General features: G+C 39.4%; 38 protein-coding genes, 8 tRNA genes and 4 pseudogenes. 30 read left to right on the top strand and 20 right to left on the bottom strand.

The window, feature by feature from the left end:
- The 4 genes and pseudogenes from purN to cmoA all read right to left on the bottom strand — a co-directional run.
- Positions 1–106, bottom strand: a pseudogene (gene purN, locus L656_RS1000000123140) (phosphoribosylglycinamide formyltransferase); the annotation flags it as partial.
- Positions 106–1,158: a phosphoribosylformylglycinamidine cyclo-ligase gene (purM, locus tag L656_RS0115195; protein ID WP_010555340.1), complete on the bottom strand. Its 1,053-nt coding sequence runs from the start codon at positions 1,156–1,158 to the stop codon at positions 106–108. The pseudogene purN and the gene purM, both read right to left, overlap by 1 nt.
- A 190-nt stretch (positions 1,159–1,348) precedes the next feature.
- On the bottom strand, positions 1,349–2,317 hold the full coding sequence (gene cmoB / locus L656_RS0115190; protein WP_024599839.1) for a tRNA 5-methoxyuridine(34)/uridine 5-oxyacetic acid(34) synthase CmoB: 969 nt from the start codon (positions 2,315–2,317) through the stop codon (positions 1,349–1,351).
- A gap of 12 nt (positions 2,318–2,329) precedes the next feature.
- Positions 2,330–3,055: a carboxy-S-adenosyl-L-methionine synthase CmoA gene (gene cmoA, locus L656_RS0115185; RefSeq protein ID WP_024599838.1), complete on the bottom strand. Its 726-nt coding sequence runs from the start codon at positions 3,053–3,055 to the stop codon at positions 2,330–2,332.
- Between the two features lie 116 nt (positions 3,056–3,171).
- Here cmoA and L656_RS0115180 point away from each other — a divergent pair, with 116 nt between their 5' ends.
- From L656_RS0115180 to L656_RS1000000123135, 3 genes are all read left to right on the top strand, one after another.
- Positions 3,172–3,858 carry a DUF3334 family protein gene (locus tag L656_RS0115180; protein WP_024599837.1) on the top strand — a complete coding sequence of 229 codons (687 nt, stop codon included), beginning with the start codon at positions 3,172–3,174 and terminating at the stop codon, positions 3,856–3,858.
- 220 nt (positions 3,859–4,078) lie between these two features.
- A complete protein-coding gene (locus tag L656_RS0115175; protein ID WP_024599836.1) occupies positions 4,079–4,639 on the top strand; it encodes a hypothetical protein in 561 nt (186 codons plus the stop codon).
- Positions 4,636–5,166 carry a hypothetical protein gene (locus L656_RS1000000123135; protein WP_024599835.1) on the top strand — a complete coding sequence of 177 codons (531 nt, stop codon included), beginning with the start codon at positions 4,636–4,638 and terminating at the stop codon, positions 5,164–5,166. The genes L656_RS0115175 and L656_RS1000000123135 overlap by 4 nt, the downstream gene beginning before the upstream one ends.
- A gap of 68 nt (positions 5,167–5,234) precedes the next feature.
- Here the strand turns inward: L656_RS1000000123135 and L656_RS1000000123520 are convergent.
- The 7 genes and pseudogenes from L656_RS1000000123520 to L656_RS0115140 all read right to left on the bottom strand — a co-directional run.
- A pseudogene (locus L656_RS1000000123520) lies at positions 5,235–5,393 on the bottom strand (metal-dependent hydrolase); the annotation flags it as partial.
- 104 nt (positions 5,394–5,497) lie between these two features.
- Entirely contained in the window at positions 5,498–6,175 is a 678-nt protein-coding gene (locus L656_RS0115165) for a response regulator (RefSeq protein ID WP_024599834.1), read from the bottom strand.
- A gap of 4 nt (positions 6,176–6,179) precedes the next feature.
- Positions 6,180–7,538, bottom strand: coding sequence for an ATP-binding protein (locus L656_RS0115160; protein ID WP_241763443.1), 1,359 nt, complete (start codon positions 7,536–7,538; stop codon positions 6,180–6,182).
- A 221-nt stretch (positions 7,539–7,759) separates the two neighbouring features.
- Complete coding sequence (locus tag L656_RS0115155) at positions 7,760–8,266, bottom strand: hypothetical protein (RefSeq protein WP_024599832.1); 507 nt, start codon at positions 8,264–8,266, stop codon at positions 7,760–7,762.
- A 36-nt stretch (positions 8,267–8,302) separates the two neighbouring features.
- The gene (locus L656_RS0115150; protein WP_029750873.1) at positions 8,303–10,486 is read right to left on the bottom strand and encodes a YHYH protein; all 2,184 of its coding nucleotides are present in this window, start codon (positions 10,484–10,486) and stop codon (positions 8,303–8,305) included.
- Positions 10,487–10,716: 230 nt separating this feature from the next.
- Positions 10,717–11,217: a M48 metallopeptidase family protein gene (locus L656_RS0115145; RefSeq protein ID WP_024599830.1), complete on the bottom strand. Its 501-nt coding sequence runs from the start codon at positions 11,215–11,217 to the stop codon at positions 10,717–10,719.
- A 24-nt stretch (positions 11,218–11,241) separates the two neighbouring features.
- Positions 11,242–12,090 (bottom strand): DUF72 domain-containing protein, encoded by an 849-nt coding sequence (locus L656_RS0115140; RefSeq protein ID WP_024599829.1) that lies wholly within the window; start codon positions 12,088–12,090, stop codon positions 11,242–11,244.
- 247 nt (positions 12,091–12,337) lie between these two features.
- On the opposite strand from L656_RS0115140, the gene aspS reads away from it, so the two are divergent.
- The 3 genes and pseudogenes from aspS (at position 12,338) to L656_RS0115125 (ending at position 15,078) form a co-directional block, all read left to right on the top strand.
- Positions 12,338–14,116 (top strand): aspartate--tRNA ligase, encoded by a 1,779-nt coding sequence (gene aspS / locus L656_RS0115135; RefSeq protein WP_024599828.1) that lies wholly within the window; start codon positions 12,338–12,340, stop codon positions 14,114–14,116.
- Between the two features lie 118 nt (positions 14,117–14,234).
- Positions 14,235–14,465, top strand: a pseudogene (locus L656_RS01000000122335) (hypothetical protein).
- A 16-nt stretch (positions 14,466–14,481) separates the two neighbouring features.
- Positions 14,482–15,078, top strand: a complete 597-nt coding sequence (locus L656_RS0115125) for a pentapeptide repeat-containing protein (RefSeq protein ID WP_024599827.1) — start codon at positions 14,482–14,484, stop codon at positions 15,076–15,078.
- A gap of 72 nt (positions 15,079–15,150) precedes the next feature.
- On the opposite strand, the gene L656_RS0115120 is transcribed toward L656_RS0115125, so the two are convergent.
- Positions 15,151–15,474, bottom strand: coding sequence for a hypothetical protein (locus tag L656_RS0115120; RefSeq protein WP_010555318.1), 324 nt, complete (start codon positions 15,472–15,474; stop codon positions 15,151–15,153).
- A 129-nt stretch (positions 15,475–15,603) separates the two neighbouring features.
- Between L656_RS0115120 and L656_RS0115115 the strand changes: the two genes are divergently transcribed.
- Positions 15,604–16,356 (top strand): alpha/beta hydrolase, encoded by a 753-nt coding sequence (locus tag L656_RS0115115; protein WP_024599826.1) that lies wholly within the window; start codon positions 15,604–15,606, stop codon positions 16,354–16,356.
- Between the two features lie 58 nt (positions 16,357–16,414).
- Here the strand turns inward: L656_RS0115115 and L656_RS01000000122330 are convergent.
- A pseudogene (locus tag L656_RS01000000122330) lies at positions 16,415–17,604 on the bottom strand (bifunctional alpha/beta hydrolase/OsmC family protein).
- Between the two features lie 265 nt (positions 17,605–17,869).
- Between L656_RS01000000122330 and L656_RS0115105 the strand changes: the two are divergent.
- Positions 17,870–18,709: an isopenicillin N synthase family dioxygenase gene (locus L656_RS0115105; protein ID WP_024599825.1), complete on the top strand. Its 840-nt coding sequence runs from the start codon at positions 17,870–17,872 to the stop codon at positions 18,707–18,709.
- A gap of 200 nt (positions 18,710–18,909) precedes the next feature.
- A complete protein-coding gene (locus L656_RS0115100) occupies positions 18,910–20,304 on the top strand; it encodes a DEAD/DEAH box helicase (RefSeq protein WP_008172585.1) in 1,395 nt (464 codons plus the stop codon).
- A 126-nt stretch (positions 20,305–20,430) separates the two neighbouring features.
- Here L656_RS0115100 and L656_RS0115095 read toward each other — a convergent pair whose 3' ends face one another.
- Positions 20,431–21,174, bottom strand: a complete 744-nt coding sequence (locus L656_RS0115095; RefSeq protein WP_024599824.1) for a DUF3307 domain-containing protein — start codon at positions 21,172–21,174, stop codon at positions 20,431–20,433.
- Complete coding sequence (locus L656_RS0115090) at positions 21,174–21,797, bottom strand: hypothetical protein (RefSeq protein ID WP_024599823.1); 624 nt, start codon at positions 21,795–21,797, stop codon at positions 21,174–21,176. The genes L656_RS0115095 and L656_RS0115090 overlap by 1 nt, the downstream gene beginning before the upstream one ends.
- A gap of 137 nt (positions 21,798–21,934) precedes the next feature.
- Between L656_RS0115090 and L656_RS0115085 the strand changes: the two genes are divergently transcribed.
- The 8 genes from L656_RS0115085 (at position 21,935) to L656_RS0115050 (ending at position 29,435) form a co-directional block, all read left to right on the top strand.
- The gene (locus tag L656_RS0115085) at positions 21,935–22,438 is read left to right on the top strand and encodes a LabA-like NYN domain-containing protein (RefSeq protein WP_024594121.1); all 504 of its coding nucleotides are present in this window, start codon (positions 21,935–21,937) and stop codon (positions 22,436–22,438) included.
- A gap of 174 nt (positions 22,439–22,612) precedes the next feature.
- The gene (nudC, locus tag L656_RS0115080) at positions 22,613–23,533 is read left to right on the top strand and encodes an NAD(+) diphosphatase (protein ID WP_024599822.1); all 921 of its coding nucleotides are present in this window, start codon (positions 22,613–22,615) and stop codon (positions 23,531–23,533) included.
- Between the two features lie 9 nt (positions 23,534–23,542).
- Positions 23,543–24,724: a cystathionine beta-lyase gene (locus L656_RS0115075; protein WP_024599821.1), complete on the top strand. Its 1,182-nt coding sequence runs from the start codon at positions 23,543–23,545 to the stop codon at positions 24,722–24,724.
- Between the two features lie 142 nt (positions 24,725–24,866).
- Entirely contained in the window at positions 24,867–25,694 is an 828-nt protein-coding gene (locus L656_RS0115070; protein WP_024599820.1) for an ABC transporter permease, read from the top strand.
- On the top strand, positions 25,691–26,599 hold the full coding sequence (locus tag L656_RS0115065; RefSeq protein ID WP_024599819.1) for an ABC transporter ATP-binding protein: 909 nt from the start codon (positions 25,691–25,693) through the stop codon (positions 26,597–26,599). Before L656_RS0115070 ends, L656_RS0115065 begins: the two co-directional genes overlap by 4 nt.
- The gene (locus tag L656_RS0115060) at positions 26,599–26,973 is read left to right on the top strand and encodes a PH domain-containing protein (RefSeq protein ID WP_024599818.1); all 375 of its coding nucleotides are present in this window, start codon (positions 26,599–26,601) and stop codon (positions 26,971–26,973) included. The genes L656_RS0115065 and L656_RS0115060 overlap by 1 nt, the downstream gene beginning before the upstream one ends.
- Before the next feature lie 199 nt (positions 26,974–27,172).
- Complete coding sequence (locus L656_RS0115055; protein WP_002962833.1) at positions 27,173–27,967, top strand: putative porin; 795 nt, start codon at positions 27,173–27,175, stop codon at positions 27,965–27,967.
- Positions 27,968–28,631: 664 nt separating this feature from the next.
- Entirely contained in the window at positions 28,632–29,435 is an 804-nt protein-coding gene (locus tag L656_RS0115050) for a putative porin (RefSeq protein ID WP_024599817.1), read from the top strand.
- A 67-nt stretch (positions 29,436–29,502) separates the two neighbouring features.
- On the opposite strand, the gene L656_RS0115045 is transcribed toward L656_RS0115050, so the two are convergent.
- Positions 29,503–31,350 carry a M2 family metallopeptidase gene (locus L656_RS0115045; protein WP_024599816.1) on the bottom strand — a complete coding sequence of 616 codons (1,848 nt, stop codon included), beginning with the start codon at positions 31,348–31,350 and terminating at the stop codon, positions 29,503–29,505.
- A 167-nt stretch (positions 31,351–31,517) separates the two neighbouring features.
- On the opposite strand from L656_RS0115045, the gene L656_RS0115040 reads away from it, so the two are divergent.
- Positions 31,518–33,794, top strand: coding sequence for an acyl-CoA dehydrogenase (locus L656_RS0115040; protein ID WP_024599815.1), 2,277 nt, complete (start codon positions 31,518–31,520; stop codon positions 33,792–33,794).
- A gap of 81 nt (positions 33,795–33,875) precedes the next feature.
- On the opposite strand, the gene L656_RS0115035 is transcribed toward L656_RS0115040, so the two are convergent.
- Positions 33,876–34,310 (bottom strand): hypothetical protein, encoded by a 435-nt coding sequence (locus L656_RS0115035; RefSeq protein ID WP_024599814.1) that lies wholly within the window; start codon positions 34,308–34,310, stop codon positions 33,876–33,878.
- Positions 34,311–34,451: 141 nt separating this feature from the next.
- Positions 34,452–35,420, bottom strand: a complete 969-nt coding sequence (cysK, locus tag L656_RS0115030) for a cysteine synthase A (RefSeq protein WP_024599813.1) — start codon at positions 35,418–35,420, stop codon at positions 34,452–34,454.
- A 362-nt stretch (positions 35,421–35,782) separates the two neighbouring features.
- On the opposite strand from cysK, the gene L656_RS0115025 reads away from it, so the two are divergent.
- From L656_RS0115025 to L656_RS0114970, 12 genes are all read left to right on the top strand, one after another.
- Positions 35,783–36,934 carry a dicarboxylate/amino acid:cation symporter gene (locus L656_RS0115025; protein WP_024599812.1) on the top strand — a complete coding sequence of 384 codons (1,152 nt, stop codon included), beginning with the start codon at positions 35,783–35,785 and terminating at the stop codon, positions 36,932–36,934.
- Between the two features lie 108 nt (positions 36,935–37,042).
- On the top strand, positions 37,043–37,693 hold the full coding sequence (gene uvrY, locus L656_RS0115020; RefSeq protein ID WP_007377972.1) for a UvrY/SirA/GacA family response regulator transcription factor: 651 nt from the start codon (positions 37,043–37,045) through the stop codon (positions 37,691–37,693).
- A 9-nt stretch (positions 37,694–37,702) separates the two neighbouring features.
- Positions 37,703–39,526 (top strand): excinuclease ABC subunit UvrC, encoded by a 1,824-nt coding sequence (uvrC, locus tag L656_RS0115015; protein ID WP_024599811.1) that lies wholly within the window; start codon positions 37,703–37,705, stop codon positions 39,524–39,526.
- A 42-nt stretch (positions 39,527–39,568) separates the two neighbouring features.
- The gene (gene pgsA, locus L656_RS0115010; RefSeq protein ID WP_033036948.1) at positions 39,569–40,114 is read left to right on the top strand and encodes a CDP-diacylglycerol--glycerol-3-phosphate 3-phosphatidyltransferase; all 546 of its coding nucleotides are present in this window, start codon (positions 39,569–39,571) and stop codon (positions 40,112–40,114) included.
- A gap of 212 nt (positions 40,115–40,326) precedes the next feature.
- Positions 40,327–40,402: transfer RNA gene (locus L656_RS0115005), tRNA-Gly, on the top strand.
- A 31-nt stretch (positions 40,403–40,433) separates the two neighbouring features.
- Positions 40,434–40,507 (top strand) — tRNA-Cys (locus tag L656_RS0115000).
- A 37-nt stretch (positions 40,508–40,544) separates the two neighbouring features.
- A tRNA-Leu gene (locus L656_RS0114995) sits at positions 40,545–40,631 on the top strand.
- Between the two features lie 64 nt (positions 40,632–40,695).
- Positions 40,696–40,771: transfer RNA gene (locus L656_RS0114990), tRNA-Gly, on the top strand.
- Positions 40,772–40,810: 39 nt separating this feature from the next.
- Positions 40,811–40,897, top strand: a tRNA-Leu gene (locus L656_RS0114985).
- 49 nt (positions 40,898–40,946) lie between these two features.
- Positions 40,947–41,022 (top strand) — tRNA-Gly (locus L656_RS0114980).
- Between the two features lie 19 nt (positions 41,023–41,041).
- Positions 41,042–41,115 (top strand) — tRNA-Cys (locus L656_RS0114975).
- A 38-nt stretch (positions 41,116–41,153) separates the two neighbouring features.
- Positions 41,154–41,240 (top strand) — tRNA-Leu (locus tag L656_RS0114970).
- A gap of 541 nt (positions 41,241–41,781) precedes the next feature.
- Here the strand turns inward: L656_RS0114970 and L656_RS0114965 are convergent.
- Positions 41,782–43,380 carry a BCCT family transporter gene (locus L656_RS0114965; RefSeq protein ID WP_024599809.1) on the bottom strand — a complete coding sequence of 533 codons (1,599 nt, stop codon included), beginning with the start codon at positions 43,378–43,380 and terminating at the stop codon, positions 41,782–41,784.
- A 165-nt stretch (positions 43,381–43,545) separates the two neighbouring features.
- Positions 43,546–44,961, bottom strand: a complete 1,416-nt coding sequence (locus L656_RS0114960) for an alanine/glycine:cation symporter family protein (RefSeq protein WP_024599808.1) — start codon at positions 44,959–44,961, stop codon at positions 43,546–43,548.
- Positions 44,962–45,209: the final 248 nt, after the last annotated feature.

Here is a 45,209-nt window from a genome sequence, read left to right as displayed (position 1 = left end):
CAGCCGCTATATGTCCGTTTATCTCGCCACGTTCGCAGGCATCTATGATGGCTTGTAAATTAGAGCCACTACCTGAGATTAAAACTACCAGACGAGTCGGTGCCATTACTTAGCACCACCTACAATTTCAACTTGCTCTTCGCCAGCTGCTGCATCTTGAATTTCACCAAGGTGCCATGCATTTTCGCCCAAGTCTTTTAGCATTGTTAAGCTTTGCTCAAGTTTATCTGCAGGGACTACTAAAACCATGCCTACACCACAGTTAAATGTACGGTACATTTCGTGTGTAGTAATGTTGCCGTTTTCTTGTAACCAATTAAAAATTGGCGGCCACTGCCAGCTATCACCTTTAACTACAGCTTTTGCTGAAGCGGGTAATACGCGTGGAATGTTTTCCCAAAAACCGCCGCCAGTAATATGCGAAAGCGCATGTACGTCAACGTTTTTGAATAACTCAAGTAAAGGTTTTACGTAAATACGCGTAGGCTCAAGTAAGGTTTCGCCTAATGTTTTACCTTCAAAGTCAGCGCTGGTATCAGCGTTTGACACTTCAAGTACTTTACGAATTAAAGAGAAGCCATTTGAATGAGGACCGCTTGAAGCAAGCGCAATAAGCTGATCGCCTGCTGCTACTTTTGTGCCATCAATAATTTTTGATTTTTCTACAACGCCGGTACAAAAGCCTGCCATGTCGTAGTCTTCACCATCATACATACCTGGCATCTCAGCTGTTTCGCCACCAATTAGGGCACAACCTGAAATTTCACAACCTTTGCCAATACCTGTAACTACGTCAGCTGCTGTGTCTACATCTAGCTTACCAGTTGCATAGTAATCTAGAAAAAACAGGGGTTCAGCACCTTGAACAATTAAGTCGTTTACACACATTGCAACTAAATCAATACCAACCGTATCGTGTTTTTTTAAGTCGATTGCTAAACGTAGTTTAGTACCAACGCCATCTGTGCCTGCAACTAATACTGGTTGCTTGTAGCCTTCAGGAATTTCGCAAAGTGCGCCAAAACCACCAATTCCGCCCATTACTTCAGGACGACGAGTTTTTTTAACTACGCCTTTAATACGCTCAACAAGTGCATTACCAGCGTCGATATCTACGCCCGCGTCTTTATAGCTTAGAGACTGTTTTTGTTCGCTCACAGGTTTTCCTCAAAATAGTTGTTTTGGGTTGCTTAGAAACGCGCGTATTTTACAACAATTGCAAGGTCGCGGCTAGCGTAAATGTAATTTTGAAATAATTAACAAGGACACTTGTCCGCTGTTTGTTGTTTAAATAAACAAAAAAACGCCCGTAGGCGTTTTTTTAGTATTAAAGGCGTTAAATTAACAGCTATGCTTTTGCGGTTAATATGGCTCGAAGTGGAGCGGGGTAGCCTTCAATTGTTTTACTTGTATCGTCTGGATCTAAAAAGTCGATTAACGATTCGTTTTCCATCCAGTCGGTTTTGCGTTGCTCTTCAAGCGTGGTAATAGCGCAATCTTTTATTTGCACATCTTTAAAGCCAACGCGTTCCATCCACAGCTTTAATGCTGCAGTACTTGGAATAAACCACACGTTGCGCATTTTAGCGTAGCGGTCGGTAGGGACTAATACCGTGTTTTCGTCGCCTTCAATTACTAGGGTTTCAAGTACGAGTTCGCCGCCTGGGCGAAGCTGCGCTTTTAACTGCGCTAAAAAGTCGATAGGTGAGCGACGATGATAAAGTACACCCATCGAAAAAACAGTATCAAACGCTTTAAGCTCGGGTAATGCTTCTACGCCTAGTGGCAGTAAATGTACGTTTTCGTCTGGGTTGTAGTGTTTAATTGCCTGAAACTGACATAAAAATAAATCAGACGGATCAATACCCACGACAAACTCTGCGCCTTCACCGCGCATACGCCATAAATGATACCCTGAGCCGCAACCAATATCTAAAACAGTGCGGCCTTTTAATGGCTCAATATGAGGAAGCAGGCGGTCCCACTTCCAATCACTGCGCCACTCTGTATCTATTTCAATACCGTGCACACTAAATGGGCCTTTGCGCCATGGCATCATGCGTTTTAATAAATGCATGGCTTGCTTTTGCTCGCCATCACTCATCTCTCCTGGCGCGCCAATTTCTACCTTTGTAGAAATATCAACATGGGAAGTTGCCACCTCAGGCAAGTTTTTAAGTACTTTTTGCCATTTAGGCAAATCACCATGGCTAGCCTCGTTTTGCCAATGTTTTAATTGAGCAGGGAGGGTTTCTAGCCAATGACTAAGTGGGCTTTGTGCGATAGATGCGTAAAATTGGTTAAACCATTGAGACATGGATGACTCTCTTTATTTAATTGCTACCATTGAGCAAAAATTAAAACATTGATACCACACTTGAGTTTGGCTAAAACCAATATCTTGTAAGCGAGTAAAGTGAGCGCTTAGTGTATCTGGGCGCATAACGTTTTCGATGGCGGTACGTTTTTGGCTTATTTCAAGCTCAGAGTAGCCATTGTGACGTTTAAAGTCGTGGTGCAAATCAATTAATAGGTTATCGCATTGCTCGTTTTCGGCTTTAATTTTTTCGCTTAGCAGCAATACACCACCAGGTTTTAAATTAGCGTATATTTTTTCAAGTACAGCTTGGCGCTGAGCATGTGGAATAAACTGCAGCGTAAAGTTCATTGCTACTACTGAGGCGCTTTGAATCTCAAGCTCGTTAATATCGCCTAAAGTAACAGTAACAGGCACATCTGATTTAAAACCTTGCAAATGTACCTTACAACGCTCAACCATAGCTTGAGAGTTATCTACCGCTATTATATGGCAGTTATCGGTGCGAATATTTCGGCGCATGCTAAGTGTTACTGCGCCCAGTGAGCAGCCTAAATCATAAAGATTTGAGTTACTTTGTGCATATTCACCCGCAAGTTTACCCATTGTACTGACAATAGTTGCGTAGCCAGGCACAGAGCGCTGGATCATATCTGGAAAAACTTCGACTACATTTTGGTCAAAGCTAAAATCTTTTACTTGTTGCTCAGAGGCATAAATACTGTCTTTTATGGTCACGAAGGCAGTCTCTTTGTAAATAATGGCGCTATTTTAACATTTTATACTGGATAGTCAGTGATAAATTCAGTAGCTTGACTAGAATTATGAATAATAAGTATAAAAGAGAAGATTAAATGAGCAAAAGTAAGGTCATCAGCACAGACGATATATTAGCAACCCTTTGTCATTCAGTGACAGGCGTACTCACATCAGCCAGCGGTAATGGTATTAGTTACTCAGCCATGGTGCAAAAAATAACACGTACATGTATGCGACCAGATATTGGCTGCTTTGTTTTATTTGACGGAGGTTTTACTGGGCTTGTAATTACCAACTTTACTTCGCAAGCAGCGATGGAAATTTATGGCGATTACATGCGTAACATGGGAATGCCAGAAGATGAAATAGCGCATAGCCATTTATCAGACGACGTATCAAACGTATTAGGCGAGTTAATGAACCAAATTGTTGGCGACTTTACGTCTAAAGTACGCGAGCAATTACATACCTCGATTACACAAAATCAGCCAAAGATGATGGCAATAAATAAGCAAGTGCAAATATCGGTAGATACCACAATGGATCGCCCGCAGGCCCGCCGCGTAACATTCACCACAAGTAAACAAAATATCTTTTACTTGGAATTAGCGATGGATAAAACAGAGTTCATTAAATTACACGACTTTGATATTGCAGAAGCACTAGACCCAGACGATATAATTGAAAACGAAGCACGTAAAAAAGCGGACAAAGAAAAATCATCTACAGCAGTAGAACAAGATGATGGCGATGATGATTTTATGGCAGGCCTAGGGCTTTAAGTCTATTTACGTAGGTTGGGTTGAGTGAAACGAAACCCAACATGCTTTTTTGCTGCTTGGAGAAAGAAAGTCCATTAAGGTAGGTATGAGCAGATATCAGGTCTACCTTATATCTAAATTAATTATTTATTAATATGAACATTTTAATTTATAGCTTTGAGGGCCTAAAAGGTACAATACAAATCTATTGAGTTTGGTCTATTTAAGAGTTAGGAAGGGTATGGATATAAGCGGGCTGTTTACGAAAGTGAAGAAGTACTCTGAGGATAATAAATATTTACCTATTAAAGTTGAGTCAGTTGAAAGTTTAAGATATGTCATTGGATTACTCGCAAATAGGAGTAATAACACACTAAAAGCATTTATAAAATTTGATCATAATGGAAATAATACCTTTTTTGACGCATTTACTCATTTAGAAGTTAAAAAAAACTTAAAAGATTTTTTAAGTGAAGATGACACTAGCATCTCTATTGTTACTAACTGCACTAACAAATTCTCCAGATTATCTGAAGGCTTAGAAATCAATTCCAGTGATAAACTTTTCTTATACGAATTCCCACAGGAGAAGCTAGAAGCAATGGAAGCTAAATTGTCGCAACCGATGCATAGCTTTATACTTGGAGATAAACAATCACTTATGATTGGACACTTTGATTTTAATAACGATAAGAAACACACTTTCGTCAATTTCTCCGATTCTGAGAGCGCGAAAAAGATGCTCTCATTTTTTAATAAGGCAAAAAGCTTGAGCCCCCGTGCAGGGGAGAATAAAAAATGAGTGAGGTCAGTACACCTATTGTTTATTTGTTGAGTGATTTTGCATCTTTGTTTGAAGTCGCTGTGGGACTCAACCTAGTTTTTGCTGTTTGGGATGGCCTTAGAAATCAAGCTGTTGAACGTTTTCGCGAAATATCAAATGACGTAGACAAAGCTTTAGAACTAAACTTAGGCAAAGATTACAGAACGGGGCGCTGTGCTTCGAAGTATTCATCTTTACAAAGCTCTTATTTAAGTACACTAGAAGGTATATCTAAATATGCTAAGGTCTTAGGTTTATTAGTTACTGCCTTACTTTTGTGGGTCTTAGCATATATAGGTTACAGTCCTTTAGAGAAAGTTACTTTCATTCCGATTACGATTTTAGTTGTTATTTCGACTTTAGTAACACCTTTGTTTTTAGTTTCGGGGCACCTGTTTGTGATAAGGGGTAAAAAAAAGCTTCTGGAGTTTCAACAACATCAAAACAATGCATTTACAGACTTGCAGCAGTTTTCTAATGAAGTAATTAAGCGAAACGATGTTTGATAGCTGTGATTGAATTTTAGGCGGCAGGGAGGTAGGGAAATGTCTATTGTGAGGTTTTCATTATTTACATACGGATTCTCTCCCATCGCCACTACCACACAAAATATCCTTAAATCTAATTCCAATTGGTGATACAGCTGTTCCTTACGGCAGCAACGTTTATAAAAGCCTTTGTTGTGGTCTTTTTCTTTAAAGTTAGCGAGCTCATGTACTACTAACGTTTTTAGTTATAGCTCAGGTGCGCCGAAGCAAATCATTGTTTGTCGACAAATTAATGCGTTGGGAACCATACTTTCCTCGTTTTTAATGCTGTTATTTTAAGCGGCTAAACCTACTCTTTAAACTTATAACCCACACTATAAACTGCCGCTATTGGGTTTAGTCCTGCTTGAACGTCGTTAATCTTTTTTCGTATATTTTTAATATGTGTATCAATGTTGCGATCGGATATGTCGGTTGTGTCGCTGTATACGTTATTAATAATATCTTCGCGGGTAAAAACACGACCTACGTGACTTATAAATAGTAAAAATATTTTAAACTCGACGGCAGTAAAGCCAATACTTTTGCCGTTTAGGCGCGCTTCGTAATCGTCTTTGTGTAATTGAAAATTATTATGATTGATGATGTTGGTTTTAGGCTGGCTGGTCCTTCTTAGTACGGCCTTTATGCGCGCTATAACTTCTTTAGGGCTGAAAGGTTTGCATATGTAGTCATCGGCGCCGAGCTCTAAACCCAGTAAGCGGTCTATTTCTTCACTTTTTGCGGTCAGCATAATAATAGGCACACTTGAAAAGGCTCTAATTTGCTTACATAGCTCTATGCCATCAACATCTGGCAACATTAAATCAAGAAGTATTAAATCTACTGCGTTTTGTTTTACAAAACTAACTACACCTTTGCCGCTATTAAAGTGCTCAGTTTCGTAATCTTGTTGCTTAGCGTAGGCAATAAGTACCTCTGCAATGTTTTCTTCGTCTTCAACGATAAGTATTTTTTGTGATGCCATTATTTTAACCTAAAAGTGCCAGCGTTATTTTAACTTCTAGCCCACCAAGTGGTGAGTTGTGCAACGATATTTGACCACCATGTGCTTCTACTATTTGTTTGCAAAGTGCAAGCCCTAAGCCCGAGCCGCCGTGCTCTCGGCTTCGAGATTTTTCAACGCGATAAAAACGCTCAAACAATTTTTGTAAGTCGTTTGGTAAAACACTTGGGGCTGAGTCTTGTAAAATAAGCTCAATGTTATTGGGTGTTTTGTTGGCAAGTATTATTACTTGCCCACCTTTATGCGTGTATCTGCAGGTGTTTTCTAACAGGTTTGAAAATAATTGCACAAGGCGTTCTTTATCGCCATTTATTATACATTTACCGGCTTTGGCTAAGCTTTTGCTATCTACATTTAATTCACGCTCTTTAAAGCGAGCGGTGTAGTTTTCAATTGATTGCTCAAAAATAGTGATTAAATCAATGCGCGCATTGTTATAGGTTAAATTAACGCTATCTGTTTGTGCTAGTTGAGCTAGGTCGTCAACAATATGACTTAAGTTATCTACTTGGTTTATGAGTAAATTAATACGCTTTGTGTCGGCTGTAAATACGCCATCTTGCACGGCTAGTAAATGCGAGCGTAGTACAGTAAGTGGGGTTCTTAATTCGTGGGATGTGTCTGACACCCATTGGAATCGCATTTGTTGGTTTTGCTCAAGCGTGTGGGCTAAGGCGTTAAAGTTGTTGGATAGGGTACCTAGCTCATCTTTACTAGAGGGGATGATTCTGCTGGCAAAATTTCCTTTTGTTAACTCATCGGTGCCAGTCACTATTTGCTTTATTGGTTTTATTAAATGGCGAGATAACACAATAGCCATAATAAATGCGAGCACAATAACGAGTAATGTGATCATAAAGTAGTTATGAAATTGCGCTGCTAAAAATGCTTTTACTGGGCTACTTTGCACAAGTTTTGAAGGTACTAAACCTATCCAGCCTATAACGTTATTGTTTAATAAAATAGGTTCTATATGTGGGTTGTCGTTTAAATTAGCCCTACCAATAACAACCTTTTTATTTTGATCATATAAACTTATACGTTGCCCTGTTTTAAGGGAACCTGCAGGTAAGTGTACCCACAATAAAGAAGGCGTTGCATTGCTGTTATTTGGTTTGGGTGGGGTGCTTGTGTGTTTATTCGCTTTGGGCTCGCCTGGCTTTTTTTGCGGCTCTACAATAGAGCGCCATAATTGCGTGCTTTGTGTAATGGGTTGCCAACTGCCTAATCCGCTATAAAGCTCAATAAGTTGCTGCTTAACCATTGCTACATGTTTTGTTTCTTCTTGTTCAACAAAGTCGTTAAAACCTGACGAAAAGGTCATGTATATAAACACAAACATAAGCCCAACAAGGGCGATATTAGTGATAAAAAAAGCTAAAAAGAATTTATGTATTAATTTCACTGATTGGCAAATAGTAAAGATCATGACGTTAACGTACCAAGCAGTATTGCATATTGATTATGTGCCTACAATTAGCGTATTTAGGGAGTTGCTTACTAAAATCCTTTTTAAGTAAGCTTTTAGGAATGTTGATTCTTGGGCTAGAACTTTATTTTTGCGGTATCGCCAGCACCCAGTAACTTATATTGTGGTTTTACAAAGCTTGCGTGTACTGCACCTAAACTTTTAGGGAACGATATGGCAAGCTCATCTATTGTTGTAAATGTGTGCTTCGCTTGAAAAACAATTTCTAGGTCGTGCGCTTCGTTGTTGCTGGTGGTAAAAGCGACGCGTTCAAACACAATAACTTGCTGATTTACACGTAAGCTCGTTTTTTGTTTAAGTGCATTTTTTACAAACTCTTCTTGTTGCTCTGCACTTAAGTTTGTAGGCATAAGCTTATCAATATCACCTATAAGCCATGCTTGCTCACTTTGCAGCGCTGAGATTAAATGCTCAGCATTAGTTAATACTTTTACTTCAACTTGCCCATCTCTTAAAATTACTTGGGCTGTTGTGTTTTTTAATACATGTGCGCTCACTTGAGCGCACATACTTGTTAAAATACACGCTAGCATTAGCCATTTTAATTTTTTAAAAAAATACATAATTACTACCTTTTATTGAAGCGGAGACCTTTTTGTTTATTGAGGTTGCTCAATAGTTACTTTACAAATAAGGGTGTTGTCGGTTTCTAAGTCTTCGCCCCATATGAATTTTGCGTTGTCATCCCAGTTAATATCGTCGTAACCGTCTTTTGGTCCTACATCGGCAAAGTTGTGCTCTACTGCATTAGCCCAATTCGTATCGTCAAAGTTACTTTGCAGCCAGTTAGTTGGTGCTTCTTTTGACATAAACGTACAAGCGCCTTCGCCCGCAACAGGGTTTGTTTCGCTTTCGCATAATTTGTTAAGCGGCGCTTTGTGAAGTATTTCGCATTTAAAGCTTTTATTGCTTACCGCAATTACTTTATTTGTATCGGTGTCGGTAAGTTGCATAATAAAACCGCCATCACCCATTTGCTGATTTTTAGCACCGATGTATTCAAGCCCAGTGTCGTTTTGCTTAAAGTCTTTAATTATTAAATTAAGCTCAATAGGGTAGTTTGCAGAAAACGTAATACTTTCGGCATTAAATGAGCGTTCTGTGGTTATTGGCACAGAATCTTCAACAAGTAACTGCTCGCCTATGTAGGCTGTAAACCAGTTATCAGCCCATGCTTCTAGCTTTAAGTTATGCTTGCCTGTAATGGCAGGATTTGTATTTTGCTTAGTGATTGTTGGAGTCAGGTGATTTGGTTGCGGACCTCTACAAAATGTACCTGTTTGAACTTTGCCACCATTACTGATAGTTTTTTGTTTAAAGTTATAACAGTTTTTTCCCTCTGATGCAGGGCTGTACGTAGTAAAGTAGTTTTCGCCTTTGTATGAATAGCTCATTGTACGGCTGCCTTTTTCAGAGATTGTGTGCGTTAAGTTTTCAACGCCTCCTTGTGGCGGGCGCAAGTCGGCTCTTATACCTTGAGTATCGCCACTCAATGGTGACACTCTTGGTAATTTTGCGGTATCTACTTCACCTACTAAGCACTGAATAATATACGGCGGCGTAGCTGATGTTTGGTAGCGATAGCCAAATGTGTCGTCGGCTTGCCCATTACATACATCAAGGTCACTTTTGGCAATTGCACTGCCGTCTGGGTTTTTACTGCCATAGAGCGGGTAACCATCGTAAGCCCAACCAATAATGGCATCGCTTGATTGGTTTTTCATTGTGTCAATCATACACGTTGGCGATACGTGGTAATGGTAGTCATCACCTCGTCCTGCGTGTCCGCCGCATATATCTAACTGTCCGAGTGCTAAAGTGTCGTGTTTCTCATCGTAGCTATTTACGTCTAGTTCGCCTTGCGAAGAATAGTCGTATATTGGTACGCCATTAACGGCAACACCTACGGCTGCATCAATTGTAGTAATTGCTTTCGCTTTTTTAGGATTTAGTTTTATAGGTGCGGCGTAGTCTTTAGCTGGAACGGGTATTTGCTCGTTAGTACCTATAATACCAGTCATTACTTCATGATCAGGATAAGTAGATGAGGCAATATAAGCATAGTGTTCATCGCACGTAACAGATACGCTTTTATCAAACCCTGCATGACTTACTGATTGTGTAATAGCATCGCAACGAGGTGATTTTACGTTAGCGGTTAAATATGATTTATCAGGCTTTGGTTGCTCATTTGGTTTTGGTCTTGCATTAGGTTTGTGCTCGGCGCTACTGGCGCTTCGCGAGTATTTAACCGTCATACTTGCAGTATCGAGAGTAATATCTTTTACAACGGCGAGTAATGCTGAGCGATCTACCTTTGTATCGCTATTAAAGGTAACCGGTGCAGATAACGCGTACACAGTATAAGTATAGCTTTTTTCACCCGGACCTTTAGAGCAAGGCGGCGCGTATTGGTTTAAATCGTTTACGCTATTAGAGCCTACTTCACCGAGAGTTTCGCCCGCTTTAATTTGTGTTTTATCGGCGGTAACATTGTACATGGTCCAATACCAATGCATTCCCTCTGGCGCTTTATGATCCATAATTAATGCATAATATTTGGTTGTGTCAGGTGCACCGCTCCAGTTAAGTGGAGGGCTAATGCTTTGCCCATCGCACGTATAAGTAATAGGCAAGTTACCGCCACCGCTTACCTTTGAGCTTGTTAGAGTAAAATCATTGAGGTTTGATTGTTGAAGTGATTGGCTGTTTTGCTCGTTGCAGGCACTTAAGGTTACACAGCACAGTGCACTGAGTAAAAAGGCATAGGTATTTTTCATCATTTAAAACTCCAAAGATTAAGAGTACATAGAAAGAATTAGCTATTACAGAGTGTAGTTCTCAAATGTAGGGCAATTATGTAGTTTTAAACTTTTTGTTTTTATTAAGGACAGGCGTTAAGTTGTGAGTTGCTTACGGGGATAAAAGACTGGGTATGAACGCTTGGTTATGGAAGGAAATATTAACTTAAGCATGGGCATTATTTTCACTCAGTTAAACAACGGTAAAACCCTTATTTTAAATAAGGATTTTCTCCCATTGCGACGACCACACAAAAAATTCTTAAATCTAACTCTAGCTGGTGATAACTCGGCTCCATATGGCAGCAAAGTTGATAAAAGCCTTTGTTGTGATCTTTTTCTTTAAAGTGGGCAAGCTCATGTACCACTAACGCTTTTAATAATGGCTCGGGAGCACGCAGTAAGTCGCTGTTTATCGCTAAATCGTGTTTGCGGGTTTTACCTTGCATTCGATACGTATGTGTACCAAGTGCATTAGTAACCATGTCGCCTTGCTTTTTAAATGCCGCACGGCCAAATGGTGGCGCATTTTTTAAATACTGTTTTTTAAGCTCGGTTGCATAGCTATAAAGTAGTTTATCGCTGGTAATAGTGTGTGCTTGCGGGTACTTTTTAAGTAAGTAGTCACATACCTTGTTGTTATTTATAAGGCTTAATACTTGCTCAACAATGTTAGCTGGGTAGCCGGTAAAGTAACGTGCGTATTCACTCATTATTATTTCTCTGTCGTTTTACTTTTAAAAAAGTGCTTGCTGGTGGGCTTCTTTTTCGCCAGTAAATGGGTTTAATGCTTTGTGATCATAACCTAGGTCCTTACAAAACTGCCTTGCTAATAATGGCGCTTCTCGGTTATCTGCCGTATGAAAAAACACATAAGGTGTTTTTCCTTCATCAAGCCATTGTTTTACTTTACTTAGCCACGGTTTATAAAAGGGTTTATAGTCGTTTTGTAAATCGGCTATAACAAAGCGCGCCATGGGTTGCGTGCTTGTAGCAATGGCATGCACGGGTAAATGCGGCTTTTTTTGTTGTGCATCTATTAGCGCTTCGGTTGTTGGTTTTACGGCAAAGAGGGCGCGAGTATCCATTGATATGCGATTTATGTTGTTTGCCATTAATAACTGATTAAGCGCTATTTCGGCTTCACCTTTTTGAAAAAACGCAGTATGACGTACCTCTACACCGTAATTAACCTCTTTTGGTAATAGGCTAATAAATTGGGCGAGTTTGGGTAAGTCGTCAGGGCCAAATGCTTTAGGTAATTGCAGCATGATTTGCCCAGTTTTTTCTAAAATAGGAGTAAACAAGTTTAGCCAATCAGTAAGCTCGGTTTGCACATTAGTAAGGTGCAATTCGTGGCTAAAGCGACGATTAAACTTAAACGTAAATTTAAAATCGTCGGGAACGCTGTTTGCCCAGCGCAACACGGTGCTTGGCGATGGGTCGGCGTAAAAACTGGTATTGCCTTCCACAGAATTAAAGTGTTGTGCGTATTGGCTAAGCATATCGGCGTTTTTACATTGGCTTGAAAATAAATTGCCTTTCCATGCATTGCTCGACCACTGTGGGCATCCAATATATAACATACAAACTAGCGCCTTATTATAAAGTGGCGATAGTGTAGCAAATAACAAAACGAGCTGCTGTAAATTCAAGGGTAAAAGCCGTACACGCCCTAGCATCTTAATGTTAGTTGAGTATAATGCAGAGCTTAATTTGATTATTTTTAGATTGCTAGCGGCTTTATTTGTATTGTGGTGACCTGTTTTTTAAATCACACGCCTTAAAACAAATAACTTTAACCGTTTAAGCCTTTTATCTGACAGGAAAACTATGCGCTCTATATATTGCGGACAGCTAAATAAAACTCACGTAGATCAAGAAGTAGAACTATGTGGCTGGATCAACAAACGACGTGACCTTGGTGGACTTATCTTTGTCGATTTACGCGATAGAGAAGGTTTAGTGCAAGTTGTATTCGACTCTGACATTGAAGAGCTAATGAGTTCAGCGAACACACTTCGCCAAGAATTTTGTGTTCAGCTAAAAGGCACTGTACGTGCACGCCCAGATAGCCAAGTAAATAAAGACATGGCGACAGGCGAGATTGAAATTTTAGGTACTGAGCTTAATATTATTAACCGCTCAGAGCCATTACCGCTTGATTTTAACCAAGTAAACTCAGAAGAGCGTCGTTTAAAGTACCGTTACCTAGACTTACGTCGCCTAGAAATGAGTGACCGTATTAAATTACGTGCTAAAGCAAGCAGCTTTGTTCGTCGCTTTTTAGATGAAAACGGCTTTTTAGACATCGAAACACCTGTACTTACTAAAGCAACACCTGAAGGCGCGCGCGATTACTTAGTACCGAGCCGTGTTCATAAAGGTAGCTTTTACGCTTTACCACAGTCTCCACAGTTGTTTAAGCAATTGTTGATGATGTCGGGTTTTGACCGTTACTACCAAATTGTTAAATGTTTCCGTGATGAAGATTTACGTGCCGATCGCCAACCAGAATTTACCCAAATAGATATAGAAACCTCGTTCATGAGCTCTGATCAAGTACGTGGTATGACTGAAAAAATGGTCCGCGAAATGTGGCAAACATTGTTAGACGTTGATTTAGGCGATTTCCCAATCATGCCTTACAGCGAGGCAATGAGCCTTTACGGCTCTGATAAGCCAGATTTACGTAATCCAATGAAATTAGTTGATGTTGCAGATTTAGTGAAAGACGTAGAGTTTAATGTTTTCTCAGGTCCGGCTAACGACGAAAAAGGTCGCGTTGCTGTATTAACTGTTCCTGGTGGCGCTAAGCTCTCCCGTAAACAACTTGACGATTACACTAAGTTTATTGGTATTTACGGCGCTAAAGGCATGGCGTGGATGAAAGTAAACGACCACACTGCGGGCGCTGAGGGCGTTCAATCACCAGTGGCTAAGTTTTTAAGCGAAGACGTAATTACTAAATTGCTTGAACGTACTAATGCACAGTCTGGCGATATCATTTTATTTGGTGCTGATAAACGCAACACAGTAAATGAAGCTATGGGCGCACTGCGCGTTAAGATTGGTGTTGATTTAGAAATCACTAACCTTAATAGCTGGGCACCACTTTGGGTTGTAGACTTCCCAATGTTTGAAGAAGATGACGAAGGCACATTACATGCTGTGCATCATCCATTCACAGCTCCAAAAGACATTAACGCCAGTGAGCTTGAAGCAAACCCAGCTGCGGCTATTTCAGATGCCTACGATATGGTATTAAATGGCTACGAAGTAGGTGGTGGTTCGGTACGTATTCATAATGCAGATATGCAAGAAACCGCATTTAGAATTTTAGGTATTAACGAGCAAGAGCAACAAGACAAGTTTGGTTTTTTACTTGATGCACTTAAATACGGCACACCACCACATGCTGGTTTAGCATTTGGCCTTGACCGTTTAGCAATGCTTTTATGTGGTACCGATAACATTCGTGACGTTATTGCTTTCCCTAAAACAACACAAGCGTCGTGTTTATTAACCAACGCGCCAAGTAAACCTAACCTTGATTCGTTAGCTGAGCTTGCAATTAGTGTTGTAGAAAAAGAAGTATCAAGCGAAGAGTAATTATTACTTAGCTTTTGAGCTGAATTTAAAAACCCTTAAGTTATATGCTTAAGGGTTTTTTTATGGTTAAATTTATAGCAGAGTGTGTTTTAAACGAATAGACGAAAAAGGAATTATTATGTCGATCAATGCAACCTTATTTGGTGAGTTTTTAGTTTTTATTATTGTGCTGTGTATTCCTATTTTTGCTGTAATTAGCTAAAAAATAGGTAAGCGTAAAAGTACTATGCCGGGTGTTTTAGCTTTTGTGGGTGGCTGTTTAGCGCTATTTCCACTACTTGCTTTGATTTTTATTGCAGTGCTTGCGCTTAAAAAAGATTTACCTAAAAGTAATGGCTACACGGGTTAAATTTAATAGGTGAATTGTGTTGTTAAGTAATAATAACCAGTATTTTGATGAACAATTTAATGCTTTACAGTACGCAGAGCAATTAACTGAAAACTCTGAGTTTGAAGAGTGTATATTTATCGATTGCGACTTTTCAGACGGGCAGTTTAAAAATTGCCGATTTATAGAATGTAGTTTTAAAAACTGTAATTTATCGTCACTAAAATGGAACTACAGTTCGCTTGAAAATGTAAGTTTTAGCCACTGTAAATTAAATAGTTTGCAATGGGCTGATGTAGATTGGCCAGCGCTAAGTATTAACGCATCGGTGAGTTTTAATTATTGCGAGCTCAGTAATAGTTCTTTTTTTGAATTAACTCTCAAAGCCCTCAAACTAACACACTGCTTTGCCAAAAATGTTGATTTTAGACACGCTGATTTAAGCGGTAGTATATTTACAGGAACAGATTTTCGCGATAGTGAGTTTTTTCAAACTAACTTAACAAAATGTGATTTTGTAGGTGCTAAAGCGTTTAATATAGATTTGAATAATAATATTTTAGCGAATGCTAAGTTTGATCGCTTCGAAGCACTTAATTTGCTTACCAGCCTTAATATAGAGCTGTGTGGTTAATTTAGTTTAATATGGTTACATACCTAGAAGCGACAGCTTAGCTGGGCTTCTAGATACTGCGTGACTGCGTAATTAACGGCTTGGGCCATTTTTATTACGTGCACTGGCAAGTTGTCTTGCAATTTCTAATAACGCAGGTGAAATATCTTCAGCGCCATCTTTAATTAGTTTTGTAACATCACCTGACGAAAACAAACCGTCACGTGGTGATTTAATACCTAACTCACGAACAAAATCCTTCGTTTTACCTGTGCTGCCTGTTTCAATAAACTTAAAAATAATACGTTCATTGTTGTTTTTAGCAGGTGCTTTTAGTGTTTCGATTTCGTCATGTATTGCAGTTAGTTTGTCTTCTAAAATTTCTATACGTTCTTGAATGCTATTGTATGATTTCATTTATTGGATCTTTTACTAAATATATTTAAACAATGGCGGCTATTATCGCATAGTTTGACAATAGAGAATGCAAAGCTATAAAGTAAAAGTTATTTTTAATTAAAAACAATAATTTATATAAATTTAAATATGCAAAAAACACTTAAAAAGCTTTTTATATTAAGCGCACTAGCTCTAAGCACATTAGTTATGAGCACAACAAGCTATGCAAATGACAACGTTATAACCGATGAAAGCCGTAATCGCGATATTCCTATCAATATTACATTGCCAGCTAATAATGCTAAGTGTACAGCGCAAGCAAAATGCCCTGTGGCGTTTATTAATGCGGGCTACGGTATTAGCCATAATGAATATACGTTTGTTAGTAATGCGTTTAATCAGCGCGGATACTTAACAGTAGCCGTTGCACATGAATTAAAAAGTGACCCTTACCTTAATCGTGAGCAACCTTACTTAACCACTCGCATGGAAAACTGGCACCGTGGCGTAGTAACGCTTAAGTTTTTAGTTAATGAGCTATCGAGTAAATACCCAGCGTACGACTTTACAAAGCTCGCCTTATTTGGGCATTCTAATGGCGGGGATATTTCGGCGTTATACGGCTCTATTTACCCTAATGAAGTAAGCCAAATTATTACTCTCGATCATCGCCGCATGTTGATCCCACGCAATAAAAACATTCGCGTACTTACGCTTCGTGGTAGTGATTACCCCGCTGATGCGAATGTGCTGTTAAACGATTCAGAGCTGGATAAGTTTCCTGTTACACAAATAATGATAGAAAAATCACGCCATAACGATATGTACGATGGCGGACCAATATGGCTGGTGGATAGAATGAGTAAAGAAGTAGAGGGATTTTTAGATAGTAAAAATTAGGTTTATAAAAGTTAAATCATAGCGCAGTGTTAGCTGCGCTATATTACTTTTATGGTAGTTACTCTACCAATTCACTTACAATAACAGGATTGTTATGTAGTGTTTTATGCACAGGACATTTGTCGGCTATTTCGAGTAAACGCTGGCGCTGCTCTTGTGTTAAATCACCGATTAAAGTGATTTTACGGGTAATGGCTTCTAGGTTACCGGTTTGCTCACAATCGTCGCAATCTTTGTTGTAATCTCGAGTGTGATCAAGTTCTACTTTGACATGCTCTAGCGCTAAGTTTTTACGTGTAGCGTACATGCGCAGTGTCATTGCCGTACAGGCACCAAGCCCCNATACGGATCGGGGCCTAAGTTTTTACCGCCTACCTTTATTGGCTCATCGGCAAGCCAAGTATGATCTTTGGTGCTTACGTGCTGAGTAAATACATGATCTTTTTCTTCAACAAGTACATTGCCACCCGTTAGGCTTGCGGCGTATTTTGTTTTGTCATATTTAACGTAGCGATTAGCCCACGTTGCAATAATTTCTGCAGCGTAGTCGGCATCGTTTTTATTAGTAAGTAAGTGATCGGCGTTATCTAGGCTAATAAAACTTTTAGGGTGCTTGGCTGATGCGTAAATTTTTTCGGCTTCGCTAATATTTACAGTTGCATCAATAGGGGAGTGCATTACTAATAATGCGCGCTTAAGCTTACTAATGTGGCTTTTATCGTACTTGGCTATATCGTCAATAAATTGCTTTTTAATGGTAAATTCACGACCAGCTAAGTTTACTTTAGCTTCACCTGCTGCGTTAATTTCATCAAGATGTGCTTCAAAGTTATGCGCTACGTGCTGCGCATCTGACGGTGCACCAATAGTTGTAATGGCCGATACTTCAGGAATGTGCTCAGCAGCAGCCAGTACCGCAGCGCCGCCTAAACTGTGGCCAATGAGTAATTGCGGCGCTGCAAAGTGCTCACGCAGATGATCAGCCGCTGAAACTAAATCTTGAATGTTCGATGAAAAGTTACTGTTAGCAAAGTCGCCATCGCTATTGCCTAAACCGGTAAAGTCAAAACGCAGTACAGCTATGCCTTGTTGCGTAAGTGCACGGCTTATACGTGTAGCTGCTGCTATGTCTTTTCCGCATGTGAAGCAGTGTGCAAATAGCGCGTAAAACTTAACGTCACCAGAGGGAAGTTCAAGTTGGCCGGCAAGTTCTAAATCGCCGCTTTTAAAAGATACTTTTTGTCGCATGGGGAGCCTTATTTACACAAATAAAATACATTATAGTAGTAGACCAGAGATTGTTACTAAACCTTGCAAATTCAACGTTTTTTATAAGTTGATCTTGATCAAGCTAAGTGGCGGTGGCTATGCTTTGCGGACATATGTCCTTATTTTTTTAAGGTCATTTGTCTATCCTCGCATAGCGCTATAATGAAGGCTTTGCTACTTTATCTTAGCTATTTGCTACTATTGAAGCAGTTCACTTCTCACAACCTATTCACTGGAACGTACAATGCAATTACCTACTGTTGATTATAAAGCTCCCGATGCGGCTGCACAATTTGTTGAATCATTAAGAAATACTGGATTTGGCGTTTTAAAAAACCACCCAATCCCACAGTCTTTAGTTGAGTCTATTTACAAAAATTGGCAAGACTTTTTTAACTCAGAGCAAAAGCAGGACTTTTTATTCTCTAAAGAAACTCAAGACGGTTACTTTCCGCCTTCAGTATCTGAAGTAGCGAAAGGCTTTACAATAAAAGACATTAAAGAGTACTTCCATGTGTACCCTAAAGGTCGCGTTCCTGCAGAGCTTGAAGCTGATGTACGTGAATACTACCGTTTAGCAAGTGAATTTGCTGGTACTTTACTAAGCTGGGTGCAGGCTGAATCTCCAGCTGATGTACGTGCTAAGTTTTCGATTGATTTAAAAGACATGATTGCCGGTTCTGAGCAAACATTGTTACGTATTTTACATTATCCGCCAATGACAGGTGATGAAGAGCCAGGTGCTATTCGCGCAGCAGCTCACGGCGATATTAATTTATTGACTGTATTGCCAGCTTCTAATGAGCCTGGTTTACAAGTTCAAAAAACAGATGGCGGTTGGTTAGACGTGCCATGTGATTTTGGCAGCTTAATTATTAATATTGGCGACATGCTACAAGAAGCGTCGGGCGGGTATTTCCCATCGACAATTCACCGTGTAATTAACCCAACGGGCAAAGCATCTACTAAATCGCGTATATCACTGCCGTTATTTTTACACCCGCATCCAGATGTTGTGCTTTCAGAGCGCTACACGGCAGATAGCTACTTGCAAGAACGCCTGCGCGAGTTAGGTGTTAAGTAACTCTTATACTTAGAGTAATTAAGTATAAATATAAAACGGCTTATGGCCGTTTTTTGCATTTTTAAGCAACTTGGTCACAGGTTTAATTTTATTAAGCTATGCTCAATTGCTCGCAACGTAAATAATGGCATGCATTCTTAGCTACTACAGGTATAATGCGCGCAACTGGCTAATGTAGCCTAATTTAAAAGAGAGTTTATATGAGTTTTGAAGGTTTAGGTTTATCACAGTCTTTGGTTAATGCGGTTTTAGAAAAGGGCTATGAAACGCCAACGCCGATTCAGGCTCAAGCAATTCCTGCAATTATTGAACGCCGTGATGTTATGGCGGCAGCGCAAACGGGTACTGGTAAAACAGCAGGTTTTACATTACCACTTATTGAACGTTTGTCTTCTGGCCCTAAAGCTAAAAGTAACCACGTACGTGCACTTATTTTAACGCCTACACGTGAGCTTGCTTTGCAAGTAAGCGAAAACGTTGAAGAGTACGCTAAGCATTCGGATGTGAGTTCATTTGTAGTTTACGGTGGCGTTAAAATTAACCCACAAATGCAGCGTCTTCGTAAAGGTGTTGATATTTTAGTAGCAACACCGGGTCGTTTAATCGATTTACATAATCAAAATGCCGTTAAGTTTGATAGCGTTGAAGTGCTTGTACTCGATGAAGCTGACCGCATGCTAGACATGGGCTTTATTCACGACATTAAACGCTTAATTGCTAAAATGCCTGCTAAACGTCAAAACTTGATGTTTTCGGCTACATTTTCAGATGAAATTCGTGCATTAGCAAAAGGGTTAATTAATGACCCAGTTGAAATTTCAGTTGCTGCAAAAAATACCACAGCTAAAAGTGTTACTCAGTGCGTTTACGCGGTAGATAAAACACGTAAAACAGCATTGCTAAGCCACTTGATTCGCACTAACGATTGGCAACAAGTGTTAGTTTTTAGCCGTACAAAGCATGGTGCTAACCGCTTAGTTAAACAACTAGAACGCGATGACATTGTAGGCGCTGCTATCCATGGTAATAAATCACAAGGCGCACGTGTAAAAGCGCTTGATGGTTTTAAAAGTGGTGAAGTACGCGTACTAGTAGCAACAGACATTGTTGCACGTGGTTTAGACATTGTTGAATTACCGCATGTTGTTAACTACGACTTACCAAACGTATATGAAGATTACGTTCACCGTATTGGCCGTACAGGCCGTGCTGGTGCATCGGGTCATGCAATTTCGTTTGTAACAACAGAAGATGCTGTTGATTTATACGGTATTGAACGCTTTATTGGTGAGCTTATACCGCGTGCTGAAGAAGACGGTTTTGAGCCTATTAACCCAGTAGCAGAGCGCGCATTAGATGCTCGCCCACTGCCGGCTAAAAAACCTAAGAAAAAGCAGCCTTTTAATAAGCCTAAATCTGATAGCAGCAAGCCTAACAGTAAAAAGCCGAACAATGGTGGTAATGGTACCGGCCCACGCCGAGGTGGTTCTAAAAAGCCAGCAGCTAAAACAGATGACAGCGCGCAAAACCCATGGGCAAAGCGTGAATCTGTTGGCGGTAATGGCCAACGCCGCCGTCGCACAAATAACGATTAATCATTATTAAAGATTATATTGGCGTTTAATTAATTTAGAATTTAGTTAAGTGCTGATACAAAAAAACGCGCTCCCTTCTTTTGAATAAATAGAAGTAGCGCGTTTTTTATTGCCTGTAATGTGTTATTAGCTGATTAAATAGTTAACACCTAAACCTACAAATAAAGTCACACTTACGCTAAGTAGTGTACCGAGCATAACGTACTCGGTAAGTTTTTTATCTTTACTGGCACTTAAATCGCCAAACCTAAATACCGATTTTGCGGCAAGTAAAAAACCAAGCCCTGCAAATTGGTCAAGCAATATAAAGCTCAGCATAAGTACGCGCTCCAACATACCAATGCTTTGCCCTGCAAGCACTAAGCTACCAGTACTTGAAAAGTTACTTGTTAAACGCTCTAACATCATTCTTATAAATACGGCGCTAGGACTCAAAATAATTAAATAACCACATACCACCCACAGTATTTTGGGATCAGTGAGCATATTATTAATTGCAGCCATAAAGCTACTGTTATCAGTTAGCCAAATACTGAGCGCAATAATAACGAGTATGTGCGCTATTTGATCAAGTAAAAAAGGCACCACGCCTTTATTAGAATACGATTTAGCTATATCAATAAAATAATGGCTCACCATAATGCTTGCCGTTGCAATTAAAACACTGCTTAGTTGCTGCCAGCCAAATGTGTATTCCCACACGGTAACGATGAGTGCACTTGTTACACCATGCACGAGTACATGAAAATAAAGCTTAGTGGCTTTAAAGTGACGAGTGTTTCTCTCGTTTACCCAACTCATAGGTTGCCAGTAAAAGTCAGCGAGTAAGTGGCCAATAATAAGTGCGACCAGTAAAAGTGAAAACGCCATTATTCACCTCCTTTAATTATATTTTTTATAACGTGCTGTGTGTGCTTAATGAAGCGCTCTATAAGTTGGTAATGCGCTAAATTTAGTAGTTTTGTTACATTTTCGCGACTTGTTTTAAGCTCTTTAGCTAGTGCCGCATGGCTGTTGTCTGAGGATGTTAAATAGACATACAGGGCATTTGCTTGTTTTTGTGTGATTTTAGTGAGCAATACGTCAGCAAAGGCTAAATTAAGATTTAAGCTTTCATCGAGCTGCTGCTCATTAATATTAAAAACAAAGCGTTGATTGCTTATTTTATCAAGGGCTTGCCCCGAAAGGGTAAAAGCAGAGCCGGTTGCTGTTTTTATATCGCTGCGTGGGTTATCTATTTGCCCAAGCGCTAGGCTTTGGCGTAGCTCATAACCTGATGATTTAAGGTGTAAATACACTAGTATAGCGTTTTTAAAAAGATACTCAGGGTTATTAACTTGTAACTGAAAGGCATCGCCTCGGTATATATTCCAAAGGGTTTGCTCACCCGAAATATTTCGCAAACTTTGCTCTAGTTGGTAAAGCATGGCATCGTATTGCTGCTTAGGGATGGTTTGCGATTTAATAATATCGCCGCTGATCACACCAATCATAAAAATCTCAAAATGGTTACTTTTTAATATGTAACCAATATTGGTTACATAAGGGTAAGTAACTAATTTAGGTTACTTAAATATAAATTGCAAGGTACACTTATTTTAATTGCTATTAATCCTCATTAGGACACTAAATGACTTTACAAAACGAGCAGCAAAGCACGAAACCACGAGTCGGTATTTTTGTTGATGTGCAAAATATTTATTACACGTGCCGCGAGAGTTACGGAAAAAACTTTGACTACAATGCGTTTTGGCGGGTAATGCAAGCGCAATACAATATTGAATGTGCTTTTGCGTATGCTATTTATCGAGGGGATGAAAAGCAAAATCAGTTTCAGAATATTTTGCGTGCGATTGGTTTTGACGTAAAGCTAAAGCCATTTATTCAACGTCGTGATGGAAGTGCTAAAGGCGATTGGGATGTAGGCATAACAATAGACATGTTAGAGCAGGGTAAAAATCTTGATAAGGTTATTTTGCTCTCTGGCGATGGTGACTTTGCCTTGTTACTTGGGCATTTAAAAAATCAATATAATGTACCGTGCGATGTTTACGGTGCTGACCGGTTAACCGCTGAGGTATTAAAACAAAGCGCTGAGCAATTTCATTTAATTGATAATACTTTGCTACTTTAATAGCAAAAAATAGTTAAAAAAATGCAAGCTAAGTGCCTGCAACATGAGAGATTTTAATACAAAGCCGTAATAGATGAATTAAGCCTTATATAGGCTTTTTTTATTACTGTAATCAATTGGGTTTGCTAAATGATTATGGTAATTTTAAAGCATAACGAGTTACCAAGGACTTACATGCTTCATTACAGCAACATGCCACTAGATAGAGGCTCAAATTTTCGTAAAGACCCATCGTGGCTTAAAGCGCAAATGTCGGCGCAAAGTAAATGGGTTTTAGTTAAAAATAATCAAACCCTATTTATTAAAGATACCCCTAAAGTAAGCTATTTAACATATCAACAAGTGGCACATTTAGATTTAACGAGTGCTATTTTTGTTGGTTTAAACAATGCTAAACATGGTGTGTTTGCACTGGATGTATCTGATCTGGATGAAAGCGTACTTATACCTTTAATAGAGGGCGCTCAGTTTTTTGATATTCGCCAATATGGGCCTCAAGTAACCATTAAATATGCCTCAATAGCGGCCCTTGCGAGAGGTTTATGTTATTGGCATGCCACGCATCGTTTTTGTGGGCGCTGTGGTAGTAAAAACCGTTCAGTGGAAGCCGGGCACTCTAGAGTGTGTGAAAACGAAAACTGTAAGCATCCTACATTCCCCCGCACCGATCCTGCGGTAATTATGGTTGTAACTAAAGTCTTTGCAGATGGAGTAGAGCGCTGTTTGTTAGGTCGCCAAGCTGCGTGGCCCATTGGTATGTATTCGTCGCTTGCTGGATTTGTAGACCCAGGGGAAACACTGGAACAAGCTGTTGCGCGTGAAGTTAAAGAAGAGGCAGGTATAGAGGTTGATAATGTACGTTATGTAGCATCTCAGCCTTGGCCGTTCCCATCGTCAATTATGCTTGGTTTTTTTGCAGAGGCGACATCTGAGGAAATTAACGTAGATAAAGAAGAGCTAGACGATGCAAAATGGTTTAGCCGTGAAGACTTAGCACAATTTGGTAATTGGCACGAAGAAGGTGAGCATTTAAAGCTGCCTAGAACCGACTCTATCTCTCGTTATTTAATTGAGCATTGGCGCACAAACCCTTAAGGATTAACAATGTCGAGTAAAAGTAATAAAAACACTCAGCTAGTGTCATCAGGACGCAAAAAAGCGTATACACACGGCGTAGTAAACCCGGTTGTACAGCGTGCATCTACTATTGTATTTGATACCGTAGCAGATTTAAAAGAAGCAGCTAAAACCCGTGGCGATAAAACGTTATTTTATGGGCGCCGGGGCACAACAACACACTTTGCGCTGCAAGAAGCGATTACAGAACTTGAAGGCGGCGAAGGCTGTGCACTATACCCGTGTGGCGCAGCGGCGATTAGCCAAGTATTTTTATCGTTTTTAAAAACCGGTGATCATATTTTAATGGTTGATAACGTGTACGAACCAACTCGCGATTTTTGCGATAAAATTTTAGTGGGACTGGGCATTACAACAACCTACTACCCGCCAACCATTGGCGCAGGTATTAAAGATTACATTCAGCCAAATACTAAAGTGTTGTTTTTAGAATCTCCAGGTTCTATTACGATGGAAGTGCAAGATGTGCCCGCTATGGTAAAAGTAGCCAATGAGCACAACGTAATGACCATGCTTGATAATACCTACGGTAACGGCTTGCATTATCGCCCGTTAGAGCACGGTGTTGATATTAGTATTCAAGCTGCAACAAAGTATATTGTTGGCCATTCAGACGTGATGATGGGTGTGGCTGTTGCTAATAAAAAGTATTGGCCAACCTTGCGCGAAAACTCGTACTTACTAGGGCAATGTACCAGTGCCGATGATGCGTATTTAGCGCTTAGAGGCCTGCGTACAATGGGTGTGCGTTTAAATCAACATGAAAAAGCAGCAATAGAAGTAGCTAAATGGCTTGAACAACATGAGCTTGTTGATCATATTCGACACCCTGCATTTGAAACCTGCCCAGGACATGAGTTTTTTAAACGTGATTTTGATGGCAGTAATGGGTTGTTTTCATTTGTGATGAAAACCGGTAATCAAAAAGCGATTGATGCATTTTTAGATAACCTTGAGCATATTAAAATGGGCTTTTCGTGGGGCGGTTTTGAAAGTTTAGTAACGGCTAATTTAACTATGAAAGGGCTACGTTCAAATACAGGTTGGGATTTAGGCCCGGTTATTCGCCTGCATATTGGCCTTGAAGATGTTGAAGATTTAATTAGCGATTTAAGCCAAGCACTTGAGGTTTATAAGCAGCATTTATAATTTTTAACGCAATTTATGCTGTTACATTTAAATGTATTGTTACAAAGCTCACCATTGGTGAGCTTTTTTTTGCTGGTAATTCAAGGTGTTTACACTTAGTGTGGATAAATACACAGAAAAGAAAAGTCATTAAGGATAGTCAATGGCAACACCATTACCGATAAACGTAGGGCGATTAACGCAAATAGCGGGATTTGAGCTTGTACGTATGTTTTTAACTAAACGTGGACTTATTGCATTAGCTGCCTTTGCATTGGTGTGGCTAATCATACTGCGCTACCCAATAGGGCAGGCAGTAGGCATTGTAAGTGCGCCCGATTTTGAGCAAATAGCCCGTGATATATCAGGTTCTATTGGTTTAAGTAAATTATTGGATTGGCCTGAGGCCGAATTTGCTATGTACTGGTTAATAGCCCTGTATAGCTTTCCCGTTTTTGGTTTATTTATTTGTAGCGACCAAACAGTAGGCGACAGAGAGCGTGGCACACTGAGGTTTTTATCACTGCGCTCCACTCGCTTTGAAATACTGTTTGGCCGTTTTTTAGGGCAGCTAGCGGTATTAGCCTGCTTAGTGGGCATTACTCTTGTGGCTACGCTCGCTGTACTAGGGTTTAGAGATCCAAGTTTACTGGCAGGTGGTTTTGCCCGTGCACTTTCTATATTTTTAATATTAGTGATTACTCTGTGCCCATTTGTAGCACTTATGACGTTAATAAATACTTTTGCTCGCTCATCGCGCTTATCTATTGTATTGGCAATTTTATATTTTGCAGCAGGCGGTATTGTAGTTGGTATATTGCAATGGCAAATACCCGCATTAGGCTTGCTTGATTATTTATTTCCGGGTGTGCAAATAGAGTTATTAGCGGGGCAAAATTTACCATTATTAAGCGCTGTTGCTATTCCCCTTGTACAAACAGCGGTGCTACTAAGCGTTGCTCAACGTATTTTTGCAAGGAGCTCACTATGAGACCATTAATTACAGCTAGCGGTTTGAGTAAATCGTATGGTGCAAAACTTGCGCTTAATAATGTGGACTTTGAAATTAACAAAGGCGCGCCAGTGGCGCTTGTCGGGCCAAATGGTGCGGGTAAAACTACCTTATTTAGTTTGTTGTGCGGCTATATAGCGCCAAGTAAAGGCAGCCTTGAAATATTAGGGCATAAGCCAGGTAGTGCTGCTTTATTTAATAAAGTAAGTGCATTACCGCAAGATGCACAACTTGACCCTCGTTTTAATATAGACAAGCAACTTGCCTTTTATGCAAAACTACAAGGTATGGGGGCAAAGCAAAGCCAAACTGAGGCGCTACGTGTACTTGATTTAGTTGGCTTAAAAGAAATTGCAAAGCAGCGTGCAGGGGACTTATCGCACGGTATGCGCAAGCGCGTTACGATAGCGCAAGCACTTATTGGCGCGCCACAAATTGTAATGCTTGATGAAGCAACCGCAGGGCTTGATCCGATTCATGCCAGAGAAGTACGTGAGCTAGTATCTGAATTAAGTGAGCAGGCTACATTTATTTTAAGCTCTCACGATTTAACTGAGCTTGAGCGACTATGCTCACAGGTACTTCATTTAGATAAAGGCGTACTAAGCGAGCACCAAACAAAAACTAATAATACCGATAAACACTTTTATACATTAATGCTAAGCGAGGCTTATCAGAATGTTGAGCAACAGCTTCAAGCAATTGCAGGGGTGAGCCGGGTGTATATGAGCCAACATAAAGAATATGTAGTTGAGTATCAGCCAACAGGTGAGCCGCTTGATATTGCACTGCTGAGTTTTTGTCATCAGCACAATTGGAAGTACAGGCAGTTAGTTAATGGTCACACATTAGAGAATCAAATATTTAAACAGGAGAAAGTATAATGGGTTTACTTAGCGGACTTATGGGTAATGCAAGCGAAGTTGACGATTCTGATTTAGAGAAAATCCTCGCCAATACATTAATTGACGGTGAACAAGTAGAAAAGGCATATAAAGTAGTACGTGATATGTTTATTTTTACTAATAAGCGTTTAATCTTAATTGATAAGCAAGGTATGACCGGTTCTAAAATGGAAATGGTGAGTGTTGCTTACTCTAAAATAACCAAGTTTAGTAAAGAGAGCGCAGGCCATTTTGACTTAGATGCCGAGCTAAAAATATGGGTTGGCTCAGATCCAACACCAATTAGTAAAGAGTTTAAGTCTGGCGATAATATTAACGATGTTTACCGTATTATTAGCCAACACGCGCTTTAATACGGTACATGTTTTAAGTAGTTGTTGACTAGATGTTGCAACTACTTTAATTTTACAGTTTACAACACTTCCTTACAATTAACTTAATAAATACAACTGGTTAGTTAAGTTTTCATTCAGTTTCCTAACGTTAGCATGTGCCTCGACTTTAGCAATACAGCTAGAGCATAAAAAGCAATGTACATAGGGAAGTCTTACAATGAAAAAATTAGCAGTTATTATTTCGAGCATTTTATTATCTAGCACTGCGGCTGCTGCAGACAGCTATAATTCAATTAGTAACCTAAGCTACAAAAATAGCGATAACAACGATACTGTTGCTGTAGATTCTATTTACTATTTATCTCCTAAAAAAACTTTAGGCCCGTACGATCAGTTTGAATACATCAATAAACAAACTAACGTATATGGTGGCTATGCTGATGACGACTTTGGCGATTTAACATCAGTTGGTGGTGAATACTTCATTAATGAATTTGTTGTTGGCGCATCTTACGAAAACCTAGACCCAGATTCAGGTTCTAACAGTGAGCTTTATAAACTGACGGGTGGTTACTTTTTCAACCCTGATTTACTTGCAAAAGTAACACTAGTTGAAAATAAAGACGGCGATGATTACGCATTATTTGATTTAGCTTACAACTACATGCTAAACAGCACTGATTACGTTGGTGTTACACTTACATCAGACGACGATTTTGATTACCGTGCAGTGGCTGCTAAATACTTTATTGATTTGCAGCAAGGTAACTACCTAACATTTGAAGGTAAATACGAAAGTATTGATGATGCAGAAAACCAATGGGTAGCAGAAACTAACTACTACTTCTCAAAAGCAACATCTGTATTTGCTAACTACAATAAGCAAGATACTTATAGCTTTGGTGCTCAACACTTCATCAATAAAAATATTGGTGTAAAGGTGGGTTACGAAAACAACGCTGATGATTCTGACAACGATGCGTACTTTGCTAACATGCGTTTTCAGTTTTAATTAAGTCCCGTACTTAGTTAATACAAAAGTAATATTAAAAAGCCCGCTAAATTTAGCGGGCTTTGTCGTTTTTAAACGTTTGAGCTTTCAACTATAAACTTTTACCAGCCATAATTACGGCCTTTATCATGCTCATCTAAATAACTCCTTTAAGTTATAAATAGAGTCGCCATGAATGGCTAAATTGTTATTAAAGCCATTAAGTGCAGTCGATGATAATAGCTATAAAATAGTAAGAATTGGAGTTGTTTTTGCTAGTAAACAATAGTTATTGGAAAAAACAGATAAAAATATGCACTGATACAAACCTATTTTTCATTATAAATACAGAAAAAATGAATTAAACAGAGTAATTTTTTTGAGAAATTAAAAAAAATTAGTGAGAGGAAATTATATTGATGAGGTTTATCGAATAATTCAGTTGTGTTCGATTTAGCGACAGTTTGTACCGTATTTGTTACTTTTTGAATTTAAATGATGACATGATATTGTCTTGTAGATTTAATGGATACTTTGTATTTACATTTGCATGTAAATTATTACAACTCCATTGGTTTTAATTTGACTTTTCGTTCAGTTTTTGTTCATTTTTCTGGCGTTAGGATGCGCCCCGACTTTGGCTAGACAGCTGAGGCATTAAAGTAATATTTATAGGGAATTTAAAATGAAAAAATTAGCCGTTATCATTTCGAGCATTTTATTATCAAGCGCTGCAACCACTGCAATAGCCGCAGATACTTACCAATCAATTAGCCATGTAGGATATGTGGACGTAGATGGTGATGACACATTAAGTGTTGACTCAACGTATTATTTTTCTCCAAAAGCGACTTTAGGTCCTTACGATCAATTTGAATACATCAATAAGCAAACAAATGTTTATGGTGCATACAGTGATAATGATTTTGTAGATGTTACTAGCGTTGGCGGTGAGTATTTTGTAGAAGATTTTGTATTAGGTGCACAGTACAATAATTTCGATAGTGATTTTGGCTCAAGCACGGATGTAATTGAACTTTCAGCTGGTTACTTCTTTAACCCAAACCTTGTATTAAAAGCAACGTTTGTTGATGTAGAAGATGCTGACAATCAATTTGTGTTTGACTTAGCGTATAACCACCAGTTAAACAGCACTGATTATATCGGCTTTACAGTAACAGCAGATGATGAGTTTGATTACCGTGCAGTAGCAGCTAAGTACTTTGTTGATTTACAGCAAGGTAACTACTTGACTGTTGAAGGTAAATTTGAAGATGTTGATGGCGGTTCAAGTAACTGGGAATTAGCATCTAACTACTATTTCAGCAAAGCAACATCAGTTTTTGTTACAGTTAATAAAAATGATGATTACACTCTTGGTGCTCAACACTTTTTCAACAACAATGTTGGTTTAGAAGCAGGTTACGGCAATAACTGGGATGATTCTGATTATGATGCCTACTTTGCAAATGTAAGCTTACAGTTCTAATTTAACAGAAAATTAGAATATGAATAAAAAGCCCGCTCATTTGAGCGGGCTTTTTGTTCAGCGCTATTTACCAGCCGCAGTTGCGGCCTTCGTTTTGTTTATCTAAATAAGTTTGTAATGGTGCAAAGTAATCGAGCATTGCTGTTGCATCCATTTGCGGCTTACCTGTTACAGTTTCAAGCGCTTCTTGCCAAGGGCGAGACGAACCCATTTCAAGCATAGCGTTTAGCTTATCCCCTGCATCTTTTGAGTTATAAATAGAGCAGCGATGAATGGCTTTATCGTTACCGGCAATTTCACATAAGCTGCGATGAAACTCAAATTGTAAAATATGCGCTAAAAAGTAACGTGTATAAGGCGTGTTACCCGGAACGTGGTACTTAGCACCCGGATCAAAATCATTTTCGCTACGTGCGATAGGAGCTTGCACTCCTTGGTACTTTTCACGTAGTTCCCACCATGCTTTATTGTAATTTTCTGGTGCTACTTCCCCTGAAAATACCTGCCAGCGCCACTGATCAACCATTAAGCTAAACGGCACAAAGGCGACTTTATCAAGTGCCATTTTCATTAATAAACCAATATCTTTAGATTCATCAGGAACTTGTTCAAGTAAGCCGATTTCTTTTAAGTAACCCGGTGTAACCGATAAGGCAATGGTGTCTCCAATGGCTTCATGAAAACCATCGTTTGCACTTTCTTGATAAAATAAAGGCTGTTTATTATAAGCGCGCTGATAAAAGTTATGACCTAATTCATGATGAATAACTGAAAATTCTTCGCCTGTGCGCTGAATACACATTTTAATGCGTAAATCGTCTTTGCTATCGATATTCCATGCTGATGCATGACACTGCACATCTCTGTCTTTTGGTTTTACAAACAGTGAACGCTCGTAAAATGTCTCTGGTAGTGCGTCAAAACCCATTGAGGTAAAAAAGTTTTCAGCCCCTTTTACCATTTTAAGTTCGTCGTAATTATTTTGAGCTAATAACTCGGTTACGTCGTAACCCGGATCGGCGTTTTCTGGTGCAACTACATCGTAAATATTACCCCATGCTTGCGCCCACATATTACCAAGTAAGTGCGCTGGTATTGGCTGATCTTGAGGTACTTTGTCGGTGCCATACTTTTCACCTAACTTTGCGCGAACATGGCAGTGTAGCGAGTTATACAGTGGTTTAACTTGGCCCCAAATACGGTCAAGCTCGGTGGTGAAGTCATCAGCAGGCATATCGTATTTACTGCGCCACATAGCGCCCATATCGGCATAACCAAGCTCCTTTGCACCTTCGTTGGTCAGTACTACTTGTTGCTCGTAAAGTGAGCGCATTGGTTTTGATATTTGACGCCAGCCTTGCCATAAATCAAGTAGTTCGTTGTAATCTCGGCTGGTGGCCATTTTTGAAGTCATGTCGCCAAGGCTTAAACAGCTGCCGTCTTCTTTACAGTATTTACCCTTACCGTATAGCCCGCCAAGCTCTGCGACAATTTGTGAAAGTTGCGCAGTTTTATCAGCGTCTTGTGGGGCAGGAAGTGTAAGTGCGAGTTTTAGTTTATCAAGCTTACGGCGAGCATCGTAATCAAGCTCTAGTTCATCATATTTTGCAGCTTCATTGGCTAAACGCACGACTGTTTCGGTCATTTTACGGTTAACTTCAGCCGATAGAGCCGACGTATCATGAGTAATAAAGTTTGCGTAAATCCATTCTGCACGGCTCGATTCTAAATAAAGTGCACTTAGTTCTTTTTCTGTGTTTGTTATAAATGTTTTTGCACCTTTAGCTGTTACAGCTTTTTTAGTGTGTGCTGAATCGGTAGTGTCTATCGTTACTTCTGCATCGCAGGCCGTTAAAGCAAGAGTACTTGCTACCATTAAGGCGCTCATACTTAGTTTAAATCGAAAGGGGATCATGCTATTCCTTTAATTTATTGTTATTAAAACGTTGATAATAGCAGTGATGTTTAAAACAATAAAATGGATGCGTTAAGGCTCACGACTCGTCGTGCAATGATTGTATTTAAATTAAGATGGGTCATAATTAAGTTACTATTTTCATTCAATGTGTAAGGAATGTGCGCATGTTAATATTTATAATATTGCTGGTCGTGGTGGTGGTTATTTTTGCGGTTAAAGATATTCGCCTAAACTTGATTAGTCGTCCTACGTTTAAAATGTTCAAAAAGGTGCTTCCGCCATTATCGCAAACAGAGCGAGAGGCGATGGAAGCAGGTGATGTTTGGTGGGATGGTGAGTTATTTAGTGGGAACCCAGATTGGCAAAAACTGCACCGCTTTCCTAAACCAGAGCTTAGCGATAAAGAAAACGCATTTATGGCTAACCAAGTAGAAACCTTATTGGCGATGCTTGATGATTATCAAATTGTACAAAAAGACAAAGACTTACCAAAAGAAGTGTGGGATTACCTAAAAACAGAAGGTTTTTTTGCGCTGATCATTCCTGAAAAATTTGGCGGTCGTGAGTTCTCGGCAATTGCTAATTCAACGATAGTGTCAAAAATTTCGACTAAAAGCTTAACAGCCGCAGTCACTGTTATGGTGCCTAATAGCTTAGGTCCAGGTGAGTTACTTCTTCACTATGGTACTAAAGAGCAGCAAGATCGTTGGCTGCCAAGTTTAGCAAATGGTACAGATGTTCCTTGTTTTGCATTAACGGGACCAGAGGCGGGCTCTGATGCTGGCAGCATTCCTGATTCCGGTGTGGTGTGTATGGGTGAGCACAATGGCGAGCAAGTAATGGGCCTGCGTTTAAATTGGTCAAAGCGTTACATTACGCTTGCACCCGTTGCTACTGTTCTCGGCTTAGCATTTAAAATGTATGATCCAGACGCTTTATTAGGTGATAAAAAAGAGCTAGGCATAACGTGTGCGCTTATACCAACCGATCATCCGGGTGTCGAAACGGGTGAGCGTCATTATCCACTTAATATGGCCTTCATGAATGGTACCACTTACGGTAAAGATGTATTTATACCACTGGATTGGATCATTGGTGGACAAGAGTGTGCAGGGCGTGGCTGGAGAATGCTTGTTGAGTGTTTAAGTGCAGGGCGTGGTATATCACTACCAGCATTGAGTGCAGCAACTGGACATTTAGCTTCAAAAATGACATCGGCATACGCCATGGTACGCCAGCAGTTTGGTGTATCTATAGGGCAGTTTGAAGGAGTGCAAGAGGCACTTGCACGTATTGGTGGTTTAACTTACACACTTGAGTCGTGCAGATTAATGACCGCAGGTGCGATTGATTTAAAATTAAGCCCATCGGTTGTAACAGCGATTGCTAAATACCATATGACTGAAATGGGTCGTATGGTAATGAACGATGCAATGGATATTCATTCAGGTAAAGGAATTCAAGTAGGGCCTAATAACTATTTGGCGCATGGCTATATGGGTATTCCAGTATCAATTACGGTTGAAGGCGCGAATATTTTAACGCGTAACTTAATGATATTTGGCCAAGGTGCAACACGCTGTCATCCTTTTGTTTTAAAAGAAATGGAAGCCGCTGCCATGGAAGATGACGACGCAGCACTTGAACAATTTGATGGTTTATTAATGAACCATATAATATTTGCAGCAAGTAATGCAGGCATGGCATTTGTGCATGGCTTGACACGTAGTTGTTTTGCTAAAGCCCCTGTAGGTGGTGAAACGGCTGTTTATTATAAACAATTGAGTAGAATGAGCCGAGGCTTAGCTATTTGCACAGACGTGGCTATGTTAATGCTTGGCGGTGAACTTAAACGTAAAGAAATGATATCGGCACGTTTGGGTGATGTATTAAGTCATTTGTACTTAGCATCAACTGTTTTAAAACGTTATGAAGACGAAGGGCGCCAACAAGCTGATTTACCATTCGTAAAATATGCAATTGAGAACTCATTATTTGAAATTGGCCAAGCGTTTAATGGCTTCTTTAAAAACTTTTCAAATCCGGTTGTTAATTTTATCCTTAAACGTATCGTGTTCCCGCTTGGAAATCATTACCACAGACCAAGTGATGAAATAGCACAAAGTATTTGTGAGCGTATGACTCAACCGGGTGTATTTAGAAACCGCTTAACACACTTATGTTATGTAGATGAAAATGCAGGTACAGGCGTAATGGAAAATGCATTTTTAGCAATGCACGACATGCAAGCGCAGTTTAAAGATTTAAAACAATGGCAGCGCAAGGGCAGTGTGCCAACAACGCTTAATATTGAAGGCGCTATTAACTATGCACTTGAAAATAAGTTGTTAGAGCAAACGGATGCTGATGCAATGCATCACGCTAATAAGTTACGAAAGAAAGCCATTGCAGTTGATAATTTTCAACCAGGTGAGCTGTAGCGCACTACTTTAAATACTAACTCAAGCATGATCAAAAAGGCCTTACAAATGTAAGGCCTTTTTATGTGTAATTCATTTCTTTTAACGAGCGTAAGGGTCGGCAACAATTTTATCTATGTACCATTTCCCCTTTTTACGAAGCATTTTTACGCTGCGCATTTCGTCAATTTTATCACCATTTAAATAGCCGGTAAAAATAAGGTTTATTTTGGCATTATCACCGTACTGCTCACGGACGCTCATATTGGTCATATCAACTTCAATGGTTACTTCATCGTATTGCATATTTACTAAGTTACGGGAAAACTGTTTAGCAGTACCGTAGGATTTCATTATGCGTGTAAGGTTGGGTGTTGCCATGGTGCTGGCTTTTTGAAGGTCTTGCTGGTTATAAAGCGCATCAAAATAAGCGGTTGCTGTATCGCCAGGAGTGTCGCCAAGTGTTTTGGTATCGTCACCGCAGGCTGATAAAAATAAACAGAGAACCAAACTTAATAAACTCGTGATTTTTTTCATATTAATTATTATTAATTAGTTTTTTTAAAGTGTGTGGTTTATCTATGAAGATGTAAAGGTATGGCGGGCAATAAATAGAAAATTGGATAATAAATAATAAAAAAGGATGCCTAAAGCATCCTTTTAAAATTTTAGAATTGCTTATTGCACTAGCTCTTGCTCACTAAACTCTTCATCAAACATTGGGCTTGATAAGTAACGCTCAGTTGCACTAGGTAGGATAACAACAATATTTTTATCTGCGTTTTCAGGTTTTTCAGCAATTCGCTTAGCTGCAACAACCGCTGCACCTGACGAAATACCGACTAAAATACCTTCTTTTTTCATTAACTGATGCGCCATTGCAATTGCATCTTCGTTAGATACAAGCTCAGCTGCATCAATTAAGTCCATATCTAAGTTACCAGGGATAAAGCCTGCACCAATGCCTTGGATTTTATGAGGGCCTGGTTTAATTTCTTCACCGGCAAGCGTTTGGCTAATAACTGGAGAGTTAGTTGGTTCAACAGCAATAGATTTAACGTTTAGACCTTTTTCTGTTTTAAGGTAACGGCTAACACCTGTAATAGTACCGCCTGTACCTACACCGGCTACAAAAAAGTCTACTTTTCCGTCAAGTGCATCGTAAATTTCTGGGCCTGTTGTTTCAAAGTGAATTTTAGGATTTGCAGGGTTTTCGAATTGTTGTAATAAAATATATTTATCAGGTGCGGTTGCTTGAATTTCTTTTGCTTTTTCAATTGCGCCATTCATACCTTTAGCACCGTCGGTAAGTACTAGGTTTGCACCTAGTGCTTTTAATAGCTTGCGACGTTCAAGGCTCATAGTGTTTGGCATAGTAAGTGTTAACTTGTAACCACGAGCAGCTGCAACAAATGCAAGTGCAATACCAGTGTTACCTGATGTTGGCTCAATAAGTTCTTTACCTTCAACAAGCTGACCTGACTTTTCAGCTTCCCAAATCATTGATGCACCAATACGGCATTTGATACTAAAGCTTGGATTACGAGATTCAACTTTAGCGTATACATTCCCACCCGTAACACGATTAAGTTTTACTAGCGGCGTATTACCAATAGTTAGTGAGTTATCTTCAAAAATAGTAGACATAATGTTCCTTTGGATACAATCTGATCAACGTGCTAATAGCCTTTGCTACTAACTATACATACACACTTTACTGTGAGTTTAAAAAAACTAAAGTAAAGTTTGGCTATAACATATATTTATTGGGCTTATAACCAGTCGAAATAAAAATCAATTATTAACGGTGCTTTAGTTATTGTAGGTGCGGGCTTAATTTGAGATTTAAAGAGTAAAAACTCGTTTAGTCAAAAAATGTTCAAAAGAGCTCTAGATCAAGCTGCATTTGTTCGTTATTTGTGCATATAAATGTAACTTGAATAGTTTTATCACACAATGCGTCTAAAACATGATAAAAACACGTATCTAAATTCAATTAAGCAATCACAATGAAGTTAATCTTAAAATTAATTGCCGGTATTGTGGCCGGTATCTTAGTCGGACTATATGTACCTATAACTGGTGTTGAACTTTTATTTACAGTAAAAGAGCTGATTGGTCAAATTATCTCCTTTACCATCCCTCTTATCATTTTGTTTTTTATTGCATCGGGTATTGCTGGCCTACCAAAAGGGTCTGGTCACTTACTTGGTAAAACAGTCGGGTTTGCTTACAGCTCTACCATTATTGCAGGTACGCTTGCATTTTTATTAGTAAGTGCTGTTATACCTTTTTTAAGTGGTGGCATTACTTTTGAAGCTGAAGTTGCAACTGAAATTGGCAGTTTTATTGATTTAGAAATTCCACCTCTGATGGGTGTAATGACCGCATTAGTGACTGCTTTTGTATTTGGTATAGGCATGAGCCAATTAGAACTTGATACACTTAAAAAGGTGTCTGATCAGGGGCGAGATGTAATTGACGGGTTATTATCAAAAGTAATTATACCTGCTTTACCATTTTACATTGCTGGCGTATTTGCCGAAATGACGGTAGCGGGCACTGTGGTTGATACATTGCAAACATTTGGTGTAGTACTAGTTGCTGCGCTTGTTATGCATTGGTTATGGTTAAGCGTTTTATATATAGCGACAGGTATATTGTTAAAACGTAATCCAATCGAATTAGTTAAAAATATGCTCCCAGCTTACTTTACTGCGTTAGGTACTATGTCGAGTGCAGCAACGATTCCAGTATCGCTACAATCAAGTAAGGCAAATAATGTTAAAGAAGATGTAGCTAATTTTACTGTGCCGCTTTGCGCGACTATTCACTTATCTGGCTCAACTATAACAATAGTAACCTGTGCAATGGCTGTTATGTTTTTATCGCCAAGCATGGAAGTTCCTTCATTAATGGGTATGCTGCCATTTATTATGATGTTAGGTGTGGTAATGATTGCAGCTCCAGGTGCTCCAGGCGGTGCAGTCATGTCGGCGCTTGGTTTATTAACAAGCATGCTTGGGTTTAATGAAGGTGCTGTAGCATTAATGATTGCACTTTATTTAGCACAAGATAGCTTTGGTACTGCGTGTAATGTAACGGGTGATGGTATCATTGCGTTATGGGTTGACAGATTTAGCGAAAAATCGTCAGCTTAAACTATTAGAGTGAGGCAATAATATTAATTATTGTTTCGCTTTATGTATGTTACTGTGGCAAATTAATTTAATTAAATTGCATGTTGTTAGGTAAGTGAGGATGTTCCATTGATTAATGTACTTTTAGTTGATGACCATGAACTTGTACGAACAGGAATCAAGCGTATTCTTGATGACGTACGAGGGTTTAAAGTAATTGGCGAAGCTAAAACTGGCGAAGAGGCTGTACAGTTTTGTCGTCAGCATGCGCCAAACATAGTATTAATGGATATGAATATGCCAGGCATGGGCGGATTAGAAGCGACTAAAAAGATTTGTCGTTACTGCCCAGATGTAAAAATTATTGTGCTTACTGTTAATTGTGAGGATCCGTTTCCGAGCAAGGTAATGCAAATTGGCGCTCATGGCTTTTTAACTAAAGGTGCAGGCTCTGACGAAATGGTTCGTGCTATTCGTTGCGTTCATGCTGGTCAGCGTTATATTGCCCCTGAAATTGCACAGCAGATAGCGCTTGCACAAGTAACAGGCCGCACAGATGAAAACCCTTTTCAGAGTTTATCTGAGCGAGAGCTGCAAATTATGCTTATGATCACCAAAGGTGAAAAAGCACAAGATATAGCAGAGCGTTTAAATCTAAGCTCTAAAACAGTAAATAGCTATCGCTACCGTATGTTTGAAAAGTTAAATGTAGGTGGCGATGTTGAGCTTACCCATTTAGCTATTCGTCATAAAATGATTGATATAGACGTTTCGTACTAACTATAATTTATGTCTGAATTTGATCACGTACATTTTCTCAAAACGCTATCAAGCGAGCCGGGTGTATACCGAATGCTTGATAGTGACAGCCAAGTTATTTATGTTGGTAAAGCTAAGCATCTAAAAAAGCGTGTTAGCAGTTACTTTAGAAGTAATATTACCGATAGCAAAACACGCGTTTTAGTGAGTAATATTAGTGACATTGAAGTCACTCTCACCAATACTGAAACCGAAGCGCTGCTGCTTGAAAATAACCTAATAAAAAAATATCAGCCTCGCTACAACATATTATTGCGCGACGATAAGTCGTACCCCTATATTTTACTAACTAGCCATAAACACCCACGTTTAGCGTTTCATCGTGGCAGTCGTAAAATTAAAGGCGAGTACTTTGGGCCTTTCCCAAGCGCAGGAGCGGTATCTGAAAGCTTGCGCTTAATGCAAAAAATATTTCCTGTTCGTCAATGTGAAGATGCTTATTACCGCGCAAGAAGTCGCCCGTGTCTGCAATATCAACTTAAACGTTGCTCAGCTCCATGTGTAAATAAAGTAACGGATGATGATTACAGCGAGCAGGTTGATTATGTTCGTAAATTTTTAACAGGTAAATCTCACGAAGTTATTGCTGATTTAATAAAAAAAATGGAAGCAGCCAGCCTGCAGCTAAACTTTGAATTAGCGGCAAAAGTTCGCGACCAAATAATGCTACTTCGTAAAATGCAGGAGCAACAGTCTATTTCTGGTAACTTTGCAGAAATGGATGTTGTCGGTTTTGCGCATTTAAACGGGTTAAACGGTATTCATTTATTAATGATCCGCGATCATAAAGTGCTGGGTAGTAAAACCTATTTTCCAAAAGTACCTAAAGATTCGAGTGAACAAGAAATATTGACCTCATTTTTAGGACAATATTATTTAGCGCCAGGAGCAACTGGGCGTATTGCAAAAGAAATCATATTACCGTTTGAAATAGAAGAAAGCGCGGCGCTCGGCGAAGCACTCTCACAAATAAGTGAACGTAAAGTAACTCTTAAAGTTGTCACTCGGGGTGAGCGTGCGCAATACCTACAACTCGCAAATAAAAATGCATTAAACAGTATTGCGGTTAAACAAAGTACCCAAGACTCTATTAATAAACGTTATGCACAATTAAAAGCAACACTGCGACTTGACGATATTACCCGAATGGAGTGTTTTGATATAAGCCACACCATGGGGGAGAACACCGTTGCAAGTTGTGTTGTATTTGACTCACAAGGCCCAAATACAAAAGAGTATAGGCGCTACAACGTAACAGGTATAACTGGTGGCGATGATTATGCTGCAATGGAATTTGCACTTAACAAACGCTATAACAAGTTAGTAGACGAAGACAAAATTCCAGACGTTATCTTTATTGATGGTGGTAAGGGGCAGTTAGGGCGCGCTGAGCAGTATTTTTCTAATTGGCCGCACACAAAAATGCCTTTATTAGTAGGTGTTGCAAAAGGAACGAGTCGCAAACCCGGTCTTGAAACATTATTGATTGACGGTGGACGCAAAACTATTCCGATGGATTCAGATGCACCTGCGCTTCATTTGATTCAGCATATACGTGATGAGTCTCACCGTTTTGCAATTGCTGGGCATCGTAATAAACGACAAAAACAACGAACACAATCACTATTAGAAGAAATAAATGGAGTAGGTTCTAAGCGTCGCCAAACATTATTAAAATATTTAGGGGGCATGCAAGGTGTAAAAGCTGCTAATATAGAACAGTTAAAGAAAGTTCCTGGGATCAGCCCTGACATGGCTGAGAAGATATTTAACCATTTGCATGACAAGGGCTAGCCCTTCATGCGAATATAGCCAAAAAGACATATCCAAGTAGTTATGTGGAATATTCCAAACACACTTACAACATTTAGACTTTTTCTTATCCCCGTTTTTTTGGTGATATTTTATTTGCCTTATAGCTGGGCATTTTTTGCTGCCGCCTTTATTTTTTGGCTTGCATCGATTACCGATATACTAGACGGTTATTTAGCAAGAAAGCTTGAGCAATCAACTCCTTTTGGTGCTTTTCTAGATCCTGTTGCTGATAAAGTAATGGTATGTGCTGCTCTTGTTGCATTAGCCGATCAGTATCAAACTATGTATATGACAATACCTGCTCTTATTATTATAAGCCGTGAAATTATTATATCTGCACTTCGCGAATGGATGGCAGAGCAGGGCAAGCGCGGTAACGTGGCTGTTTCAAACATGGGTAAAATAAAGACGGCTGCACAAATGTTAGCCATTATCGGTTTGATTTGGCAATATGATACGTGGATGAACTATTTAAGTTTTGGATTACTGTACATTGCGACCTTTTTAACCTTGAGTTCTATGATGCAATATTTACGTGCAGCATGGGGTGAATTGACTAAAAATTAACTCTAAATGTATAATAACGCACCGTTTTAGATAAAAAACAAGCAAACAGTTCAAAACTAGCATTTTTTGTATTGACGCGTTTAATAATCTCTGTAGAATGCGTCCGTGTTGAGAGGGCATAGCCCCCGAGATAAACAAAACGGTAATTAATCAGTTACCTGAATGTTCACATAAATCATCATGTGTTAATTCAAATAGCTGATAAATAAAATGCGGTACTAGCTCAGTTGGTAGAGCGCGACCTTGCCAAGGTCGAGGTCACGAGTTCGAGCCTCGTGTACCGCTCCAAGTTTATCTTAGGTTATTACCCCAATGTTGGGGCGGAATGGCAGAGTGGCCATGCACCGGATTGCAAATCCGTTTACCTCGGTTCGACTCCGGGTTCCGCCTCCATTTCAACACTCCACACGCTTTAATTAGCAAACTCGATGCCCGAGTGGTGGAATTGGTAGACACAAGGGATTTAAAATCCCTCGACTAACAAGTCGTGCCGGTTCAAGTCCGGCCTCGGGCACCACTATGTGGTTTAATTACATTACCAAGTGTAATTTATAAAATGATTAATTTAGAATTAATATGATGCGGTACTAGCTCAGTTGGTAGAGCGCGACCTTGCCAAGGTCGAGGTCACGAGTTCGAGCCTCGTGTACCGCTCCATATTAGTTTTATCCACTTGCTTTTAATAGCAAACTCGATGCCCGAGTGGTGGAATTGGTAGACACAAGGGATTTAAAATCCCTCGACTAACAAGTCGTGCCGGTTCAAGTCCGGCCTCGGGCACCACTTTAAATTATTTTACCAAGATAATTTAAAGTTAATAAAACAGTATTTTGCGGTACTAGCTCAGTTGGTAGAGCGCGACCTTGCCAAGGTCGAGGTCACGAGTTCGAGCCTCGTGTACCGCTCCAAATTATTTGGATACATTTAGGCGGAATGGCAGAGTGGCCATGCACCGGATTGCAAATCCGTTTACCTCGGTTCGACTCCGGGTTCCGCCTCCATATAATTTACTCCACACGCTTTAATTAGCAAACTCGATGCCCGAGTGGTGGAATTGGTAGACACAAGGGATTTAAAATCCCTCGACTAACAAGTCGTGCCGGTTCAAGTCCGGCCTCGGGCACCATTTTTACTAAAATCCTCAGATAAAATTCATTTAAATTCTAAATCACTCTATTTTTAAAATATTCAAAAATTATCCTTATTTAGATTCCCAATCTTATTTTTAATACCTACTTACCTTTAATATCTATTTTTTAATATCTTAAAGTTTCATCATCATACATTTATAAAGCTGCCAGTTTGTATTTAACCGTTAATGCTTTTATCCAATCTGGTTAAATTAACTGAATTGGTATAATTAGTTGTGAATAAGAGCACCTGTTAATAACAAAGAAAAAATCAGAACGCTGGCTATTCAATTTTCTTGGCAATTACTCCTGCACCTATGTTTTAGTAAATCAAATGCTTTTAACTCTGCTAACGTAAGGTTTGCTCTCTAAAAATAGTTAAGTTTTAACGAGGGGTGGCATTAATGAATGTAATAGAAGTGCGGTGTCTAAAATAAATTTAAGATAGGAGTATAAGAAATGCGTTTAGTACTTAGTTATACGAATTGCTAGTGTTTTATAAGCGACCCTTGAGGATCGCTTATAAAGGATAAATTGTTATTGCAGTTTACTCTGAGCTTTGTAAATTGGATACTCGCTCAACAAGCCTTGAATAAGCGCAATACACATTAAAATAAGTACTATTGAAAACGGCAAAGCTGTAGTAACTACGCCCGACTGAAGCGCTTGCAATGCTTGCGAGCCACCAACCCAAAGCAATACTGCTGCAATCACGCCTTCGACTGTAGCCCAAAATATACGTTGTGGCACTGGTGCATCTATTTTACCGCCCGAAGTTATACCATCTATTACAAGCGATCCTGAATCAGACGACGTTATAAAAAATACCAAAACGAGTGCTATAGAAATAATAGAAATAAAACTAGAAAGTGGTAACTGCTCGTATACCTGAAATAAAGTCACTGAGATATCAGTTAAACCATTTTGTCCAAGTGGGCCAACTTTATCTATAACTTGTGTAATTGCCATATTTCCGAATACCCCCATCCAAACCAAACTAAGAAGCGTTGGTAGGCCAATGACGACGAGTAAAAACTCGCGTACAGTGCGCCCCTTTGAAACTCGAGCAATAAACATCCCAACAAACGGCGACCATGATATCCACCATGCCCAATAAAACACAGTCCAAGAGTGCATCCAATCTTCATCGGGTCTATTAAAAGGATTGCTTAAAGGTACAAAGTGTTCTACGTACGCCCCAAGGGTAAACCAAACAGCAGTAATTGCATCAGAGAAAGTAAGGGCAATAACAACTAATAATAAAATAAATGCACAAATTAAATTAACATTGCTCAGTACTTTAACACCGCCCTCAATACCTCTAATAACAGAGAAAATTGCAATACACGTTACTAAACCAATAACAGATATTTGAAAAGCAGTCCCGTAATCAGTGCCTAACAGATAATTTATCCCGCTGGTAGCTTGTTGAGCGCCAAGGCCTAGCGATGTAGCTAAACCAAATAAAGTAGACAGTACAGCGAGTATATCGATGATATGACCAAGCCACCCCCAGGCACGATCACCAAATAATGGATAAAAAACAGAACGTATTGATAAAGGAAGGCCTTTATTAAATGCAAAAAAAGCCAAGCTTAATCCAACAACCGCGTAAATCGCCCAGCCATGTAAACCCCAGTGGTACATGGTTGCACCCAAAGCCAATGAGTGTGCTTGCGGTGAGTTTGGCTCAACGCCCATAGGCATATGATACCAACCTGTATAATATGCAGTTGGCTCAGCAACTCCCCAAAACAGTAAGCCAATACCCATTCCTGCTGCAAACAGCATTGAAAGCCACGACATATAGCCATGTTCTGGACGAGCTTTTACGCCGCCTAAACGAATTTTACCCAAAGGAGAGAATGCCAAAATAACGCAAAATATCACAAAGGCATTGGCTAGTAACATAAAGTAACTATCAAATTGATTAATTATGGCGTCTTTAGTCGAGGTTAGTGCATCACGGCTAACGGTAGGGTCAAAAACTAGGGTAAGTATTACAAATAAAACAACTAAGAAAGCGCTTATGCCAAATACTGGGTTATGGATATCAAATCCCCACTTTTGTACATTATCTTGCCCAACTTGGTAATCAGTAGTGTCTATACTGTATTTTTTTGTTATGTCATCCATCGGGTCTCCTTTTTATAGATAACTTAATTCAAATATCCTACGTAATTAAATATAAAATAGTTTTAAAATTAATATAACTTTTTATTTATAAGAAATGAGATGGTTAAGCGTAATATTTGTAATTTTTAGATCTAAAAAAGCGAGCCGTAGCTCGCTGTTTATTATTTACTGCCAGGCCTCGGGATCGACCTCTTTAGCAAGTTTAGGATGTTTACTCTTATCAAAGGTAGGTATTAGGCCTTTCTTGCGTTGCTCGTTATAATCTTTAGAAAGCCATACAACAACACCTGAAAGCATAAATAACGCTATAACGTTTACAATAGCCATCAAACCCATTGATATATCTGCCAGCGTCCAAATTAAACCAAGCTCACCAACAGCGCCAAACATCACCATACCTAAAACAACAAGTCTAAAGATAAACATACCTTTATTAGAGTTGTGCTCTAAAAACATTAAATTTGTTTCAGCGTAAGAGTAATTAGCCACAATAGAAGTAAAAGCAAAAAACAATATAGCAATGGCAATAAAGTAAGTACCCCAGTCGCCGACATGTTCTTGTAATGCTGCTTGTGTAAGTTCAATCCCCATAACACCAGATTCAGGTATTAATTGCTGCGATAGTAAAATAAGAGAAGCAGTCGCTGTACAAATAACAATAGTATCAATAAATACACCTAGCATTTGCACATAACCTTGTGATGCTGGATGAGGCGGGTAAGGTGTAGCAGTAGCTGCGGCATTAGCTGCACTACCCATACCTGCTTCGTTTGAGAATAAGCCACGCTTTATACCTTGGATCATAGCTTGTGTAACACCATAACCAATTGCACCTGCACCAGCTTGTTCAATACCAAAAGCACTCTTTATAATAAGGGCGAGTACATCCGGGAGTGCAGTAAAGTTAATAGCACATACATAAAGAGCCACTAACAAGTAAGCTAATGCCATAAATGGCACAACCATTTCGGCAAAACGAGAAATCGTTTTCAAACCACCAAAAATAATAATACCAGAGCCAATAACCAAGCAAATGCCTACTATATACTTAGGTACATCAAACGCTACTTCAAATGCTGCAGCAATAGAGTTTGACTGTACGGCGTTAAATACCAAACCAAAGGCTAAAATTAAGCATAGCGAGAATAAAGTTCCCATCCAGCGTTTACCTAAACCGTTTTGCATATAATAAGCAGGGCCACCTCTAAAATTGCCTTCAACATCCTTTGTTTTATAAGCCTGAGCTAAAGTACTTTCAGCAAAGCTTGTAGCCATACCTATTAATGCAATAAGCCACATCCAAAAAATAGCACCCGGACCACCTAGGTATAAGGCAACAGCAACACCAGCCATATTGCCTGTACCAACGCGGGCAGCTAACGAAGTACAAAAAGCCTGAAAGGATGAAATTTCGTTATCGGCACATTTACGAGAGCCAAACATAACTTTGAACATATGTGGGAATTGCACAAACTGAATAAAGCCTAGTCGAAAAGTAAAGAAGAGGCCTGCTGCTATTAATAAGTAGACGAGAACTTGGCCCCATAGAAGGGCACTTATACTGTTTATTATGTCTGTCATGGATACTGCCTAAATACATGAGTTAAAAAAAGTGACCGCAACTTATCACATCAGGATAAAAGTGTTTAGTTTTAAAGTTCAAAAGCAGAGTTATCAACAGGGTTTTGTGGGTAACTTGTGCTTATCATGTGTGCTTGCTTGGGGCTTAATTTTAATTACTATTTTGTGTAAATAACGCTTGCGTAAAATTCGCCGCTCCCTATAATGCGACCCCACTGAGACGGGAAACGCCAACGCATAGCGAGGCA

Source organism: Pseudoalteromonas sp. TAE56 (assembly GCF_000497955.1).
Taxonomy (GTDB): domain Bacteria; phylum Pseudomonadota; class Gammaproteobacteria; order Enterobacterales; family Alteromonadaceae; genus Pseudoalteromonas.
This window is presented reverse-complemented; position numbering and strand designations above follow the sequence as displayed.

Bases quoted from the DNA above. Each gene is read 5' to 3' on its own strand.
- uvrC (WP_024599811.1), top strand. From the start codon at position 37,703: ATGTCTGAATTTGATCACGTACATTTTCTCAAAACGCTATCAAGCGAG.
- L656_RS0115180 (WP_024599837.1), top strand. From the start codon at position 3,172: ATGAGCAAAAGTAAGGTCATCAGCACAGACGATATATTAGCAACCCTT.
- L656_RS0115175 (WP_024599836.1), top strand. From the start codon at position 4,079: ATGGATATAAGCGGGCTGTTTACGAAAGTGAAGAAGTACTCTGAGGAT.
- L656_RS0115085 (WP_024594121.1), top strand. From the start codon at position 21,935: ATGACTTTACAAAACGAGCAGCAAAGCACGAAACCACGAGTCGGTATT.
- L656_RS0115140 (WP_024599829.1), bottom strand. From the start codon at position 12,090: ATGTTATATATTGGATGCCCACAGTGGTCGAGCAATGCATGGAAAGGC.
- L656_RS0115120 (WP_010555318.1), bottom strand. From the start codon at position 15,474: ATGAAATCATACAATAGCATTCAAGAACGTATAGAAATTTTAGAAGAC.
- L656_RS0115035 (WP_024599814.1), bottom strand. From the start codon at position 34,310: ATGAAAAAAATCACGAGTTTATTAAGTTTGGTTCTCTGTTTATTTTTA.
- L656_RS0115145 (WP_024599830.1), bottom strand. From the start codon at position 11,217: ATGAGTGAATACGCACGTTACTTTACCGGCTACCCAGCTAACATTGTT.
- L656_RS0115055 (WP_002962833.1), top strand. From the start codon at position 27,173: ATGAAAAAATTAGCAGTTATTATTTCGAGCATTTTATTATCTAGCACT.
- L656_RS0115100 (WP_008172585.1), top strand. From the start codon at position 18,910: ATGAGTTTTGAAGGTTTAGGTTTATCACAGTCTTTGGTTAATGCGGTT.
- L656_RS0115115 (WP_024599826.1), top strand. From the start codon at position 15,604: ATGCAAAAAACACTTAAAAAGCTTTTTATATTAAGCGCACTAGCTCTA.
- L656_RS0115070 (WP_024599820.1), top strand. From the start codon at position 24,867: ATGGCAACACCATTACCGATAAACGTAGGGCGATTAACGCAAATAGCG.
- L656_RS1000000123135 (WP_024599835.1), top strand. From the start codon at position 4,636: ATGAGTGAGGTCAGTACACCTATTGTTTATTTGTTGAGTGATTTTGCA.
- L656_RS0115045 (WP_024599816.1), bottom strand. From the start codon at position 31,350: ATGATCCCCTTTCGATTTAAACTAAGTATGAGCGCCTTAATGGTAGCA.
- L656_RS0115025 (WP_024599812.1), top strand. From the start codon at position 35,783: ATGAAGTTAATCTTAAAATTAATTGCCGGTATTGTGGCCGGTATCTTA.
- L656_RS0115090 (WP_024599823.1), bottom strand. From the start codon at position 21,797: ATGATTGGTGTGATCAGCGGCGATATTATTAAATCGCAAACCATCCCT.
- L656_RS0114965 (WP_024599809.1), bottom strand. From the start codon at position 43,380: ATGGATGACATAACAAAAAAATACAGTATAGACACTACTGATTACCAA.
- L656_RS0115105 (WP_024599825.1), top strand. From the start codon at position 17,870: ATGCAATTACCTACTGTTGATTATAAAGCTCCCGATGCGGCTGCACAA.
- L656_RS0115065 (WP_024599819.1), top strand. From the start codon at position 25,691: ATGAGACCATTAATTACAGCTAGCGGTTTGAGTAAATCGTATGGTGCA.
- L656_RS0115160 (WP_241763443.1), bottom strand. From the start codon at position 7,538: ATGACCTTTTCGTCAGGTTTTAACGACTTTGTTGAACAAGAAGAAACA.
- nudC (WP_024599822.1), top strand. From the start codon at position 22,613: ATGCTTCATTACAGCAACATGCCACTAGATAGAGGCTCAAATTTTCGT.
- L656_RS0115095 (WP_024599824.1), bottom strand. From the start codon at position 21,174: ATGGCGTTTTCACTTTTACTGGTCGCACTTATTATTGGCCACTTACTC.
- pgsA (WP_033036948.1), top strand. From the start codon at position 39,569: ATGTGGAATATTCCAAACACACTTACAACATTTAGACTTTTTCTTATC.
- L656_RS0114960 (WP_024599808.1), bottom strand. From the start codon at position 44,961: ATGACAGACATAATAAACAGTATAAGTGCCCTTCTATGGGGCCAAGTT.
- L656_RS0115050 (WP_024599817.1), top strand. From the start codon at position 28,632: ATGAAAAAATTAGCCGTTATCATTTCGAGCATTTTATTATCAAGCGCT.
- L656_RS0115165 (WP_024599834.1), bottom strand. From the start codon at position 6,175: ATGGCATCACAAAAAATACTTATCGTTGAAGACGAAGAAAACATTGCA.
- L656_RS0115075 (WP_024599821.1), top strand. From the start codon at position 23,543: ATGTCGAGTAAAAGTAATAAAAACACTCAGCTAGTGTCATCAGGACGC.
- cysK (WP_024599813.1), bottom strand. From the start codon at position 35,420: ATGTCTACTATTTTTGAAGATAACTCACTAACTATTGGTAATACGCCG.
- L656_RS0115040 (WP_024599815.1), top strand. From the start codon at position 31,518: ATGTTAATATTTATAATATTGCTGGTCGTGGTGGTGGTTATTTTTGCG.
- aspS (WP_024599828.1), top strand. From the start codon at position 12,338: ATGCGCTCTATATATTGCGGACAGCTAAATAAAACTCACGTAGATCAA.
- L656_RS0115155 (WP_024599832.1), bottom strand. From the start codon at position 8,266: ATGTATTTTTTTAAAAAATTAAAATGGCTAATGCTAGCGTGTATTTTA.
- cmoB (WP_024599839.1), bottom strand. From the start codon at position 2,317: ATGTCTCAATGGTTTAACCAATTTTACGCATCTATCGCACAAAGCCCA.
- L656_RS0115150 (WP_029750873.1), bottom strand. From the start codon at position 10,486: ATGATGAAAAATACCTATGCCTTTTTACTCAGTGCACTGTGCTGTGTA.
- L656_RS0115060 (WP_024599818.1), top strand. From the start codon at position 26,599: ATGGGTTTACTTAGCGGACTTATGGGTAATGCAAGCGAAGTTGACGAT.